Below are 55,788 nucleotides of genomic sequence, written 5' to 3' on the forward strand. Positions count from 1 at the left end.
AGCCGGGCGGTCTGAACGAGGCCACGTCCGACATCTTCGGCACCGGTGTGGAGTTCTACGCCGCCAACTCCACCGACGTCGGTGACTACCTCATCGGCGAGAAGATCGACATCAACGGCGACGGCACCCCGCTGCGCTACATGGACGAGCCCGACAAGGACGGCAGCTCCGCCGACAGCTGGTACTCCGGCCTCGGCAACCTCGACGTCCACTACTCCTCGGGCCCGGCGAACCACATGTTCTACCTGCTGTCCGAGGGCAGCGGCAGCAAGACCATCAACGGCGTCACCTACAACAGCCCGACCTCCGACGGCGTCGCCGTCGCCGGTATCGGCCGGGCCGCGGCGCTGCAGATCTGGTACAAGGCGCTGACGACGTACATGACGTCCAGCACCAACTACGCGGGCGCCCGCACCGCCGCCCTCAACGCGGCCACGGCGCTGTACGGCTCCAGCTCCACCCAGTACGCGGGTGTCGGCAACGCCTTCGCCGGCATCAACGTCGGCAGCCACATCACGGTCCCGTCGACCGGCGTCACGGTCACCAACCCGGGCAGCCAGTCCGCCACCGTCGGCACCGCGGTCAGCCTGCAGATCTCGGCCAGCAGCACCAACAGCGGCTCCCTGACCTACGCCGCGAGCGGTCTGCCCACCGGGCTGTCGATCAGCAGCTCCACCGGTCTGATCTCGGGCACGCCGACCACGGCCGGCTCCTACAGCACCACCGTCACGGTGACCGACTCCACCGGTGCCACCGGCACCGCGTCCTTCACCTGGACGGTCAGCTCCTCCGGAGGCGGCGGCTCCTGCACCTCGACGCAGCTGCTGGGCAACAACGGCTTCGAGTCCGGCAACACCACCTGGACGGCGTCGAGCGGTGTCATCACCAACTCGAGCAGCCAGGCGGCCCGTACCGGCTCCTACAAGGCGTGGCTCGACGGCTACGGCTCGACCCACACCGACACGCTGTCCCAGTCGGTGACGATCCCGAGCGGCTGCACCAGCACCACGTTCACCTTCTACATCCACATCGACACGGCCGAGACCACCACCAGCACCCAGTACGACAAGCTGACGGTCACCGCCGGATCGACCACCCTGGCCACGTACTCGAACCTCAACGCGGCCTCCGGGTACGTCCAGAAGTCCTTCAGCCTCGGCTCCTACGCGGGCTCGACGGTGGCGCTGAAGTTCACCGGCGTCGAGGACTCCTCGCTCCAGACCAGCTTCGTCATCGACGACACCGCCGTGACGACCGGCTGATCCGCACCACCTGACCGACGTCCCGCACGCGGGCTCCCCCCGCGTGCGGGACGTCGTCATGTCCAGGCGGCGCGTTCAGCTGAGCGGATCCAGCGTCAGATACGCCTGGAGCGGTGAGCCGTCGGATCGCGCGGGCGTAGTGGTTGGTCACCGCGTCCTGGTAGAAGTTCGCCGTCGTGGCGCTTGTGGCAGCCGAAGACGCTGCCCGCGTCCGGCTTCTGGAAACTGGTGACGACCACGCCGGAGGCGTCGGTGAAGTTCATGACCCCGCCCGAGACCCGGCCGTAGTACTTCGTGCCCGGCTGGTCGGCGCACGGCGCACGGCGCACGGCGTCACGGTCAGCGTCGAGGTCGTGGACGGACGGCGACGGGAGAGGGCGCCCCGGACGGTCCGGGGCGCCCTCCGCGGTTCCTGAGGTCGCGGTTCAGAAGGTCCGCTTCAGCAGGTCCAGCAGCGCCGCCCAGTGCCGCTCCGCGGCCTCCTCGCCGTACGCGGCGCTGTCGGCCTGGGTGAAGCCGTGCCGCGCGCCCTCGTAGACCTCGCAGGTGTGCCGTACCCCGGCCGCGGAGAGGGTCTCCTCCAGCCGCTGGACCTGCTCGGGCGGCAGGGAGGGGTCGTTGTCGGCGTGGCCGAAGTAGAGCTCGGCGGTGACCCGGCCGGCCACCAGGTGCGGGCTGTCGGGCGAGTCGGCGGCGAGCTGCGCGCCGTGGAAGCCCGCGGCCGCCGCGACCCGCTCGGGATGGGTGCCGGCGGTCAGCAGGGAGAGCCGGGCGCCCATGCAGTACCCGGTGAGCGCGACCGGGCCCGCGGCGACCAGCGGACTCTCCTCCAGCCGGCGCAGATACGCCGTCGCGTCCCGCATGGCCAGGTCGTTCGTCAACGCCTGCACGAGCGGCATCAGACTGCCGAAGATCTCCGGCCGCGCGGCGGGGTCGATGAACTCCGGCATCTCCACGACCGGGGCGCGTCCGTGACGGTAGAACACGTTCGGCACCAGGACCGTGTAGCCGTGCGAGGCGAGCCGGTCGGCCATCGCCCTCAGATGCGGGCGCAGTCCGAAGGCGTCCTGGTACAGCAGCACGCCCGGCCGGGGCGTCCCGTCACCCGGATGTGCGAGGTAGGCGTCCGCGACGCCGTCCTCGGTGGGGATGTCCACGGCTGTTCCCTGTACGGAGGTCATGGGGGTGCCTCTCTGCGCGGTTCACGTATGTGGCGGCACTCATCGTTGCACGCACCAACGAGCCGCCGACGAGGCCCCCGCCCGGCCGCTGTTGTCGTTCCGTTATCGACCGGTCCAGGCCCGGTCACAAGAAGGACGCAGTCTCTTGGACCGTGATCGTGAACGGCCTCTCGGCGGTCTTTTCCGAGATGAGACAGGTGACCAGCATGTCCGGATCCGCCAGCTGCGGACTGCGCGTGGTGGCGGTGATCGCCATGGCCGTCGTCCTCGCTCTGACGGGGACACCAGGCGTGGGCCGGGCCTTCGCGGCGTCCCCCGACGCGTCGGCGGGTGCGAGGAACGTACGGACGGTGACGCTGATCACCGGTGACCGGGTGTCGGTCGCCCCGGACGGTTCCATCGCCGGGGTCCAGCGGGCCGAGGGACGCGAGAGGGCGTCGCTCGAACACCCGGCTGAGCCGGGCACCGTGTCGCTGCGGGCCGGTCTGACCGACCGCGACGGCAACACCCTGGTCCAGACGGTGGAGCGGGCCTACCGCACGGTTCGGTAGGACACGCCCTCAGCGTCGTCGGGCGCGGGCTCACTCGAACCGCGAGGTGTCCCCGGCCCCGTGCCGTACGATCACCGCCTCGCCCTCGGAGAAGTCGATGACCGTGGTCGGCTCGGTGCCGCAGTCCCCGGAGTCGACCACCCCGTCGACGAGGTGGTCGAGCTGGTCCTTGATCTCCCAGCCCTGGGTCATCGGCTCGTCCTCGCCGGGCAGCAGCAGCGTGCTCGACAGCAGGGGCTCGCCGAGCTCGGCGAGCAGCGCCTGGGTGACGACGTGGTCGGGGATGCGGACGCCCACGGTCTTCTTCTTCGGGTGCTGGAGCATGCGCGGCACCTCCCTCGTCGCCGGAAGGATGAAGGTGTAGCTGCCCGGCGTCGTCGCCTTGATCGCGCGGAACACGTCGTTGTCCACCCGCACGAACTGCCCGAGCTGGGCGAAGTCCTGGCACACGAGCGTGAAGTGGTGCCGGTCGTCCAGTTTGCGGATGGCCCGGATCCGGTCGATGCCGTCCTTGCTGCCCAGCCGGCAGCCCAGCGCGTAGCAGGAGTCCGTCGGGTACGCGATCAGCGCGTCCTCGCGGATCGCCTGCGCGACCTGCGCGATGGTGCGCGGCTGGGGGTTGTCGGGGTGCACGTCGTAGTACTTGGCCATTGGCCGAGCTTATTCCGTGCGCCGCCCTCGCAGTTGCACCCAGCTGTCCGTGAACGGACCGAGCGCTCATCGGAGGGCCGGCCCCGTCGGCCCCGTCGGCCGGGTGAGGTAACGTCCCCGACCGAAATGACTGGTTCCGGCCCTGACAGCCTGTGTCATATCCCCGGCCGGGCGCGCGGCGTCTGGCCGGGGATATGACACAGGCTCTGAGCGGGCCGGGCGGACGAGGAGAGCGCGCGCATGGCCGGCCGGGACGACGGGAACCGCCACACCGAGGTGACGGGAGGCGCGGACTCGACATGGGCGCAGGAGCTCCTCGACCACCTGCGCCCCGCCGGGTCCGGTGTCCGCCGGATCGTCGGCTGGCTGGCCACGACCCTCGACGCGACGGCGTCCCTGCTGGACCGGAGCGGCACCCCGCTCGCCGGAGAGCCGATGGAGCTGGACGAAGACCTGTTCGCCGACCTCGTCTGCGGCCGTCTCGCCTCCGCGGCCTGGCAGGGCGACGGCCGCCACCTGCGGCTCGTCAGGGTCGAACTCCCCGGGCCGAGCACGGCCGGTGTCCTCGCCGTCAGCCGGACCGCCCCCTACGACCGGCGCGCCGCCGACATCCTCCAGCGGACCGCGAGCGTCCTGGAACTGCTGCTGCGCGCCCAGCAGACCGTGGCCACCGGAGACCGCCTCGCCCGCGCCACCGCCGACCTGCGCCTGGCGATCCTGCAGCTGCTCATGGTCGAGGACATCGTCTCCGCGCGCCGGGTCGCCGCCGGACTCTGGCCCGGCCTCCTCGACACCGACTCCGCCTGCGTCTACGTCGTCGAGACCAGCCCCGCCGACCGCGACCGCCTCGCCGAGGCCTGCGTCGAGGCCACCCACGACGAGGCCCTCGTCGTCCGCTGCCCGGCCATGGACGGCCACGTCATCGTCGTCGTCCCGGACGACACCACGGCCGCCGCCCTGCGCGCCGTGTGCCGGCACACCCCCGACGCCCTGCTCGGCGGCAGCGCCCGGCAGAGCCTCGCCGGCACCGCCACCGCCTACGGACAGGCCGTCAGCGCCCTCGCCGTCGCCCGTTTCCACCCCGACCGGACCGCCGTCTACGCCGAACGCACCCACCCCGAACGCCTGATGGACCCGGACGTCCTGCGCTCATGGACCACCCGGCTGCTGCGCCCCCTCGACACCCTCCCGCACCACACCCGCGCCGAACTCCTCGCCACCACCCGGCTCGGCCTGGAGTTCACCGCCGTCAGCGCCGCGAAGGTCCTCGGCGTCAGCCGCAACACCGTCCGCGCCCGGATGGAACGCGTCGAGAACCTGCTCGGCACCGACTTCTCCGACCTCACCGTCCGGGCCACCGTCCATCTGGCCCTCAACACCCAGGTCGCCCTCGCCGAGGACACCTCGGGCCGCCCGGCCGCCCCCGCCGTGCTCGGCGACCTGCTCACCGGCCCCGCCCTCGGTACCTGGGCCCGGGACCTGCTGGCCCGCCTGGACACCGACGCCCGCGACCTGCGCCGCACGCTGCGCGCCTGGATCGCCGCCGGCGGCAACGCCGAACGCGCCGCGCAGCTCCTCGGCGTGCACGCCCAGACCGTGCGCGAGCACGTCCGCAGCGCCGAACCCGTCCTCGAACGCCAGCTCCTGGCCTCCGGCAGCGACCTGTACGAGGTCGTCCTCGCGCACCTCGCGACCCGTGAACTCGACCAGCCCGACCTGCGCGGGGACCGCTGACGGGCAGCGGAATCGGGCCATCCGGACTCACCTGTGCACAACTGAGTCCTCGGCGCCCATGAGCGGGCATCGCCACGGTTCACAACCCCGTCATCAGGCACGTAGGTTCGAGGCACCGCGGGGGCGCGACCGGCACGGGGGACTGGTCGCACCCTCGCGTGACTCTTCAGCCGCGCAGCCGGACGGGGATCTCCTGCCAGCCGAACGCGATGAACGACGGCACCTGCTCCAGTTCCCCGTCCGCCGCCCGCAGCCGCGGGAACCGCTCGAACAGGGCGGTCAGCGCGATCGACGCCTCCATCCGGGCCAGCGGCGCGCCGATGCACCGGTGCACGCCGATCCCGAACGACAGATGGTCCTCCGCCGCGCGCGTCGCGTCGAACACGTCCGCGTCCGGCCCGTAGTGCTCCGGGTCCAGATTCGCCGCGGCGTACGTCGTGATGATCGCGTCCCCGGCCGGGATCGTCACCTCGCCGACCTTCAGATCGCTCACCGCGAACCGCAGCGGCAGCGAGGCGATCGACGGATGCGCCCGCAGCGTCTCGTCGATCACCGCGTCCCAGGAGATCTCCCCGCCGCGCACCGCCGCCAGCTGCTCGGGCCGGGCCAGCAGCGCCACCACCGCGTTGCCGATCAGGTTCATGGTCGTCTCGAACCCGGCCCCGATGACCAGCAGCAGCGTGTACAGCAGCTCCTCGTCGCCGAGGCGGTCCCCGTCCTCGTCGCGCACCCGGATCAGCTCGGTCGTCATGTCGTCGCCCGGATGCTCCGACTTGTGGGCGATGAGCCCGCCGAGGACCGTGCCGATCTGCTCCTGCACGAACGCCGCGTGCTCCGGGCTCGGGTCCGAGGTGTCCATGATCGCCGCTATCAGCCGGGCGGTGGCGTCCCGCATCTCCTCGGGCACACCGAACAGTTCGCAGATGATCCGCATCGGCAGCGGGTGCGCGAACCCGGACTTCAGGTCCACCACCTCACCGCCCCGCTCCAGATCGTCCAGCAGCTCGGTGGTGATCTCCTCCACCCGCTCCCGCAGCGCCTCGGTGCGCCGGTGCGTGAAGCTCGGCGCCACCAGCTTGCGCAGCCGTGTGTGGTCGGCGCCGTACGTGGACAGCATGTTGACCACACCGACCCAGCCGAGGATCCAGCCCCAGGAGGGGTGTTCGCCGAGCTCCGGCCACAACCGCCAGTGTTTGCGCGGGTCCTTGCTGACCTCGGGGTCGAGGATCAGCTGTTTCAGGGTGTCGTAACCGGTGGGCGCCCAGGCGGGGATGCCGCCGGGCAGCTCGACGGGCACGACGGGGCCGAGGGCACGCAGCCGGGCGCTCTCGGCGGCGATGTCGGCGCCGAGCGGGTCGAGGGCGATGCGGTCGGTCACGGTCACGACGGGACTCCTGGCAGATCGGAAGGCTGATCGGAACGCTGGTCGGAAGGCTGATCGGACGGCTGGTCGGACGAGGGGGCGCGGGGGCTGAAACGGACGGGCAGGGCGGTCAGCGAACGGTGGAACGGCCCGGGCCGCCAGGCCAGTCGCTCTCGCGGCAGGACCGGATCCAGGTCGGGCAGCCACTGGGTGAGCTGCTCGATGGCCTCGGTGACGAGCAGCAGCGTGTGCTGCTTGACCGGGCAGGCGTGCGGGCCCGCGCCCCACGACAGGTGCGAGGCGTCGTTCGGACGCCAGCCGTGCGTGACCTCCTGCTCGGAGATGGGGGCACCTCCCACACCTTGCGGGCTGTGGGGGAGACCGAGCGCCCCGTACGACACCACGACCGGCACCGCGTCCCGCAGCCACACCCCGTGGAAGGAGACGGGTCTGCGCGCGTAGTAGATGCCGTAGTTGGCCAGCGGGGTCTCGTGGTGCAACACCTCCACCACCGCGTCGAGGACCGGGCGGGCGCCGCTGGTGAGGGTGGAGTAGTAGGCCGGGTTGCCCAGGATCCGGGAGAGGGTGTTGGACAGCAGGTTCGCGGTCGGTTCGTAACCGGCGCCGAGGGTGAGGAACACCTGCCAGGTGACCTCCTCGCGGGTGAGCCGGGCCGGATGGTCCAGCAGCCTGCTCGGCAGATCGTCCCCGGGGGCCTGCGCCTTGGCCGCGATCAGCTCCAGGACGTACTGGGCGTACTGGGCCTCGCCCTCGGTGGCCTGCGCGCCGCCCTCCATCATCTTGCCCAGGCTGTCGTTGAGCCGGTCGCCCTTGTGGTCCGGCAGCCCGAACAGGTCGTTGAGCACCAGCGCCAGCAGCGGCCGCGCGAAGTCCCCGACGAGATCGGCCTCGCCGCGCGGACCGATCCGGCCCGCGAGCAGCCGTACCGCCCGGTGCACCCGGCCGCGCAGGTCGTGCGGCTCCACCAGGTCGAACACATCGATCAGGGTGGTGCGGTAGCGGACATGGTCGGCGCCGTCGGAGAACAGCGCGTTGGGCCGCCACCGCATCATGCCGAGCACCGGCGAGTCGGCGGGGACCGTCGTCTCCCAGGCCCTCGGGTCGTGCGAGAACGTCTCGTCGTCGTGCAGCACGTCCAGCGCGGCCCGCCGGTCCGTGACGACGTACGCGGGCACCCCGGGGGCCAGCTCCGCCCAGCCCACCGGCCCCTGGGCGCGCAGCGCGCCGTAGTAGTGGCGTGGATCCGAGGCGAAGCCCTCCTCCCACAGGCGCACCGGCGCCGAGCGCGAGAAGTCCCGCTGGTCCGGGGGATAGGTGGTCACCGGGCCTCCACCGGGTCATGGGTGATCAGATGGTCGACCAGCGCCAGCAGCGCGTCGATCGAGGAGTTCGCGTCCCGCGCGTCGCAGGTCACCATCGGTGTGTCCGCCTCCAGGTCCAGGGCCTGGCGCAGCCGGTCGACACCGTGGTGCCGGGGCGCGTCGGGGAACTCGTTGAACGCCACCGCGTACGGCAGTCCGCTCTCCTCGACCAGCCCCAGCACGTCGAACGACGCGTCGATCCGGCGGCTGTCCACCAGGACGAGCGCGCCGAGCGCCCCGTAGGCGATGTCGTCCCACAGCGCCCGGAACCGCTCCTGGCCGGGTGTGCCGAACAGGTACAGCACCACCCCGCCGGGCAGGCTCAGCCGGCCGAAGTCGATGGCGACGGTCGTCGTCGTCTTGTCCCGCACCCCCGCCAGATCGTCCACCTCGGCGGACGCCTCGCTCAGATGCTCCTCGGTGTGCAGCGGCCGGATCTCGGACACCGAGCCGATCAGGGTCGTCTTGCCCACCCCGAACGGCCCCGCGACGAGGATCTTCACCAGGTCGCGGGCGCCCTCGGGGAGATGGACGCGATCCGTCGTGCGGGGTGCGCCGGTCGTGCTCGAGGGTGCGCTAGTCGTGCTTGAGGGCGCGGAGGCCATCGGCCACTCTCTTCAGCAGGTCGGGGTCGAACCGCCCAGCGGGCGGGATGGGCGGCCGGGCGAGGACGAGTCGGCGGTCGGCGAGATCGGCCGCCAGCACCCGCACCGCGGACACCGGAAGCCTCAGCAGCGCCGCCGCCTCCACCACGGCCAGCGAACCGCCCTCCAGGGCATCCAGCAGGGCGAGTCCGGCGGTGGGCAGTCCCTCGCGCGGGCCGCCCTGGAGCGGCTCATCGGTGAGGGCGAGCACGGTCAGCCGCTCCATGTGCGGGCGGCTGGGCCGGGCCACACCCCCGGTCGACAGATACGCGGGGACCAGGGGGCGGCCGGCCGGGCGGCCGGTCATGCCGGAGCGTTGTCGTCGGCTCCTCTGGGCGCGGCCGCCATGGCCTTCTCACCCAGTCGCCCCACCTGGGAGTGCACCCGGTGCGCCAGCAGGTCGAGGCGCACCTCGCCGCCGCCGTACGCGGCCACACAGGTGCCGTGGTCCGTCGGCACGATGAGGACGTACCCGTGGTCGGACTCGATGACGATCTGCCGCACCTCCGCCCGCTCCCGGTCGGCGAAGGCGGCGGCGGCCGTCCGGCACGCCCCCTGCACGGTGCTGGTGATGGCGGCCACCCGTTCGGCCGACGGCTGCGACAGCGCGTCGGTGTACCCCGTCACAAGGCCGTCCCGAGTCAGCATGACGGCGGCCACCACGTGCGGCACCTGCAGGATCGGCTCCAGCACCCATGCGGTGTCGCCCGTGTCGCGGCTGGTCATCGGGCCGCTCCTCCTTCTGCGTGGTCGGTCTGGTCGGTGTCGTCCCCGGCCAGCTGTTCGGTGGCCGGTCGGCCCGCGCCGGAGCGGGCCGCGGCGGTGCCGGACTGCAGCGCGCCGAGCGCGGCGGCGGCCTCCTCCGGACGGCGGGCCGGCCGGGCGGGCGCGGAGTCCTGTGGCACGGCCGTCCGGGTACGGCGGCGGCGCTGGGGCAGGCCGTCGTCGTCCCGGGGGCCGTGGTGCCCGGCGGGCTCCGTGCCCGGGTTCTCCGTTCCGTACGTGTGGGAGGGGGCCGTGCGTTCAGGGGCCGGCCTGCGGGTGGTGCGCGCGGCGCTCGCCGCCGGGGGCCGTTCCTCGGGGTCGATCTTGCTGAGCAGATGGCTGTCGACGCGCAGCACCGCGCGCACCCCGCCGTAGGGGGAGGCCGAGGACACGTCCACGCCCAGGTCGAACTGCCGGGTGAGCCGGCCGATCGCGGCCAGTCCCATGCGCGGCGGATCGCCCAGCGCGGTCAGCAGGATCGGCTCGTCGCCGGCCACCAGCCGCTGGGCGCGCTCGCGTTCGTCGCGGGTCATGCCGAGACCCGCGTCGTCGATGGTGACGCACACCCCGTGGTGGACGTGCTCCAGGCCGACCACGACGTCGGTGTCGGGCGAGGAGTGCCGCAGCGCGTTGTCGAGCAGTTCGGCGACGATGATCGCGACGGGTTCGACGGCGTGCGAGACGAGGGCTGTACCGGGCTCCAGATGGTTGTGGACCCGCACCCGCTGGTAGCCCGCGAGCCGGGCCTGACCGCCCGTCACCGCGTCGACGACGTGCGACTCCTCGCGGGCGAGCCCAACCCAGGCCCCGCAGACCACCGCGGTGACCTGGGCGCGGCGCAGCGACTGCTCGTTCTCGTGGTCGAGCCGGAACAGGGTCTGGGCCAGCTCCGGGTCGTCGTAGCGCTGTTCCAGCACGCGCAGCGCGTCCTGGAGGCGGTACAGGGCGGCCTGGATCTCCCGGGTGGCGCCACGCATCCCGGCCTGGGCGGCGGCGTCGACCCGGGTGCGCTGGGCGACCACCTCGGACTGCAGCGCGAGCAGCACGTTCTCCAGCGCGATGCCGAGTGGCGTGCCGACCGTCAGCGGCTGGAGCGGGCCGGGGACGTCGAGATGCGGATGGGCGACCTGACGGGCGGCGGCGGGTACGCGATGGGCCGTCAGATGCTCGACCTCGGCCGTGAACGCCCGGACGGTGCCGTCGAGTTGGGTGCGCAGGGCGGCGATCTCCGCGTACGCCCGGCCGCGTTGCCGCCGGATCCGCAGCAGGCCGCCGCCCAGGGCGAGCGCGGACAGTGTGCCGACGGCCAGACCGCCGGCCAGCAGGTCCGGTAATTCGATCATCGATTCGGGTTCCAGGAGGGTCGCATCGGGTTCAGGCAGCACAGTACACACCGTCATGGGGCGAACTCGCACGGTTGGACGAGACTTCACTCCGAAGCGACCGGCATCTGTGCGCTTCTGTGCCGAGTGCCTGAAATGCCATTGCCCATAGGTGAGTTGAAAACCCGGGAGCGGCCCCAAACCCGGGAGCAGCCCAAACCCGGGAGCGGCCCTCCTGGACGGCGCGCTACTCCGCGCAGAGCGGGGTCAGGACGGCCAGCGTGCCGTTGGCCTGCCGCAGGGCAAGTTCCAGTGTGCCGGGCGCGTGCAGTGCGCCGGTGCCGTCCGGTGGCACGAGCCACTCCAGGAACCGGGCGGACCGGTACGGCGGCGGCACCGCGACCCAGGAACCCCGGCCCGCGTGCCGCAGCCCCGCCCCGATCCACCGGCTGCCCGGATCGGGCGGCAGGAAGAAGCCCACCCGATGGGCCGCGGTGTCCACCAGGGTCGGCCCCGGCACCGGCAGCGTCGGTTGCCACAGCAGATCCAGGGTGAGCAGGCCGAGCCGGTCCGGAACGCTCAGCACGTCCCAGTACCGGCCCGCCTGGAGCAGGGCGATCCCGTCGCCCTGGTCCCACTCCCGTTTGCAGACCCGAGGGTCCGTCGCCGCGGCGGAGAGCCACTCCACGCCGCGTTCCCACATCACATCGCTCATCGTTCGTCCGGCTCCGTGTGCTGTCCCCAGGGACCCGGCGGCGCGGACCAGCGCGGCACCGGGCAAGAGCCGTCGGCCGCACTGTGCCGACTCGGCACATGCATGCTTGTAGATATTTCTACCTGACGGAAGGGGTGGCGGACCCTGGCGCTTCGGTCTGTTTCGTTCGACCCCCGTGCTGGTGTTCGGCGGTACCCGGTGGTCGGCCCACGGGGGCCTAGTGGTCGTTCTCCAGGTGCAGCCTGAGCAGGTCCACGCCGTAGTCGCCGCCGTTGGGGGTGCGGATGATGGTGTGGATGTGCTGCTGGGTGGGCGTTCCGCCCGGGCCGCCCATGCCGCCGCCCCCGTTGCCGCCGTCGCTGTCCTTGTTGCCGTAGGCGAGCGGGGACTGGGCGTCGTACTCGATGAGGACCACCGGGCTGTGCACACGGTAGTAGAAGGCGGAGGAGTCCTCGGTCTCGCCGATCCAGTGGAAGTACGTCTCGTCGAGGTGGTCCTCCACCTCCTGCATCTTCACGTCGGCGTGCCCGTCGTCCATGTTGCCGACGTACACCCGCACGAGGGCGAGCAGGTTGTCCTTCTGGGCGTCGGTGAAGTCCTTGGCGACCAGGCCCTGGTAGGCGAGCTTCAGGTTGTCCTGCCCGGCGCCCGCCTTGAGGTTGTCGCCCGCCTTCGACTCCGAGGAGATCACCTTCCCGCGCTGCGCGTCGGTGAGCGACCGCAGCAGGGTGAGACCGGCCTTGGTCTCCTTCCTGAACAGGGTGATCTTCTCGCCGTTGTAGGTGGCGGACGTCGGCTCGGACCCCATGAACGTCGGTGTCATGACGACCTGGTCCCCGAGCACGAAGTAGTTGATGGCCACATGGTGGCCCTCGTACTGGAACCCCCACGGCTTGCTGGTCGACGGGGTGCCCATGAAGGTGAAGAAGTACGCGCCCTCGGTGAGCGTGTCCCGGCCGCCGCCGCTGTAGTCGCCGAGGAAGGCGTTGAGCTTCATGATGTTGCGGGTCTGGGTGAGCCCGTCGGCGGACAGCGCGGCGCCGAGCAGCGCGTACCCGAGCTCGCGCTGCTTGTCCGTGAGATCACCCATGCGGGCGCCCTCGCGCTGGTAGCCGTCGACGTTGCTCCAGGCGAGCCATTCGTCGTCGTCCACCTCGAAGACGGACGCCTTGCGCTCCTTCGAGGTCAGCCCGTCCAGGAAGGCCTGCGCGGCCTTGACCAGCTTGTCGGTGGAGACATCGGTCGAGTGCACAGCGTGGACGGAGTACAGGTCGTCGACGACCTTGCCGTCCGTGGTGACCCCGACGAAGTCCGCGTACTTGACCTCGCTCGCCCCGGGGCCCATGCCCCCGGCGCCGCCGCCGGGTCCTCCGGAGGGCATGCCCGAGGGCATCCCGCCGCCGGGGCCGCCGTACGAGGCGGAGGCCGCCGTGCCGGAGGAGTTCGAGGAGCATCCCGTCATCGTCGCCACGGCGGCGACTCCGCCGGCGAGCAGCGCCCTGTTCATGAACCAGCGGCGGCTGCGCTCGGCTTCGGGGGTGCGGGGTCGGTGTCCGTGGTCGTGTCCGTGCATGCGGCCGAGGCTCCAGGACCTACCTGAAGCGAACCTGAAGACGGCCGCACGCCTCCCGTCACGTCCGCCGGGTACCGCCCTGCGGCACCGGCAGTGGCAGGTCCGCCTGGCGCAGCTCGGCCAGCAGCTCGTTCTGGCCCGCGAGGAGTTCGGTGAGGATCCGGCGGGCCGCGCGCAGCAGTTCGGCCACATCGCCGCCGGCGAGCGCGTAGCTCACCGTCGACCCCTCCCGGATCGACACCACGATCCCGGAGCGGCGCAGCACGGCCAGCTGCTGGGACAGACTGGACGGTTCGATCTCGATCTCGGTGAGCAGGTCCCGTACGGCGACGGGGCCGCCCTGCAGCAGTTCGAGGACCCGGATGCGCACCGGGTGTCCGAGCATGCGGAAGAACTCGGCCTTGGCCTGATAGAGGGGGACCTGCATGGTCAATCGCTTGCTCCTGCCGCGTTCGCTGGATGGTTCCCGCCGGCGCGGCGGCCCTGTGTCGTATGCCGCCGCGCGTGGTCCTGCGTCGGGAATGCGCGTCCCGATCCTCCTGGCTGAGGGCTCCGCACACCCGTGTGATGCGTTGATCTGGATGTGTCGAGATGAAGAAGTCTTCAATTCGAGGGCGTGCGAAGCCGACGACCGGGCGGGGTGTCTACACCTCGATCTCGTTCTCGATCCGCTTGAGCTGGTGGCGGGCCATGGCCAGGTTGGAGCGCTCCCGGTCCAGGACGAGGTAGATGAACAGCCCGCTGCCCCCACGGCCCTTGACGAGCCGGATGAGGTGGTACTGGTTCCCCAGGGTGATCAGGATGTCCTCGATCTCGCCCTTCAGGCCCAGGTGCTCCATGGTGCGGACCTTGGCCCGGATCACATCGGTGTTGCCCGCGGCGGCGACGGCCAGGTCGAGGTCCTTGCCGCCGCCCAGTGTGCCCAGGGCCATCCCGCTCGTGTAGTCCACGACGGCGGCTCCCAGCGCGCCCTCCGCCGAGGTCATCATCTCCTTGAGAGAGATCTCCACATTCGCCATGGCGCTCCTCCTGCCGGTTGCGCGGGTCCGGGCTCCTCCGGTCCCGCTGGTGCCTCCGAACGTACGGAGCGCGTGGGCCGCAGGGGTCGCGTGCTCCGGGACTGGCCCAAGGACGTTCGAAACACGAAGATCCACGCGGCTTTTTGACCACCGGAATGTGGGAGTTGACCGAACGGATGTGTGTCCTCGCCGCCCCGGCTCAGGGCCGGTCGGTTGCGGTGGGTCGGGCGAGCGGGCAGGGTTCGGTGGCGTGGCCACCTTGCTGATCGTTCATCACACCCCGTCCCCCAACTGCCAGGCGCTCTTCGAGGCCGTGGTCTCGGGGGCGACCGCCCCGGAGATCGAGGGCGTGCGTGTCGTACGGAGGGCAGCCCTCGCCGCCACCGCCTCCGACGTACTGGAGGCCGACGCCTACCTCCTGGGCACCCCCGCCAACCTCGGCTACATGTCGGGCGCCCTCAAGCATTTCTTCGACCAGGTCTACTACCCCTGCCTCGACACCACCCAGGGTCGTCCCTTCGGCTACTACGTTCACGGCGGCAACGACGTCACCGGCGCCGTACGCGCCATCGAGACCGTCACCACGGGCCTCGGCTGGCGCCGCGCGGCCGAGCCGGTCACCGTCATCGGGGAACCGGGCAAGGCGGACACGCAGGCCTGCTGGGAACTGGGCGCGACGGTGGCCGCGGGCCTCATGGAGTGAGCCGGGGGACCGGCCGAGCCGGGGGGCTCAGTCCCACAGCGGGTACGTCACCACGCGCGGGAAGTGGTCCGGCCGCGCCCCGGTGTAGGTGAGCGTCATCCGGCTGTAGTGCCGCACCTGCGGGTGCTTCTTCCACGGCTTGGGGTGGTCCAGCCTCACCTTCACGGCGTACGGGTGGAAGTGCCCTGCCGCGCAGTACGGTTCGCAGTCGTTCACGACGTTGACCCCGCTCGCCCGCGCCGACCGCGTACCCCAGCTGTCCCAGTGCAGCGAGGTGAGACGGCTGTTGCCGTCGCCGCAGGCCAGGATGAAGTCGGCCGGCCGCACCTTCGGATGCCAGAAGCAGTCCACCAGGACCGGTACGGCCACCTGCCGTGCGCCGGCCGACGGCGCGCCGGGCGAGGCCGAGGCGGTGCCGATGGCCGCGGTGAGTCCCAGTGCCGCACAGAGCATCACCGCTGTCCTCGTGATGTGTCGCATGTCCGCTCCCGCCCGCCCGTCCCGGGACCCAGGGTGTTCGTCCGGCCACGCCCCGAGAGCGCCCCGAGGAGTTCCGTACCGACGCTACGACGATGCGCGGACGACGACCACTCGAACGGAGCAGTGCCGACCGGTACGGCGTACACCGCACGCGGCCGAAAACCTGCGCCGGGCGGGCCGAATCCCCAGTCCGGCGTGGTCATTTCCGGCCGAAGTTTTGGCATTCCCATGACAAAGCTGTGCACGCAGTGCCACTCTGCTGCGGGCATTCACCGTACCTTCACATGCCTCTCATGAGGCGGATGCCCGACCACCCCCCACCCCTTCACCCCCCACCTCCTTCCACCCGCCTGTCGTGCAGCGCTCCGGACCGGCCCATCCCGTCGGTCCGCCCCACATCGGCCCCCACCAGAGGCCGACCGTCGCACCGAAGGAGAACCCGTTGCCCCGGCGACACCGTGCCACCCCCCTGCGCAGACGCGCCTCACTCATCGCCCTCACCACCGCCGGCACCCTGCTGACCCTCGGGGTCCAGACCGGCACCGCCTCCGCGGCACCCGAACCCGGCCCCGGCCGGATCACCGCCACGCCCCGCGCCGGCGCCGAACCGACCACCCTGTCCCCGGCCCGCCGCGCCTCGCTGATCAAGAGCGCCCAGACCGCCGCCGGTACGACCGCCCAGCGGCTCGGCCTCGGCGGGCAGGAGAAACTCGTCGTCAAGGACGTCATCCAGGACGCCGACGGCACCACCCACACCCGCTACGAGCGCACCTACGCCGGACTGCCCGTCCTCGGCGGTGACCTGGTCGTCCACCTCAAGAGCGGCCGCACCACCGTGACCAGGGCGAGCGAGGCCACCCTCGCGGTGCCCTCCCTCACCCCGAAGCTCTCCGCGGCCTCCGCCACCGGCAAGGCGCTCTCCGCCGCGAAGAACGCCGAGGTCAAGAGCCCCGACACGGAGAACGCGCCCCGCCTCGTCGTCTGGGCAGGCACCGGCAAGCCCGTTCTCGCCTGGGAGACCCTCGTCGAGGGCGTGCAGCAGGACGGCACCCCGAGCGAGCTCCAGGTCGTCACCGACGCCGGCACGGGCAAGCAGATCCTCGCCGCCGAGAAGGTCCACACCGGCACCGGCACCGGCCAGTACGCCGGCAGCGTCCCGCTCGGCACCACCCAGTCCGGATCCACGTACCAGCTGCTCGACGGCGAGCGCGCCGGGCACAAGACGTACGACCTGAACCAGGGGACCTCGGGCACCGGTACCCTCTTCACCGACGACAACGATGTCTGGGGCGACGGCACCCCGTCCAACCGCCAGACGGCCGGTGTCGACGTGGCCTTCGGTGCCGCCGCCACCTGGGACTACTACAAAGAGGTCTACGGCCGCAACGGCATCCGCAACGACGGAGTCGCCGCCTACAGCCGCGCCCACTACGGCAACGCCTACGTCAACGCGTTCTGGCAGGACAGCTGCTTCTGCATGACGTACGGCGACGGCTCGGGCAACACCCACCCGCTGACCGCCCTCGACGTGGCCGCCCACGAGATGAGCCACGGTGTCACCGCCGCCACCGCCAACCTCACGTACTCCGGTGAGTCCGGCGGTCTGAACGAGGCGACCTCGGACATCTTCGCCGCGGCCGTCGAGTTCCACGAGAACCTCCCGGCCGACCCCGGTGACTACCTCGTCGGCGAGAAGATCGACATCAACGGCGACGGCACCCCGCTGCGCTACATGGACAAGCCCTCCAAGGACGGCGCCTCCCGCGACAGCTGGAGCTCCACCCTGGGCAGCATCGACGTCCACTACTCCTCGGGCCCCGCGAACCACTTCTTCTACCTGCTCTCCGAGGGCAGCGGCGCCAAGACGATCAACGGCGTCTCCTACGACAGCCCCACCTACGACGGCCAGGCCGTGACCGGCATCGGCATCACCAACGCCGCCGCGATCTGGTACCGGGCGCTGACGACGTACATGACCTCGTCGACGAACTACGCCGGCGCCCGCACGGCCACCCTGTCGGCCGCCGCCGACCTGTTCGGCGCCTACAGCCCGACCTACCTCGCCGTCGCCGACGCCTGGGCGGCCATCAACGTCGGCAGCCGTGTCGCCCTCGGTGTCAACGTGGCCCCGATCGCCGACCAGACCAGTGGCATAGGCCAGGCCGTCAGCCTCCAGGTGGACGCCTACACCACCAACTCCGGTGCCGGCCTGACCTACGAGGCGACCGGTCTGCCGGACGGGCTGAGCCTCAGCGCGAGCGGTCTGATCTCGGGCACGCCGACCACCCTCGGCACCAGTGACGTGACCCTCAAGGTCACCGACAGCACGGGGGCGTCCGTCACGGACACCTTCAGCTGGCGGATCGCGTACATCTACGCCAACGCCACCCGCGTCGACATCCCGGACAACGGCGCCGCCGTGGAGTCCCCGGTCACCATCACCGGCCGCGACGGCAACGCCTCCGCGACGACCTCGGTGTACGTCAACATCGTGCACACCTACCGCGGTGACCTGACGGTCGACCTCGTCGGCCCGAACGGCACGGTCTACTCGCTGCTCAACCGCAGCGGCGGCTCGGCCGACAACGTCGACCAGACCTTCACCGTCAACGCCTCCGCCCAGCCGATCGACGGTACCTGGAAGCTCCGTGTCCAGGACCGCGCGTCGATCGACGTGGGATACATCCAGAACTGGCAGCTGACGCCCTGACCCCGAGCCTCGTGAGGTTCTGACCTCCGGCCAGGAGAGTGCCGTACGACCGCAGCCCGGGCCCTTCGAGGGTCCGGGCTGCGGCCCGCTGCTCGACACCCCGCGCGGGGTGTGCGCGGACCGCGCGGGTGGCTCACCGCCGGGCGCGCCGGGGCAGGGGAGCGGCGTCGGCCGCGAGCTGGGCCAGCGGGGTGCCGCCCGCCCACAGCAGCAGCCGGGGGCCGTCGATCAGATGCGTGTGGCCCTGGCGCGCGGCCCACATCTCGTCGCGATGGGTGAACGTGCCCCGGTGCACGACGAGCCGCAGCGCCGGCCGGGACCGCCCGCGCGCCGCGAGCCTGGCCCGGCAGGAACAGGCCCCCTCCTCGTCCGGCAGCGGCTCCGCCACCGGACGGAACGCCACGTCGAGCACCCGGCCCCGGCCGTCCCGGGCGGCGAGATGCAGGGTGTCGTGGCGCGGCGGCGCCAGCACCCGCCAGCCGTCCCGCCGCAGCATCCGGGCCACCGCCACCACCAGCGACGGCATGTCCAGGTCCGCCAGCTCCTCCGCGGTGTAGCGGCCCCCGCGCCGCCGAGCCAGCGGGCGCGCGTGGCGGCGTACGGCGGCCCCGGCGACCGCCAGTGCCACCAGGACCGGGGCACAGACCCAGGCGCCGAAGGCCCGGGAGACCAGCACCAGCCCCACGACCAGCGCGCACACGGCCACGACCAGCAGGGCCAGCGCGGGCAGCACCTCCCGTAATCGAGGTCCGTCATGGCCCGCCGCACGCAGCTCCCGCACGGTGCGGCGCCGCCGGGTCCGCCCCGACTCGCTCCCCGGTACCCGCTCCTGCCCGCCTGCCACCACGGTCGCCCCCAGCCCGTACACCACGATGTGCGAGTGAGAGCGGGCTACCCCTCGACGCGCCACCGATGCGGAAAACGCTTCCGTGCGCCCCTTCCCGCCACGCACTTGGCCGAAGACCGCCCCTGATCCGCCGCCCCTGCCCGGGGATCTGGTCCAGCGGCGTTGTCAGTGGGGCGTGCGAAGCTGCTGGTCATGGACGAGGCTGAGTTCTTGCGGGGCCGGGTGTACGGCGCCGATCACGACGACGCGGGCCCCCGCCCGGACCGCGCGTACGCCGAACTGGTGGGCGGCCCGCTTGACGGACTGCTGCTCGACGTCACGGACGGTTCCGACCACGAGCCGGGCGAGGTCGCGCTCACCACGGAGATAGGCCGCTACGGCCCCGGCGGCCGGGCCCTGTACGTACGGCGTCCCACCGACGCCAACCGTTTCGACTGGCGGGGCGACACTCCCGGCACTCCCTGAGGATTTCCGCGAAAGTCGATCACCTTGCGCAGAAAACAACTCGGCGTCACGGAGCGTCTGTACCCGGACACTGTCCGCTGCTACCATCAGTCAACTGGGCTCAAAAGAGGAGATCCGGAGGCCGAGGTTGATCGTCAAAGCGCAGGAAGTTGCGGCGCGAAGCGTCAATGCCGACTTAGAGATCCTGCCTCTCTACAACGAGGTGGACTTCGCTTTTGATGTGGCGCGGGCGAAATTGGAAGGGCGGCATCCGGTCTGCGTCAACCACGTCAGCGACAGAATGTACTACTTTCTCTCCGGTGAAGCCACCGTCACCATCGGAAAGAAAACCTACACCGCCCGCGCGGGTGACACAGTGATCATCCGAAAGGGAGAGTGTCATGGGCTGCTGGGCTCCGCTGAATACCTCGTGGTGACGTCGCCGTCCTTCAAACCGGAAAACGAGTCCTGGCTGTAAGGGCGCCCCATGAGGACGATCAGGATCGGGAATCCTGGCAGAGGCCGTCCGTCCCTTCCCTGCGGTGCGGGCGAACGAACAGTGATCATCGCGAGCGTCGGTACATCACAGTCGTCCGATTCCACCGAAGCGGAGTTCAAGAAGTGCATGGCCGCGGCGAACGCCGGAGCGGATGTCGTCGCCGACCACAGCTTCCACGGTGACATACCCGCCTTCCACGCCCGCGTCGCCGCGGAGGTCGACGCCTGTCTGTCGACCGTGAGCTGCTACGAGTTCGCCGGCCGCCACCCCAAACGGGAATGGCCGACGCTCGACGCCCGTCGCATGGTGGACCTGGTGGCGGAGCAGGCCGCTCGCGGCGTGGACATGATGACCGTGCACGCCTCTCTCACGCGCGCGGAGGCCGCGCACATCACCCGCAACGCCCGGCTCATCCCCACGACGAGCAAGGGCGGCGGAATCATCGCGAACTACATGCGTCTCACCCGGCGGGAGAACCCCTACTACGAGCACTTCGACTACTTGCTGGACATCCTCGCCGGGGCCGGAGTCACGCTGTCCCTCGGCACCACGTTCCGGGCCGGATCGGTCTGCGACGGGTGGGACGAACTGATGGCCGGCGAGATGCGGCGTATGGGGGAACTGGTCGAGCGTGCTCTGGCGCGAGGGGTGCCCGTCATGGTGGAGGGCCTCGGCCACGCCGCGCTGTCGGCCATACCCACCTACATCCGGCTGGCCAAGGCGTACTGCAGCGGCGTGCCGTACCGGGTGCTCCCCATGGCGACGGACCGCGCCCTCGGCTACGACCACATCTCGGGAGCCGTCGCGGCCAGCGTCGCGGTGGCCCATGGTGCCGACGTGGTGACCGCCATGAGCCGCGCGGAACATATCGGACTTCCGAACTGGGAAGACATGGAAGAAGGCATCATCGCCACCCGGGTGGCCGTGGCCTGCGGGGAACTCACCAAACTCAGGGATTTCGAGCGCGAGCGACAGATGAGCCGCGCCAGATGGGCGCAGGGGTGCAAGGGGGACTGGAGAATGGCCGTGTATCCGGAAGGCGCCGAAAAGGCCTTGGTGCAACGGGGCCGGCGGCACGATCACCTCATCCAGTGCGGTATGTGCGGTGATTTCTGCGGAATCAACGCCGGGATCGCCGCGGTCAAACTCGGTCCCACACGGTTGACCGATGACTGACTGGATATCGCGTCGTGCAAACCTGGCCACCCTCGTCATCACATTCCTGGTGGCCGCTCTGTCCGGACTGTACATCAATGTGCTGACGTCCCGCATGGACGAGGACCGGGGGAAAGGCTTCGGAGCCGCGTTCTCGGATCTCGGTATGTGGCATGCGGTCGGCTTGCTCGCCCTCGCATTGCTGGCGTTACAGTACCGGATCTCCACACATGCCGACCGTACCCTCGTCGCCACCTCGGACGACCTGATCAACGAGGTCCTCAAAGCCGCCGCGAAATCCCTTGTCTTTCCGAGCACCGTCAGTAACATTCGTGGCTTCGTCAAGATATTCGACTCCGACGGAGATCGGCTCCGGGTCCAGTATTCGTATCACGCCTCGGGTGACGCCGAACGCATCGTCTCGTACCCCGCGAGCTTCGGTGTCAGCGGGCAGGCATTCACCCAACGGCATGCCGTGTTCAGCGAGCTTCCGCCCAATCACCTGGACCAGTACAGCCCGGAGCTGCGCGGCCAGATCCATCCGGACATCCGCACGGTCATCGCGGCACCGCTGATGCGATCGCTGCACGACCGCTCCCGTCCACTGGGCGTTCTGACCTTCGACAGCACGCTGCTTCCGCACGAACTCGGCATGGACCGGCCCGAGGCGAAGGTCCTGGTGCAGAAATGGGCCGACATCATCACGCAGCTGCTGATCGCGAAAGGCAGCTGATCCATGCCCCCCATCGAGCTGACTCTCACCCCCGGATTCCCCGGCTATGCCCGGCACCTGCTGGAAAGAGCAGCGCGGCTGATCGAGGAGGCCGCCCCGCACGCCGGCGCCGGGGCCGTACTGCGTGACGGCACCGGAGCCGAGTTCGCCGCCTGGACGGCAGACCGCGCCGACGGGTGCGCGGAGCCGGTCGTGGTCGACATGGCCGGGCGCGCCGGTCTCCTCGACCTCCGCGTCCTCGCCCTGGTCACGGCCGGCCCACCGGACACCGGCGTCACCCTGCCGTGCGGCGGCTGCCGGCAGATTCTCTGGGAGGCCGCCTTCGCCAACAGCAGGGACATCGAGATCTACTGCGCCGACGCCTCACTCTCGGACATCGTCCTCGTCACCGCCACCGAACTGCTCCCCGCCGCACCCGGCCTGCCCGCACCTGCCCTCCCGCCGGGCCCTCGGTCCCGCAGGGTCCGCTAGGGCGCCCCGATGATGCGCGAGTACGGATTCGTGCGGACCCGCAAGGCCGTCTACCGGCTGTTCGGCCGGCATCACCCTCCCGGAAAGGCCCTGCTGCTTCTGCGTTACCACCGCTCGGCCGGACGCTGGCACAAGCCCGGCGTCTTCGAGGCCGAGGTGATGTCGGGGGCCGTGCTCGACCTGTACGACGTACCCCTGCGCCCCGTCCACCACTACGGGATCGCACTCGGTGTGGCACCGCTGGACTCGGACACCGTCACCGGGTACTTCGACCCGCTGGCCGCGGTCCACGGATCCGCCGCCCCCTCCCTGTGCCGGGCGGCGGGGCTGGCCGAGGGAACGGTGGGTGTCACGGGATCACGCCTGGTGGGCCTCGCCCACCGGAACTCCGATCTGGACCTGGTCGTGTACGGGCCGGACGGGCCCGCGGCCGGGGCCGAGATCCTGAGAACGAGTTCCCTCTCGCAGGAGCGGGCGGCCGAAGTGTCGTCCACCATGCGGCGGATGCGTTCGCTGAACGGAATCCCCGTGCCGCGCGAGACCGAACGGAACATCTTCAAAGGAGTGGTCCGCGACGGCGCAAGGGAGCGCAAGCTCGATCTGCACTACGCGGAGAGCGACGAGGACGCCACCTCGCTTCCGCTGCCCGCCAGTCTCCCGGTGGGGGAGCGGCACCTTCGGCGGGTGACCGTCGTCGATGCCGGGCGGCGGCATCTCTTCCCCGGCCAGCTGGAATGCCGGACCGCGGACGGCCGGGCGTGCGCCGTGTGGATCAATGACCACGTGCTGAGCCTGCTGCTCCCCGGAGACCGGTTCTCCGCGGTGTGCACCGAGGTCAGGATCGAGCCGGACGACGCCGCGCAGTATGTCGCCCGGACCGTCACCGAGGTCGCCCTGCGATGACAGCCGGGAGACTCATCGCCTTCGAGGGGCTGAACGGTGTCGGCAAGACGACACTGGTCCGAGGGGTCGCGCAGGCGCTCGCCCTGCCCCGTACCGCCACCCCGCCGGCCAACGCCTCCGCCGTACGCGCCGCCTTCGACGAAACCCCCTTCTCCGAAGCGGCGTTGCTCTTCTATCTGAGCTGGGTGAAGCACACCAGTGACAGACTGGCGGCGGGCGATCTGGGCCCGGTCGTGTTGTGCGACCGCTATGCGGCCTCCACCCAGGCCTATTTCACCGCTGCGGGAGTACCCCTCGCCGAGAGGCTGATCGGCAGCCTCGACATCGTTCCGCCCGCGCTCACCGTCCTCGTCACCGCCGACGAGCCGGTTCGGGTGGCGCGGCTCGGGACACGCGACCGCCGCAGGGCGATCGACAGGGCAACCTGCGACGACGATTTCCGTACCGTCGTTCTGAACGTCTACCGATCCCACAGCCCGCTCTGCGAGGTCGATTCGACCACGTGCCCGCCGCGGGATCTGATCGCCCGAACCGCCGAGCGGATCCGTGGTTTTCTGTGAGGCAGTGACCTGTGAGGCAGTGACCGCCGGACTTCTTGGGAGACCCCTTCATGACCCATGTCGCGAACCCGGAGCGCTACGACAACGGCATGCTCTACCGCCGCACCGGACGCTCCGGACTCGACCTCCCGGTTCTGTCCCTCGGGTACTGGCACAACTTCGGTGACGACCGGCCGTTCGAGAAGCAGCGTGAGATCGCCCTGCGCGCCTTCGACCTCGGGATCACCCACCACGATCTGGCGAACAACTACGGTCCCCCCTACGGCTCCGCAGAACTCAGCCTCGGCCGCCTGATGAAGCAGGACCTGCGGCCCTACCGGGACGAACTGGTGATCTCCACCAAGGCCGGATGGGACATGTGGCCCGGCCCCTACGGGCAGGGCGGCGGCTCGCGCAAGTACCTCCTGGCCTCGCTGGACCAGTCCCTCAGCCGTATGGGCCTCGACTACGTCGACATCTTCTACTCCCACCGCCTCGACACCACCACGCCCCTCGAAGAGACCATGTCGGCGCTGGCCACCGCGGTGCACCAGGGCAAGGCCCTCTACGTCGGCATCTCGTCCTACGACGCGGACCGCACCCGCGCCGCCGCGGGCCTGCTGCGTGACATGGGGACGCCGCTGCTCATCCATCAGCCGTCGTACAGCATGCTCAACCGCTGGATCGAGACCGACGGTCTGCTGGACGTCACCCACGAGGAGGGGGTCGGCGTCATCGGATTCACGGCCCTGGCCCAGGGGATGCTGACCGGGCGCTATCTCGACGGCGTCCCCGAGGACTCACGGGCGGCGCAGGGCACGTCGCTGGACGCGGCATGGCTCTCGGACGACATGGTGAGGCGCCTGCGTGCCCTCGACGACATCGCGGCGCGGCGCGGACAGACGCTGGCGCAGATGGCCCTCGCCTGGGCGCTGCGCGACCCGAGGGTCACCTCCCTCGTGATCGGGGCCTCGCGGACCGAGCAACTGGACCAGAACGTGGCCGCGCTGAAGAACCTTCACTTCAGTGACGAGGAACTCGCCGAGATCGACCGGTACGCCACCGACGCCGGCGTCGACCTGTGGCGGGACGCCCGGCTCGGCAAGCTCGGCTGACACCCGGGATACCGACTCGTCCTCGGCCATGCCCCCCGGCCCAGGGCTGCCGCAGGGGGAGCGGAGGACCGCGGACCGCGGACCGCCGCTCCCCCTGCGGCCGACGTCACGACGTCAGGGCTTGAACGGCAGCGTCGAGCAGTTCGACGACGCCGGCTCGCCCGCGAGCCGGTCGGTCAGCCACGAGATCGCGTCGCCCTGGTCGGTGAGCAGGGGCGCGAAGTGGTTGAGCAGCGCCCGCCCCAGACTCGGCAGCACCACCGGCTTGTACGTGACGTCCACGCCCTTCGCGCACCAGGCCACGGCGAGCGCACGCGCCTGCGCATGCGGTACGAGATCGTCGGCCGTGCCGGTCGCCAGCCGCACCGGAGACGTCGGTTTCCGTGTGCCGATGCGCTGGTCGGTGAGGAACGTCTGGAGCGCGGGCTCCTCCTCGACGATGTCGCTGATGGAGCTCCCGTCGGTGGTCCAGGAGGTGCTGCGGGCCGAGTTGTAGGCGAGCAGGGCGTCGCCCACGCACATGGTCGACAGATCCTTCAGAGCCGCCTTGCCGGCCGCGTTCAGACGGGCCTCCGCGATCGGCTTCAGCTCGGGGTCGGACTGTACGAACCCGTTGACCGACCAGCCGAGCGCACCCGCCAGATCGCTGCCGTCGATGGCCCGGGTGACCGCGGCCAGGTCCGCGGGCGGGGCCCCGGTGTACGTTCCGGCGAGGGTGACGTCGGGGGCGTAGACGGGCTGGAGTTCGGCGGCGGCCGCCGTGGCCCCGCCGCCCTGGCTGTAGCCGTACAGCGCGACCCGGGAGGCGGTGGTGAGCGACGTACCGGTGAGGGAACGGGCCGCGCGGACGGCGTCCAGGACGGCATGGGCCTCGTCGACCCGGTTGACGTACGTGTGCAGCCGGTCCGTCGCGCCCAGCCCGGGGTAGTCGGTGACCACGACGGCGATACCGCGGGCGAGCAGCCGGTAGATCGCCAGGTTCTCGTAACCGACCGACAGGGTCTGCAGGTTGACGGTGAGCGGACGCTCCAGTCCGAGGGAGGCGGCGCACTGGTCGCCCTGCCCCATCGTGCCGGGGGCCACCGCGACCAGCGGACGCGCCCCGCCGCCCCGCCAGGCGGCCGTCGGCTCGATGTAGGCGCCGGTGACGGCGACGGGCCCGCCGGCGGAGTCCGTGGACTTGTACATCAGCCGGGTCGCCGTACCGGGCAGCGGGCCGTCGAGGCCCGGCAGGCTCAGCGCGAGGGGGAGGGGTTCGGTGCGGACGAGGGTGCCGTCGGCCGCCGGGAGGGGGGCGGGCGGGTTGTAGAACGTGGGGATGGTGACACCGCGCGAGACCACGGCATCCGTGTCCGTGTCGCCGGCGGCGGTGGCCGGGACGGCCGTCGTGCCGAGGCAGGCGGCCACGGTCACGGCCGCGGCCAGCAGTCTGGTGGGGGCGGGCATGGCGGACCTCCGGGGGAGAGGGGAGGCCCGAGCCTTTCTGTGCGGCTCGGGTGGGGGACGGCACGGAGCGCCGGTCGTCCCAACCGCAGCCCCGTACCGCTCTTGGACGAACTGTCAGGACCGTACCGACCGCCGGGTTACCGCGGGTACTGGTCGGTAGGTTACGGTTCGGTAATATGACTGCGGGTGCTCGGAGGACCACTCACCACACGCGCTCCGACCTCGTGGACTCGGTGACTTCGCAGGGTGGCGAGCCGACTGTGGACGCGGTGCCAACGAACCGTGGACCGTCAGCCAACGACATACCACCCGCATCTGCCGCATCCTGGTGATCAACCGCGGCACGGATACCCGCGGTGCCGGTGCCGGGCCAGGACTGCGGGGGAGTCCTGGCCCGGCACCGCTGTACCGGCTCACAGGCCCGGCCCCCGGACGACCGCGCGGTGATCGAGTGGTGACGGTCCGGGCGGGGGCGTACGGTCGAACGGTGGATCCGGCCATGGACACCACCGTCCACGGTCACCTCACTCCGGCCCGCTCCGGGCGGGCGACACGACGTCATGAGCAGCGCTCCGCAGCCGACCCCCGCGACCGAGACCACCGCCCGACAGAACGGCGGTGGCGGACACGCGATGGCGCTGCTGGTCATCGCCTCGTGCCAGTTGATGGTGGTCCTCGACATCACCATCGTGAACATCGCGCTCCCGGACATCCAGCGCTCCCTGGACTTCTCCACCACGAGTCTGTCGTGGGTCGTCAACGCGTACACGCTCACCTTCGGCGGGCTGCTGCTGCTCGGCGGCCGGGCCGGGGACATCCTCGGCAGACGACGTGTGTTCATCGTCGGCGTGCTGCTGTTCGTGCTCGCCTCCCTGCTCGGCGGCCTCGCCCAGAACGAGGGCCAACTCCTGTCCGCACGCGCCCTGCAGGGCGTCGGCGGAGCCATCGCCTCCCCGACCTCGCTCGCCCTGATCAGCACCACCTTCCGCGAAGGCCCCGAACGCAACCGGGCCTTCGGGGTGTTCGCCGCGGTCTCGGCGGGCGGCGGCGCGATCGGCCTGCTCGCCGGCGGCATCCTCGTCGAGTACCTGAACTGGCGCTGGGTGCTCTTCGTCAACGTCCCCATCGGCCTGCTCATCGCGCTCGCCACCCCCCGCTACATCAGGGAGTCCGAGCGCCACCCCGGCCGCTTCGACCTCGCGGGCGCCCTCACCTCCACCGTCGGCATGGTGCTGCTGGTCTACGGCTTCATCCGGGCCGGACAGGACGGCTGGCGCGACCCCCTCACGCTCGCCTCGTTCGGCGCGGCCGTCGTCGTCCTCGCGGTGTTCATCCTGATCGAGCGGCGCTCCCGGCAGCCGATCACCCCGCTGCACATGTTCGCCGACCGCAACCGGGCGGGCACGTACGGCATCATGCTCTGCCTGGCCGCCGCGATCTTCGGCATGTTCTTCTTCCTGACGCTCTTCGTGCAGAACGTGCTCGACTTCAGCCCGCTCGCCGCCGGCTTCGCGTTCCTCCCGGTCAGCGCGGTCATCGCGGTGGGCGCCGGCCTCGCCTCGCGGTTCCTGCCGACGTACGGCCCCAAGCCCTTCATGGTCGGCGGTGCGATCCTCGCCGCGGCGGGCCTCGGCTGGCTGACGCTCACCGACGTCGACTCCACCTACGCGGGCAGCATCCTCGGCCCCATGCTCGTCTTCAGCCTCGGCATGGGCATGGAATTCGTGTCACTGACCCTGATGGCCCTCTCCAACGTGCCCACGCCCGAGACCGGCGCGGCCTCCGGCCTCCTCAACGCCACCCAGCAGGTGGGCGGTTCGCTCGGTCTGTCCATCCTGGTCACCATGTACGGCACGGCCAGCCGCAACGAGGCGAACGACCAGATCCCCGCCTTCCTCGCCCAGGCCACCCCCGCCGAACGCCTGCGCTTTGAGCGCACCGGCCAACTCCCCGCCCCCTGGTCCGACGAGGTCCTCACCTCCGGCGTCTCGGCCGCCTTCATCATGGCCGCCATCTTCACGGTCGTCGCCGCCCTGATCGCGATCGTGGTCATCCAGGTCCGCCCCTCGGACCTGGAGCGCCTGAAGGGCGCGGCGGGTCCACCCGGGGGCTGACCGGCTCAGTCGCTCGGACGCAGCACGACGCGCCCTTCCTCCACCGCGGCGGCCATGGCGAAGTCGTGCCCGTCCGCTTCCAGGCACAGGGCCGTGTCCTCCGGGTGGATCCCGCGGTAACCGCGCCGGACTCCGTCGGCGAGTTCGGCGGCGCGGACGGAGGCGCCCGCGCGGCGCAGATACGGCGCCGGGTCCGCCGTACGTCCGGCGGTCAGGTCGGCGATGTACCGGGCGCAGGCGAGGTCCTCGTCGGCGTGTCCGTCGTCGCCGGTGATCACGTAAGTCACCTGCCGGGGCCGTACGGCACGCAGGGCGCGGGCGGTCGCCGCGGCCACCGTGAAACCGGCGCACAGCAGCAGCGGGGCGTTCCGGGCGGCGAGGGCGCCGGCCGTCCCGTGGGTCGTCTTCTGCACGAGCGTGCGCCCCGCGAGGTCGAGGGAGCGCACCAGGCCGGGGGAGTTGACGGTGTCGAAGCCCGGCGCGGGCGGGCCGTCCTTGAGCGTGATCCAGTCGGGGTGACGGGACTTGTAGGCACGGGCCTCCTCCAGCGACGCGGCCAGGACGATCCGCTCGGCGCCCCGCGTGAACGCCCAGGCGGCGGTGGTGAAGGCCCGCAGTACGTCGATCACGACGACCGCCGCGGGGCCCTCGGCCGGTGCGGTGATGTCGGCGCCGGCCAGATCGGGTATCCCGATGAAACGTTGCTCCATCACGGCATCATGACCGACCCGGGGCGCCAAGGAGGCGCGGACGCACACCTCTTGACCTTGTGTCAGGGGGCGGCATAACGTTCCGGCGTTTCGAGGAGGGGAATGAAACGATTCAATCACCCTCTTGGTCACGACCCTGGGGAGCGTCCTGTGCCGGAGAGTGTCTCGCCACGCGGTGGTCCGTCGCGCGGTGGTCGGTCGCGCGGTGGTCCGTCCCGCCGTACCGTCCTGGCCGCCGGTCTCACGGTGGGAGCCGTCGCGGCCGTGGGACCGGGAGCCGCCGTCGCGGCCGTGCCGGCCACCGCGCACGGCGGCGGCCCGACCGTCGACTGGTTCGCCGACCCGGCACGCAGCCGGCGGCCCAGATTCCGCTGGTGGTGGCCGGACGGTCTGGTCGACGCCGACGAGATCGCCCGGGAGGTCGACGCGATCGCGGACGCCGGGTTCGGCGGCGCCGAGATCGCCGCCGTGCACCACAGCATCAAGGACAAGTCGGTCCTGGACACGGCCCACCACGGCTGGGCCAGCCGACCGTGGCGCGAGGGCGTCGAGGCGGCCCTGCGCCGCGCCGCCCGCCGGGGTCTCACCCTCGACCTCACGCTAGGCCCCAGCTGGCCCGTCGCCGTCCCAGGACTGACCCCGGACGACGAGGCCGCCGCCCGCGAACTCGCCCTCGGCCGCGTCCAGTTGACCGCCGGAGCGCGCTACGAGGGCCCGGTGCCGCCGCCCGCCCACGCCCCCGCGACCGGCGTGAGCCGCCAACTCCTCCTCGCCGTCCAGGCCGCCCGGATCGAGCCCGCGTACTCCACCCGCAAGGAGACGGGCCTCGACCCCTCCAGCGTCCGCGACCTCACCGCCACCGTCACCGACGCCGGCCTGACCTGGACGGCGCCGGACGACGGCGACTGGGTGCTGATCGCCTACTGGCTGCGCGGCTCGGCCCAGCAGCCCGAGTCCGGCCCCCACTCCGTGCCCGCCGCCCACGTGGTCGACCACCTGAGCGCGGCCGGCACCGCCGCCGTCACCGGCTTCTGGGAGCGGGAGATCCTGACCCCGTCCCTGCGCGGCCTGCTGAGGGCGGCCGGAGGCGCGTTCTTCGAGGACTCCGTGGAACTGGAGACCGACGGGCTGATCTGGACGCCGGGGCTGCCGGAGGCCTTCGAGAAGCACACCGGACGCCCTCTGCTGTCGTATCTGCCCGCCGTGATCCTGAACGGCTCCAACCAGGTGTTCACCTTCGAGGCACAGCTGACCCGCCAGATCCGGCACGACTTCTGGGAGACCGTCTCCGCGCTCTTCAACCGGCACCACGTCCGCGCCCTGCGGGACTGGGCCCACTCGCTCGGCATGAACCTGCGCGCCCAGCCGTACGGCCTGCAGACCGACGCCATCGCCTCCGCCGCGATCCTCGACATCCCCGAGGGCGAGTCCCTCGGCTTCAAGAACCTCGACGACTACCGCTGTCTGGCCGGCGGCCGGGACATGGCCGGGCACACGGTGCTCTCCTGCGAGGCGGGCGCCTACAACGGGTCGGCGTACAGCACCACGTGGGACCGCTTCCTGCGGACCATGGGCGGCGCCTACGCGGCGGGCGTCAACCAGACCGTCGTCCACGGCTTCTCCTACGCCACCGCCCCCGGCGTGAGCTGGCCCGGCTTCGCCGCCTTCAGCCCCTACAACGGCGGGCCCGGCTACGGCGAGTCCTGGGGCCCGCGTCAGCCGACCTGGCGGCATCTGAACGACATCGCCGACTACCTGGGCCGCGTCCACACCGTCCTCCAGGCGGGCACGGCCCGCGCCGACGTCGCGATCCTCCGCCAGACCGGTTACACCGCGACGGGGATCGGCGCCTCCTGGTTCACCGCCACCGGAGTCCCGCTCGGCTGGACCCACCAGTTCCTCAGCGGCCCGCTCCTCGCCCTGCCGAACGCCACCGTGCGCGGCGGCCGCCTCGCCCCCGACGGCCCCGCCTACAAGGCACTGTTCGTCGAAGGCGACTTCTTCCACGGCTCCACCCCGACCCTCGCCCTCACCGACGCCCGCCGACTGCTGGCCCTGGCCCGGGCCGGACTGCCCGTCGTCCTGCTGGGCGCCTTCGACCAGGCGCTCACCCCGGGAGTGCCGGGCGACGGCGAGACCGAACAACTGCGGGACGTCCTCGACCGTCTCCTCGCCCTGCCCACCGTGGTCCGCGTCACCGACAAGGCGGCCGTCGGCGACGCCCTCGCCGGGCTGGGCGTCACCGCCGACGTACGCCACGCCACCGCCTCCACCCTCCTCAACGCCCACCGCGCCACCGAGGACGCCGACTTCTACTACCTGTGCAACGGCAAGCACGCGGAGACGGTCAAACCGCCCGTGGCCGCCGTCGACCACGACGTCACCCTGCGCCGCACCCGGGGCCGCGCGACGGTGCCGTACCTGCTCGACCCCTGGACCGGCCGGGCCGTGCGCCTCGCCCGCCACACCGAGGACGGCGACGACGTCACTCTGCGGGTCGCCCTCCAGCCCGGGCAGGTCATGATCGTGGCCCTCGGCAGCCCCGGCCTCTTCGGGGACCGCCACGGGAGACTCCCGTACGCGGTAGCCACGGACGCGCCTGAAGTCCTGTACGCCGACCAGGGGTTGATGCTCCGTACGGCCGCGCCCGGCACGTACACCACCCGCCTCTCCACGGGCCGTACCGTCACCACCACCGTCGCGTCGGTGCCCGAGCCGATCACACCGGACCGGTGGGAGCTGGAGGTCGAGGACCGGTACCCCGGAGCCGGCCCGACGCGGACCGAACGCGTACGCCGCACTCTCACGCTCGACACCCTGCTGCCCTGGTCGCGCATCCCGGAGCTCGCCGACTCCGCCGGCATCGGCCGCTACCGTACGACGGTCACCCTGCCGAGCGACTGGACGGCCGCCTGCGACGCCCGTCTGGAGCTCGGTGTGGTCGGCGACACCGTGCGGGTCACGGTGAACGGGACGCCCGCGCCGGTGGTCGACCGCCTCCACCCTGTCGTCGAGGTCGGCGCGCTGGTGCGCCCCGGCCGCAACGTGATCGAGGTGGAGGTCGCGACACCGCTCGTCAACCGCCTCCGGGTGACCCAGCCGGCCGTCTTCGGCACCGTAGCCCGGCAGGACTACGGGTTGTCCGGGCCGGTCCGGCTGGTGCCCTACACCCGTAGGGCGCTGGCCTGACCTGACCGGCCCGCGGGTCAGCGGCCGTGCCGCCCCTGGCCCAGGCGGTGCAGCACGGCGTCCGCCATGGCGGCCTCGCCCTTGGCGTTGGGGTGGGCGGGCGCCGCCGGTGAGGCGGGCTGCAGCGGCTCGATCCAACGGTCGGCCGGGGCCTTGCACATGTCGTGCCCGACGGTCGGACCGTAGGTGTCGACGTACTCCGCGTGGGTGCCGCGCGCCACCAGACGCAGCATCAGATTGAGGCGCTTCTCGGTGTCCCGGAGGTAGGGGAAGTCCCCTGACGCGAAGGGCACCGAGGGCGCACAGCCGCTGCCGTCGTCGGGCAGGAGGTCCGGATAGCCGACGACGAGGACCCGCGCGTGCGGCGCCCGCCGGTGCACGTCCCGCAGGACCTGCGCCACCCTGGGTGCCGTCCGGGCGATCGTGACGCTCAACTGGTCGACCCCGGAGGTCCCGTAGTACTTCTGGCACGGGTTGCCGGCCGGATCCTGCGCGGCCAGCCTGGCGCAGGTCCCGATGATGGTTCCGAAGCCGACGTCGTTGCCGCCGATCTGCACGGTCACCAGGTCGGTGTTCCGGCCCACGGCGTCGAGCTGGGCGCCGTTGGTCCCCTGCGCCTTCCACATGTGCTCGGTCGTCGCGCCCGAGCAGCTGACGTCCTTGAAGGGGTTCGCGCCGAGCCGTGCGGCCACGAGCGACGGGTAGTTGTGGTCCGACCGGGCACAATTGGCGTCCACTTGAAGGGGGATGAGCGGCCCGGAGGTGTACGAGTCCCCGAGGGCCACGTACTCCTTGGCCTTGCCCCCGCCCCCGCCGTGCGCCGCGGCGGGCACCTGTGAAGCGGCGACGAGTGCGCAACCACCCAGCACCGCGAGGAAGTCGACCCCTCTGCCGCGCCGTCCGACCGCTGTCCGTCCGCGTCCCTCGCGCTGCATCGCAGCTCCTCCCCCCAGGCCCACACGGGCCGGCCCCGGCGCCTCGAACGGTCGCCCTGCTGTTCGCGGGAGTTTGTATACCGCTCGGTAGGCCGCCAGGGCCAGAGGTGTGACGCGTTGGGTCCGCGTGTTTGTGTGAAATCAGCATCCGTCGCCGGTCAGCCGCCCGGCCCTGTAACGCGCTGCCGGGCCGGTGCCATCGCCCAGCGGATCGTCGCGGTGGTGGCACGGCCGAGGGGCAGCAGGCAGACGTCCTCGACCAACGGAAGCCTGGGCAGCCGCAGTTCCTCGGCGGCCCAACGGGGCAGCAGCGCCACGGCGTTGGCGGCGAGCACCCCGTAGGGGAGCCGGGCGACGAGCGGCACGGGAGGGTGCAGCAGCAGGAACCGGGCCGCCTCCAGGGCCTGTTCGGTGACCGCCAGCTCCGGGCGGTAGGCGGTCAGCCGCTCCGCGAGCCCGTCCCGGTCGCGGGGCGGGGCGGGGACGCCCAGCTCGACGGCGACCCGCGCCATGTCCTCGACATAGCCGTCGCACTCCTCGTCCGGCAGCGGATGCGCGCCGTAGCGCTGATGGGCCCGCAGGAAGCTGTCCGTCTCGGCGACGTGCACCCACCCCAGCAGATGCGGATCCGAGGCGCGGTACGGCTCGCCGCCCGGGGTGATCCCCCGCACCCGCTCGTGCACCGCCCTCACCCGGGCACACGCCTGCTCGGCGTGCTCGGCGGTGCCGTACGTCGTCGTGGCGAGGAACGTGCTCGTGCGCTGAAGCCGGCCCCAGGGGTCGCCCCGGTAGTCCGAGTGTCCGGCCACGGCCGCCATCGCGAGCGGGTGCAGCGACTGCAGTAGCAGCGCGGACAGTCCGCCGATGAACATGGAGGCGTCCCCGTGCACCCGGCGGACCGGACGCTCCGGCCCGAACCAGCGCGGGCCGGGAGTGCCGTGGATACGGGCCCGGCGACGGGCGCCGTCCGGACCGGCGACCCGGGTGAAGAGGCCCTCGCCCAGACGCTCCCGGGGGCCGCGACCCGCGGCTTCGGCCGGTCTCATGGGTGCCGTCACCTCCTGTAGGCCGCTGTGGTACCCGTCCGGGCCGCGGTGGGTGCCCGCCGCCGCCCGCCGCCGTCTGCCGTCGTCCCCGCCGTCGATCGTCCGGAGTCGCGTCTTCCGCGGCCATGGCCCAAACGGTCCGAGGTGCCTATATTTCTTTCTACCTCTGCCGGGTCCGGCGATGCGAACAGCGTCGCGAAACCGGGCTGCCCCGCGGAATCGGCGAAGCGGTCGCCGGAGGTGCCGATGAACTCCTTCCCCTCCATGAACTGGCGTGAGGCGGCGGCCTGCCGTTTCGAGGACCCCGAGCTCTTCTTCCCGATCGGCGAGGACGGCCCGTCCCGGCGGCAGATCGAGCAGGCCCGGGCGGTCTGCCGCCGCTGCCCGGTGATGCGTGTCTGCGGGAACTGGGCGGTCCGGCACGGCGAGCGGCACGGGGTGTGGGGCGCGATGACGGCCGGGGAGCGCCGGAGTCTGCGGCTGACCGGACCCCCGCTGAGCGGAGCCTGACGCACCGGTCAGGGGCGCACGCCCCGCATCAGATTGCCGACCAGACTCGTCGCGAACTCCTCCGTGACGGGCAGGTTGGGCAGCAGCAGCCGGTGGTAGCAGGCACCCCAGAGCTGGTCCACGAGCACCTCGGGATCGACGTCGGCGCGCAGCTCCCCCTGCTCCCGCGCGCGCAGCATCCGCCGGACCGCGAGCTCCCGGCGCGGGCCGGAGTAGCGCTGCAGCAGGGCGGCGGCGAGATCCGGGTCGGTCTGCGCCTGGCCGACCAGCTCGGCGATCACCTTGCCGGCCGGGGTCTCGGTGAGCACCCGCGCGAACGACCGCAGTTGCGCCGTCAGGTCGGCCTCCAGATCGCCCGTGTCGGGGAAGGCCAGCGCGGACTCCACGGCGTGGAAGTAGCCGTCGAGCGCGAGCGCCCCCTTCGACGGCCACCACTTGTAGATCGTGGTCTTGCTGGCGCCGGCCCGCTCGGCGACCGCCTCGATGGTGAACGCGCCCATGCCCTTGTCGAGCAGCAGGGCACCGGCCGCGTCGAGGACGTCGGCGCGCACCTCGTCGGCGGGCCGCCGCCCACGGCCGCGCCGTGCCGGCTGCGCCGGTTCTACTGGTTCCGCCATACGGCGCCGACCTCCCGGGTTCGTCCGACCAGTCCCGCAAGCCCCACCCTGACATATGGACGCCGCGTCCACAACGTGATTATATGGACTTGGCGTTCATAAGTGAGTCGAGGAGGTAGCGCCATGTCCGAGACGAACGGGACTACTGAGGTATCTGAAGCTTCTGAGGCTCCTGAGGTGTCAGGGGCGACACGGGTCGCCCTCGTCACCGGCGCTTCCGGTGGCATCGGCCGAGACGGTCGCCGCCATCGAGGCCGCGGGCGGCAGCGCGGTCGCGGTCGGCGGTGACGTCGCCGACGAGGACGCGATGAACGCGGCGTTCGACGCGGTGGAGCGGGCCTTCGGCGGAATCGACGTCGTGGTCCACACCGCGGGCGTCATGGTCCTGGGGCCGGTCGCCGAGTACGACCTGGAGGCGTTCGACCGGCTGACGCGGACCAATGTGCGCGGCACGTTCGTGGTGGCCCAGCAGGCGGCCCGGCGGGTCCGCTCCGGTGGGGCCGTCGTCACCTTCTCCACCTCGGTGACCCGGCTGGCGTTCCCCGGCTATGCCGCCTACGCGGCGAGCAAGGGTGCCGTGGAGGCCATGACGATGGTGCTGGCGCGTGAGCTGCGCGGCCGTGACATCACGGTGAACGCGGTGGCTCCCGGGCCCACCGCCACCCCGCTCTTCCTGGCGGGCAAGGACGAGGAGGCGATCGCCCGCCTCGCCGCGCAGCCCCCGCTGGAGCGGCTTGGCACCCCGGAGGACATCGCCACGACCGTGGCCTTCCTCGCCGGCCCGGGCCGCTGGATCAACGGGCAGGTCGTGTTCGCCAACGGGGGCATCGCCTGAGCGACGGCGGCATGCGCTGAACCCCTTCTTTTCTGCGGTCGGGGTGCCGTGTCGTGCCCCGAGCGCACGACACGCCGAGGGTCGTCACTCACACGGGTTGTCCTTGCCGCGGATCCACCGCCCGCCCGAATGCCCAGGTCATATGCGGAGCAGCATCCGGCCATGGAGAATCCCGCATCCGACAGTTCGCCCGAGGCCACGGCGGCCCGGCGCGGACTCGCGGCCGTCTTCACCGCGGACTTCACCTCCACCAGCCAGTGGGTGGCGGGGCGTTCGTGGGCGTATCCGAACGGCGGACCGATCAATCCCGACGACAACAAACTGGACTACCTGGTATCGGATCCCGACTACTCCCGGTCGGGGACGTTCCGGGCCACCCGTCGCCGCGACGGGCGGTGGAACGCGGGCCTGCTCACCACGGAGGGGAGTGAGGAGGCCTTCACCGTCCGCACCGGGGACGTGCTCGAGGCGCGGGTGAGACTGCCGTACGAGATGGGGGCCTGGCCCGCCATCTGGACCTGGCGGGACGGCGACCAGGAGATCGACGTCTTCGAGTACCACCCCGACAACCCCGATCTCCTGGAGCTGAGCAACCACGTCCGCGGTGGCAACCTCTACTACCGGGACCCGGCGATCCGCCCCGGCGCGTGGATCGATCTGCGCGTCGAGTTCGGCCGACGGTCGGTGGTCTGGTGGGTCAACGGCCGGCAGGTGTTCGTCGACCGGCGCGGAGTGGGCCGCGGCTGGGAGGCGTACCTGATCGTCAACCTGTCGGTGTGCGCGGGCCGGTACCACCCGCCGCCGGACCCCGGGGTCACCGAGATGTCGTACGAGGTGCGGCGCCTCGTGGTCATGCGCTCGCCCTACCTGCTGGAGGAGGACGACGACGAGCCCGAAGAGGTCGACGAAGCGGTCTGAACCCGGTAACGCGCGGACCCCGCACCACGGAAGAAGTGGTGCGGGGTCCGCATCCGAGCGCCGGGCAGGCCTTGCACCTGCATTTCCCCGCAGGAAGCGGGGCGTCTTTCCTTGGACCACCAACGCGTCACCGAGGAACGGGAGTTCCGTCCTTCAGCTCTGGCTTCAGCCTAGCGCATGGTCACCACAGCGCTGCACCAGGAAACCGGAGCCGAAGCCTCCGATCTGTCACAGGCGACCATCCATGGTCATCGGCATGGGCCGAACCGGGGACAATGCGATGATGTCGCCGACACCGGTTCCGCTGCGGGGCCGTCAGGCGAGGTCACGGCAGCGCCGATCAGTCCGTCGGGTCGGTGCCGTGTCCGAAGCCGTTCCACCGTGTCGGCCCGCCCGACCGTCCACGAAAGCAGAGTTGCCCCGTGTTCTCCGTCTTCGACGACACGCCGATCTACCACCGTCTCATCAGTGAACGCGGTGACATCCCCGCCCAGGTGCGTGGCGAGGCCGAACGCATCAAGCGCGACCTGGACCGCGTCATGGCGGGCGGCCCCTCGCTCAGCCCCGGCCTGCCCGCCCCGAGGGGCTTCTTCTCCTGACGCCGTCCAGCCCCGGAACAGACGTCGAAGGCCGAAGAGGGAAACACCATGAGCGAGGCCGAAGTCGGCACCGTGCCCCGTCCGCTGACGCTGCCCGACGGCCGGCCCGCGAAGGCGGGCTGGACGCTCGACCCCGGTCTGCGCCATCTCAACCACGGATCGTTCGGCGCGGTCCCGGTCGTGGCCCAGGAACGGCAGAACGCGCTGCGCGCCGAGATGGAGCGGGCACCCGTCCTGTGGTTCTCGACGCTGGCCGCACGGCTCGCGACGGCCCGGACGGAGATCGCCGACTGGCTGCGCACCGACCCGAAGGACCTCGCGCTCGTCCCGAACGCCAGCGCCGGCGCCAGTGTCGTCCACGCCGCGCTCGCCGACCGGCCCGGCGGGGACATCGTCGTCACCGACCACGGATACGGCGCCGTCACGATGGGCGCCGAACGCCTCGCCCGCCGCTGGGGGAGCCGGGTGCGCACGGCCCGCGTACCGCTCTCCGCCGACGCCGACCAAGCCTGCGAGGCGGTGCTCGCCGCGGTGGACGACGAGGTCGCGCTCATCGTCCTGGACCAGATCACCTCCGCCACGGCCCGGCTGATGCCCGTCGAACGCGTCGCCGCCGAGGCCGCACGGCGTGGCATCACCCTCCTCGTCGACGGCGCGCACGCCCCCGGCCTCCTCGCCGCGCCCCTGGCCGTCCCGGACTGCGACGCCTGGGTCGGAAACCTGCACAAATGGGGCTGCGCACCACGGGGTTCGGCCGTGCTCGTGGCCCGCGGCCCCCTGCGGGACGAGCTCCACCCGCTGATCGACTCCTGGGGCGCGGCCGAGCCCTTCCCCGACCGCTTCGACCACCAGGGCACACTCGACGCCACCGGCGCCCTGGCCGCGCCCACGGCGCTGCGGTACGTCGAGGACACCTGGGGCTGGGACACCGCCCGCCGCTACATGGACGATCTGGCGGAGTACGGCGCCCAGGTCGTCGCCGCCGCCTTCGCCCGCACCGGAACCCCGCCCGAGCCCGTGGACGTGGGCATGCCCGTCCCCGGCATGCGGCTGGTCCGGCTGCCGGACGGCCTGGGGACGAGCCGGATCGCCGCCGACGCGCTCCGCGACCGGGCGCCCGCCGAACTGGGCGTCGAGGCCGCGTTCACCAGCTTCGAAGGACTCGGCTACCTCAGACTGTCCGCCCACGTTCACAACACGCCCGAGGACTACGAGCACTTCGCCGAGACCTGTGTACCGGTCGTGGAGCGCTGGGCTCGCGAGGCCCGCGGGTAGCCGGACGCCGGCTTCTACGGGCAGTCGTACGCGAAGGCGGCCCGCGCCGTCCTGGCGGCCGGGGACAGTACGCGCAACTCCGCCGCCGCCGCGTAGCGGCCCTGCCCCTGGAAGGTCCACAGCAGATGCAGCCGCACCGTCCGGCGGCCCTCGGCGACCGTGGCGCGCAGGACGTCGGACTCGGTGCCGTCGTTGCGGATCCAGCGGTAGGACAGCTCGCCCGCGTGGCCGTCGGTGCGGACGACGCCGACGACGTCCGCCGTCGCGTCGCAGCCGGTGCCGGGCCGGGCGGCCGCCGCCGTGACGCCCCGTACCGAGAGACCGGGGGTGTGGTGCTGCCGCCACAGCAGGAACAGTACGGCGGCGACCAGCACCAGCGCGGGCAGCGCGTGCCGCCGCAGACGGCGGTGCCGGCCGGCCGGGGGAGCGTCGGGAACCGCTACTGCCCGCGTCCCGCGCACCGACCCCGTGGTCAGGCCCCGCGGAGCGGTGACGCCCGGACCGAAGCGCAACACCGTCCCGTCCACGCGACCGTGCGGAACCGTCGCGCCGCCGGAGGGGGCCGGCACCGTCGTGCCGGCGTCGGCGCGGGGCGTCACGGCTGTCGGGTCGTCGTCGGTGCGGGGGCTCATCACCGCCGTACCGTCGTCGTTCCGGGAATGCACCACGGTCGTGCCGTCGTCGCCGCGCTCGACCCAGAAGCTGTCCAGGGCGGTGGCGCTGTAGTCGTCACTGTCGTGGTGCTCGTGGCGGGTGGTCATCGGAGCTGGCACCCCCGGGTCAGGAGTTGCTGGGAATCGCCGCGGTCCGCGGAGGCGGGGCTGGTGGAGGCTTGCACGGTCCAGTAGCAGCCGGATCCCTGGAAGGTGTGATCGACGGTCAGCGTGTACTGACCGGCACCGCTGCGGCGGTACGACACGGCCGCGCCGTCCGCCGTCCCCGCCTGCCCGGCCGTGTCGCCCGTGAACCAGGCGAGGGTGACGGTGATGGGGCCCGTGCCGTCCGTGGTGACCGTGATCGTGGTGGTGGCCGTGGCCGGACCCGTCTGCCGGAAGACGGACACCGTGACGTCCTTGACGGCGGTGGGGGCGGAGGGGGACGGCGACGGGCTGTTCGTCGGACTCGCGGACTCGGTCGGGGTGGGGGCCGTCCAGGAGGCGGACGGTGACGACGTCGGGTCGGTGACGACCGCCGACGGCGAGGCGGTCCCGGCGTCGGCGGAGTCCGAGGGCGAGGCGCTGGGGAGCGAAGAGGACGCGGTCGCCGACGGTGAGGGCGATGAGGTGCCCGAGGGCAGGGGGCCGGTGTCCGTGTCCGGGGTGGGGCTCGTCGTGGCCAACGCCTGCGTCTCCTGGCGCGAGTGGGCTCCCGCGCCCTGCCCGACGCCCTGGCCGAGGAGCAGCGCGACGAGTACGGCGGCGGCCGCCACGGCCGCTCCCGGCACGGTGGGCCGCCAGGCGTGCAGCCGTCCGCCGGAGGCGTCGCGGCCGAGCACCGTGCGTGCCTCGTCGGTGGTGGTGCTCGTGGCGGACCCCGTACGGCCCGAGGGCAGCAGGAAGAGCAGCGACGCCACGAGGGCGGCCAGCCGGCCCCGGCCGCGCTCCTCCCAGTCGTCCCCGTACCGCGTCACGGCGGCCCGCTCCAGGTCCGCCACGAAGGCGGCGGCGTCCGAGGGGCGTTCCGCGGCCGACTTGGCCAGTCCCCGGCGGACCAGTGCCCGCACGGCCTCGGGCACGTCCTCCACCGGGACGGGATCCTCCGCGTGCTGCACCGCCAGCTGCGCCATGTTGTCGCCCGGGTAGGGCTTGCGGCCGGTCAGGCACTCGAAGAACGTGGCGGTGGCCGCGTACACGTCCCCGGCGGGGGAGGCCGGCGCGCCCGTCCACTGCTCCGGCGCCATGTAGGCCGGCGTGCCCGCCACGCCCGCGCTGAGGCCGGCGTCCACCGCGATGCCGAAGTCGACGAGCTTGGAGGCGCCCTCCGGGGTGACCAGGACGTTGGCCGGCTTGTAGTCGCGGTGGACCACACCGGCCCGGTGCGCGTCGGCCAGACCGAGCAGCGAGCCCTTGAGTACGGCCAGTGCCGACTCCGGCGACAAGGGGCCCTGCCGGGCGAGGAGCGTCCGCAGGGACACACCGTCCACCAGCTCCATCACGATGGCGGCGCCCTCGGTGGCCTCCACGTACTCGTAGAAACCGGCCACGTACGGGCTGTGCAGACCGCCGAGCAGTTCCGCCTCGGCGCGGAAACCCCGGAGGAAGCCGGGTCGCGTCCGCAGCGATTCGCTGAGGTACTTCACGGCCACCGGCACACCGGTCGGCTCGTGCAGGGCGAGCACCACCCGTCCGCCGGCTCCGGAACCGAGTTCCAGGGACTCGGAGTACCCCGGTACGGCCCATGTGCTCATCGCCACCCCCTTTCCACGGCGCGCCCGCGCCTCCCCGGCCCCGGGAACCGTCGGGCCACGGCTGCTGAGACACGTTTTCGGCCACGTCGGTTGCACTCACCGCCGCCCATCGAGGGGATCCCGATCGACATCGCACTCGTGTGCGATAGTTGGGCGCCATGTTCTCCACGGCGCCCGGTCGCCCCTATCGGATCAGACACATGGGGAGGTTCACCCCGAGTGCCTTCGTGGTGGCCGGCCTGGTGTTCTTCACCGGCTGCGAGGACGTCCTGGGCCCGCCGCCACCGCCCCCGGACGGGCCGCCCTCCGTCATGGCCTGTGTGACCGGAGCGGGCGAACTGATCGCCGACCTGAACGACGACGGCCTCCCCGACCGCGTCGTCGACCCGACCGGCCAGGGCGTCGACCTGACCATCACCTTCGGCTTCGGCACGGCGCACGAGACGAAGGCCGGACATCGCGCCCTCGCCGACCACGCCGGGACCCACCAGAACTACGTCCGGGTCGCCGTCGCCGACTTCGACCGCGACGGCTGGAGCGACCTGGTCGTCGTCGCCGGCGAGAACCCGCTCGGCGACGACCCGATCCCCCCGAAGCTGGCCGAACTACGGTTCGGCCCCTTCTCCAACACCGGCCGCGGCCAGCGGATCCAGCCTCTCGACCTCGGCCCCACCAAGGACATGAAGGTCGCCGACTTCAACCACGACCGCTACCCGGACATCTCGGCGTACACCTACGCCGGTGACGGCGTACACGCCTGGGAGGGTCGCCTGGGAGAACCCGGCCGGGGACTCGGAACCGACACGCACGAGTACACGCTGGACGACACGGGCCAGGTCTCCCCGCAGGACCTGCCGGCCACGGGCCTGGACCCCTTCTACCCAAGGTGCTCACCCGACACCGAGGACACCTCCCCCGACTGAGCCCTGTTCTGTGTCACACCGCCACTCCGGACAAAGCGGCGCATTCGGAAAAGGCTTCCCGTGACAGGGCAACGGTAATGTCACTGTCCTGTTGAAGAATGCGCGGGACGTAGATCAACTTCGCTCCTACGGGGTACACGGTGTACAGCCCTTGTCCCGGAAAGAGGTCACCGCCCATGCCGCCCGCCGACGCCTCGCGCATCTCCGACGCTCCTCGCCGCCACGTCCCGCTGACCCGGGCCGAGGCGGATGTTCTGCGGATCGTCAGCGATGCGAGCCATCCCGTGTTCGTGACCGTGCACGCGAACGGGCGGCAGCGGTACAGCTATTGGCGGCCGCTGGACTCCGCCACCGGCAAGGGCGGTTGTTATGTCGCCCTGCCGACGGCCGAGTGCGACCAACTGCGCGCCACGGGGCGGATATCCCTGGGCGAGCCCGTCTCCGACCCGAGCCGCACGACCTACCGGGTGCGTGCCGTACGGTCCCGGACGGCGCCCGCCCGACTCCAGGCCGCGCCCGTGTCCCCGCCCGTGCCGGCGACCGTGCCCGTGCTCGCCGCACGGCGCCGGGCGCGCGCGGCGTGAACTGCCCGTAGCGTCTCGCCGCCCCCGCAGCCGCCCTTGGCGGGGACGGCCGCTTCCTGCTCCGATTCCTGCTCCGATTCCTGCTCCGAGGGGCGTTGTCAGTGGTGGCAGGCAGGATGAAGAACATGACGACACCTGGTGCAGTTGCAGTGATTGCGGACGCCGAGGCCTACGCGCGGGCGGTGGAGGACGCGGTGCGGGCGGCCGCCGCCTACTACGCGGGCGGCACGTCGGTTCTGGACGACGACGCCTACGACCGACTGGTGCGCGCCATCGCCGAGTGGGAGGCCGGCCACCCCGAGGACGTGCTGCCCGACTCGCCGACCGGGAAGGTCGCCGGCGGTGCCGCCGAGGGCGATGTGCCGCACACGGTGGCGATGCTCAGCCTGGACAACGTGTTCTCGCCGCAGGAGTTCACCGCGTGGACCGCCTCACTGGCCCGGCGCGTCGGCCATGGCGTCACCCGGTTCAGCGTGGAGCCCAAGCTCGACGGTCTCGCGATCGCCGCCCGGTACACCGAGGGCCGCCTGACCCGGCTGATCACTCGCGGCGACGGGACGGCCGGGGAGGACGTCTCGCACGCGATCGGCACCATAGAGGGTCTCCCGGACCGGCTCACCGAACCCGTCACCGTCGAGGTGCGCGGCGAAGTCCTCATGACCACCGCCCAGTTCGAGCACGCCAACGAGGTGCGCACCGCACACGGCGGACAGCCCTTCGCCAACCCGCGCAACGCCGCCGCGGGCACCCTGCGCGCCAAGGACCGCGCCTACACCGTGCCCATGACGTTCTTCGGCTACGGCCTGCTGCCTCTGCCCGCCGCCACCGAGCCGGCCCTCGCCGCGTCCCTCACGGACGCCGCGCACAGCGACCTGATGACCCTCACCGGCTCCTACGGTGTGAACACCACCGCCACCACCGCCGTACCCGGCACCACGGCCGCCGACGCCGAGGAGGTGCTGGCCCGCGTCCAGGAGATCGCCGCCCTGCGGGCCGAACTGCCGTTCGGGATCGACGGGATCGTCATCAAGGCCGACCTGGCCGCAGACCAGCAGGCCGCCGGCTCCGGCTCACGCGCCCCGCGCTGGGCCATCGCCTACAAGCTGCCGGCCGTCGAGAAGATCACCCGCCTGCTCGCGGTCGAGTGGAACGTCGGCCGCACCGGCATCATCGCCCCGCGCGGCGTCCTCGAACCCGTCGAGATCGACGGCTCCACCATCACCTACGCCACCCTCCACAACCCGGCCGACATCACCCGCCGCGACCTGCGCCTCGGCGACCATGTCATGGTCCACCGGGCCGGTGACGTCATCCCCCGCATCGAGGCCCCCGTCGCCCAGCTGCGCACCGGCGACGAACAGCCCATCGCCTTCCCCGAGTCCTGCCCCCTGTGCGGTGCCGGCATCGACACCGGCGAGCAGCGCTGGCGCTGCGAGAACGGCCGCAACTGCCACCTCGTAGCCTCCCTCTCCTATGCCGCCGGGCGCGACCAGCTCGACATCGAGGGCCTCGGCCACACCCGCGTCGTCCAGCTCGTCGAGGCCGGACTGGTCACCGACCTCGCCGACCTGTTCACCCTCACCCGCGACCAACTGCTCGGCCTGGAGCGGATGGGGGAGACCAGCACCGACAACCTGCTGGCCGCGCTCACCCGAGCCAGGAGCCGGCCCCTGTCCCGGGTCCTGTGCGCCCTCGGCGTCCGGGGCACCGGCCGCTCCATGTCCCGCCGTATCGCCCGCCACTTCGCCACGATGGACGCCCTGCGCGCCGCCGACGCCGAGGCGATCCAGCGGGTCGAGGGCATCGGCACCGAGAAGGCCCCGTCCATCGTCGCGGAACTCGTCGAACTCGGCCCGCTCATCGACAAGCTCACCGCGGCCGGCGTCAACATGACCGAGCCCGGCGCCACACCGCCGTCCGCGGAAGCCGCCGTGGAGGGGGACGCCGACGCGGCGGGCCCGGCCCCGCAGCCGGCCGCCGGTCCGCTCGCCGGCATGGCCGTGGTGGTCACGGGCGCGATGACCGGCCCGCTGGAGAAGCTCAGCCGCAACGAGATGAACGAACTCGTCGAACGGGCGGGTGGCCGCGCCTCCTCCAGCGTCTCCAGGAAGACCTCACTGGTCGTCGCGGGAGAAGGCGCCGGCTCCAAGCGGACCAAGGCCGAGTCCCTCGGTATCCGCCTTGCCACCCCGGACGAGTTCGCCGTCCTGGTCGCCGACTTCCTCGACGCGGGTCAGTGACGGCCGACGGAGACCACCCGGAGGGCGGGGAACCCTCCGGAGTGGCTCTCCGGGGTGGCTCCTCACCTCAGAGCCTGTGTCATATCCCCGGCCGGGCGCGCGACGCCTGGCACTCCCCCAGAGGGGGGACCCCCACCCCCAGAGGGGGCACCCCCACCCCCAGAGGGGGGACCCCCAGCCGCGTTGCCGAAACGCCCACGTGGCTCCTCCCCCACGCTCGGCTTCGCTCGCGCGGGGGCACCCCCATGACGCCGCGCGCTGATCCGGCCGGGGATATGACACAGGCTCTCACGGCTTGCGCGCCAGCCCGCCGTGCTCGCCGATGACCTGCGGCTCCGGGGAGCCGTCCTCGGGACGCCACAGCGGGACCGAGACGACACCGGGCTCGAGGAGTTCCAGACCGTCGAAGAAGGAGGTGATCTGTTCGGGCGTCCGCAGGTTGTACGGCACGGCCCCGCTCTGGTTGTAGGCGTCCTGCGCCTGCTCGAAGACGGGATCGATGCCCAGCGAACCGTCGTTGACGGAAAGGTAGCTGCCCGACGGCAGGGCGCCCATCAGCCGGTCGACGATGGAGCGGGCCTCGTCGTAGTCGGCGACATGGCCCAGGATGTTGCTGAGGATCAGGGCGGTGGGCCGGGAGAAGTCCAGCGTCTCGGCGGCGGCCGCCAGGATCCGGTCCGGGTCCAGCACGTTGGCGTCGACGTAGGAGGTCGCCCCCTCCGGCGAGGAGTAGAGCAGGGCACGGGCGTGCGCCAGCACCAACGGGTCGTTGTCGACGTACACGATCCGGGCCTCGGGGGCGATGCGCTGCGCGACCTGGTGGGTGTTCTCGGCGGTCGGCAGGCCGGTCCCGACGTCCAGGAACTGCCGTATGCCCGCCTCGGCCACCAGGTGGGTGATGTTGCGCTTGAGGAAGGCCCGGCTGCTGCGGGCGATGGTCACGATGCCGGGGAAGACGGCCGTGTACGCGTCACCGGCCTCCTCGTCGACGGGGTAGTTGTCCTTCCCGCCCAGCCAGTAGTTCCAGATCCGGGCCGAGTGGGGCACCGACGTGTCGATCTTCTGGTGCGCGGCCGCTTCGGGCGGCGTCACGTGCTCGGTCATGAGGAGCGTCCGTCTTCCGGTCGATTCAACGATCAGTCACCGCACAACATACGTCCCAACATCCCGCCTACGTACATCAGTTCACGCTTTCTACGGGTTCGCACAGCCGGGCCGCAGGTCACCGGCCGTCGGCCGGGTGGGCCAGGTCGTAGGGGCGCAGGTAGGGCGTGGGACGGTGGGCCGTGTAGCGGGCGGGGGTCGTCGAATCTGCCGCCGTCGCACGGGAGTTGAGGGCTCCCGCGTCCGTCGCCGGCCAGCGGCCGGTGCTGAGGCGGCCCTCCAGGGTGTGCAGCGCGGCCAGCTGTTCGGCGGGGCTGAAGGTGCAGTGTCCGGCGTTGTCGGTGTACGCCTGCCGCAGCAGCGCCGACGATCCGGCGGCGGTGACGGCCCGGCGCAGGGCGCTCTCGGTCTGCACCGGGACCAGGGCGTCGCCGATCGTGTGGACGGAGAACTGCGGCTTGATCAGCTTCCCGGTGAAGGAGCTGGTCCGGCTCATCCACGCGACGGCGTCCGGGTTGGCGCCGATGCGCGGGGCGCGGTTGAGGGTCGCGAGGTCCTCGCGCAGGGACAGCCCGGCCTTCCTGTACAGCTCGGTGACCTCCTTGCGTACGGACGACTGGGCGAGGAGCCGCGCGTAGTCGACGCCGGTGTTCCACGTCATGTTGCCGCCGGCCCGGGCCTCGGCCTCCTGCCGCCGGTTGAAGCCGGCGTTCAGCAGGCCCCTGACGGCCGTGTACTGGTTGGCCTGCTGGGCGTCCCAGTCCGTCGCCGCGGGCCGGGTCTGCGTGGGCTGGTTCCAGACGGGGATGTTGTGCAGGGCGGCGGCGAGGGCGATCCGGGCCCGCCCCTGGGCGGTCGTCTGCGCGGCGTCGACCGCCGCCGTCAGCACGGTCGCCGCGGCCGTGGCGGCCTGCTGGTCCGGGATGTCCACGAGCGGTACGCCGGAGTCGGGCGCGAGGAGGGTCTTGAGGGCGAAGACCGGGTCGAGGGTGTTGTTCCAGTTGGCGACGCCGCCCTGGACGAGGCCGCACAGGGAGAGCGAGCCGTCGATGCGTTGCGGGGCGCGCTCGGCGATGGCGGTGGTGACGAGTCCGCCGTACGACCGCCCCCAGGCGATCGTGCGGGAGGCGGCGCCGAAGCGGTCGGTGAACGCGGTGAGGGTGGCGAGCTGGTCGGGGACCGCGTCGGTGACCGCCCAGCCGGTGGTGGCGTAGGAGGAGCCGATGAGCGCGTAACCGCCGTCGAGCAGGAGGGCCTTCGTGGCGTCGTCCGGGGCGTCCTGGGCGGGGTTGGCCGGACCGGCCGTGTAGCCGTGGCTGAAGAGCAGGACCGTGCCGTTCCAGTCGGCGGGGACGTCCATCAGGTACGTCGCGCCGGAGGGGAGCCGCCCCTCCACGTGGGCCGGTTCGTCCGTCGCGGCCAACGCCGAGGTGGGCAGCGTGGTCAGCGCGAGCAGGAGCGCCGCCACGGCGGCGGTGCGGGTGCGGGTCGTCATACGGCGATCTCCTGGGAGTGGGGGGTGGAGGCGTTCGTGGCGGGGGTGCCGGAGAGGGACGTACGGCTGGTCTCGCGGACGAAGCACACGGTCAGCGCGGTGACGAGGGAGCCGCCGCACAGCAGCAGCGCGACGGGGGTGCCGCTGTGGCTCCCGGCGACCAGGCTGCCGGCGATCATGGGGGAGAAGCCGGCGCCGATCAGCGTCGCGCCCTGGTAGCCGAGGGAGGCGCCCGTGTAGCGGACCCGGGTGCCGAACATCTCGCTGAACAGGGCGCCCAGCGGCCCGTACATCGTGGACTGGGCGATGCCGTGGCCGAGGACGACCGCGAGGATCAGCAGCCCCGGCGACTTCGAGTCGACGAGCGCCATGACGGGGAAGGCCAGCGCGGCCGAGAGCAGGGCACCGGCCAGCACGACCGGGCGGCGCCCGACCCGGTCCGACAGCGTGGAGACGCAGGGCAGGACGACCAGGGCGACGGCGGCGGAGACCGTGAGCGCGGTCAGTACCTGCGGCCGGGCGTAGCCGATGCCCGTGGCGTACGCGATCAGATAGCTGGTCAGCAGCGACTGCGCGGTGAAGGCGCCGATCCCGACACAGCAGGCCAGCAGCACCGGACGCGGGCGCCGCAGCACGTCGAGGACCGGCAGCCGGGCCTCGGTGCGCCGCTGCTTCACCTCGGCGAACAGCGGGCTCTCCACCACCCGGAGCCGTACGAACAGCCCGACGCCGAGCAGCAGTACGCTCAGCAGGAACGGCACCCGCCAGCCCCACGCCGTGAACTCGTCCCTCGGCAGGGTGACGACGAGCGCGACGACGGCGGCCGAGATCAGGGAGCCGAGCGGAGCCCCCATCTGCGTGAAGCTCGACCACAGACCGCGCCGCCGCTCCCCGGCGTGCTCGACGACCATCAGCGTGGCACCGCCCCACTCACCGCCGATGGCGATGCCCTGGAGGACCCGCAGGGTGATCAGCAGGACCGGCGCCCAGACGCCGACGGTGTCGTACGTGGGCAGCAGACCGATGAGGAAGCTGGCGCCGCCCATCAGGCCCATCGTGAGCAGCAGCATCGACTTGCGGCCGAGCCGGTCGCCGAAGTGGCCGAAGAGGATGCCGCCGAGCGGGCGGGCGACATACCCGGCGGCGAACGTGCCGAACGCGGCGACGGTGCCGACGGCGGGATCGGCGCCGGGGAAGAACAGTTCGCCGAAGACGAGGGCGGCGACCGTGCCGTAGACGAGGAAGTCGTAGAACTCCACGGCGGTGCCGAGCAGTCCGGAGAGGGCGACCCGGCGCAACTGACGGGCCTGTGCGGGGGACGGGGACATCGCGGTCTCCCTTGAGCGGGGGGAGGGACACCGTGAAGTTAGGCTCTCTAGTGATGGCCGTCAAGAATGTGCACAACATTCTCTACGGAGAGCGCCGCGAGGAGCTCGGACAGGGCGGCGGGGGCGTCGGCGAGGGGGAAGCGCGCGCCGAGATGTCCGTCCGGTCGGACGACGAATCCGGTCGGGCCGTCGGGGCGGTACAGCCGGGCGAACTCCCCGCCGGTGTCCCGGTACCCGGGCACGGTCAGGACGTCGGGGGCTTCCGCGGCGCCTTCGCGGGCGAGGAGGGCGACGGTCGTCGGCCCGGCCGGGCCCTCGCCGCCCGCCCTCAGCGGCTCCACGGCGGCTTCGACCGCGTCGGCCGCCTCGGCGAGTTCGCTCGCGTGGGCGGCGTACAGGATCACCACGTGCCCGGCGCGGCCGCGCAGGACGTCGAGCAGTCGCAGCGGGAAGGCCGCCGTGGGCAGGGTCAGCCCGGAGCAGTCGGGTGCCCGGTCGCCCGGCTGGGGCGCGTCGGAGGGCCCGTACGGCGGGCAGGCGAGCGGGCCGTCCCGGTAGCCGACGAGCAGCTGGGCCTCGCGCAGCAGGATGGTCCGCGGGTCGTCGGGGTCGGCCTCGATGCCCTGCGTGGCGTGCCGCACGGTCCGCCCGACGACCTCCTCGCCCACCGGCCGGCGTTCGGCGTCGTACGTCCGAAGCAGCTCGGGCCCGGCCTGCCCGCGGACGACGAGGGCGAGCTTCCAGGCCAGGTTGCAGGCGTCCTGGACGCCCGTGTTCATGCCCTGCGCGCCGGTGGGCGGATGGATGTGGGCGGCGTCCCCGGCGACGAAGACCCGCCCGGCGCCGTAGCGGTCCACGATGCGATGGCTGATCCGGAACACCGTGGACCAGCGCAGCCGGGACAGGGCGGCCGGCTTGGGGGCGAGCCGGTCGACGACGGCCTGGAGATGGGACAACCCGGGGGCACGCCCGCCCTCCGGACCGTGCGCGAAGGCGTCCGCCTGGCCGGATGCCCGGCCGGACGCCCGCGTGGACAGCTCGGGCGGCACCAGCGTCGACATGCGGTAGCGGCCGGCACCGGGCAGCGGGACGCACACCAGCAGATCGTCGGTGGTGCCGTCGTCGGCGCGATGGCTGGAACGGATGCCGTACCCGTGCGGCAGTTCCCAGTCCGCCTCGACGTCGCCCAGCATGTACTCCTCGTCGAAGGCGGCGCCCTCGAAGGAGAGCCCCAGCCCCTTGCGGACCACGCTGTGCGCCCCGTCGCAGCCGACGAGATACCTCACCCGCAGCTCCTCCTCGCCCCCGGAGGCGGTCCGCAGCCGGGCGGCCACCCCGTCCGGGTCCTGGGCGAAGGACAGCAGCTCGGTTCCGCGCTCGACGACCGTGCCGAGGCCCGCCACGTACTCCTCCAGCAGCCGCTCGGTCTCGTACTGCGGCAGGGCGGCGAAGCCGTACGGCACCTCGGGCGGCAGCACCAGGTCCATGCGGGCCGTCTCGCGGCCGTTGACGTAGACCAACTGGCCGCGCAGCACGGCGGCCGACTCCAGGACGGTACGGGCCAGCCCCATCCGGTCCCAGATCTCCAGTGTGCGCGGCTGGATGCCGACCGCCTTCGCGTACGGCAGCCGTGCCCGGAGCCGGTCGACGAGCCGGCACCGCACACCCTGCCGGCGCAACTCGGCGGCGGCGCTCAGCCCCACCGGGCCCGCGCCCGCGATCAGCACGTCGACGGTCGGTGTGTGCGCCACGGGTGCCTCCCAGCGCCTGCCCCCGGCCCGGTCCCGGCCTGGTCCCGCCTTGTCCCGGCCTGTCCCGGATTCCATGGTCACCCCCGGCCACCCGGACCGCGAGCCGGGCCGTGAGCTGCATCGCGAGCCCGGCTGTGACGGTCGGTCAGTCGACGGGCCAGGTGTGCACGGGGGCGTTGAGGTGCATGTAGTCGATGTACTGCTGGGTCATCAGCCGCAGCGCCTCATGGCGGTCCAGGTGCGCGGCGCTGCCGACGCGATGGAACATCTCCTTCTGCCAGACGGCCCCGTTGCGCACGGTGACACAGCGCTGCTCGATGACGCCGAGCAGCGGCTCCCGCCAGGCCGCGTCCATGCCGGAGAGCTCCAGCCCGCGGTGCGCCAGCGGCAGCAGCCGGCGCAGGACGAGCTCGGGGACCGGCACCTCGCCCATGCCCGGCCAGTACAGCGGGGCCTCGATGCCGTGGCGGGCGGCCGTGTGCAGATTGTCCTCGGCCGCCTGGAAGGACATCCGCGACCACACGGGCCGTTCCTCCTCCACCAGGGCGCGGGTGAGGCCGTAGTAGAACGCGCCGTTGGCGAGGGTGTCGGCGACGGTCGGCCCCGCGGGCAGACAGCGGTTCTCGACGCGGACGTGCGGCCGGCCGTGGGCGACGGCGTAGACCGGGCGGTTCCAGCGGTAGATGGTGCCGTTGTGCAGGGTCAGCTCGCCCAGCTCGGGGATGTCGCCCTCGTCGAGGGTCCGGGCGGGGTCCTGGTCGTCACACAGGGGCAGCAGCGCGGGGAAGTACCGCAGGTTCTCCTCGAACAGGTCGAAGACGCTGGTGATCCACCGCTCGCCGAACCACACCCGCGGCCGTACACCCTGAGCCTTGATCTCCTGCGGGCGGGTGTCGGTGGCCTGCTCGAACAGCGGGACGCGGGTCTCGTGCCAGAGCTCCTTGCCGAACAGGAAGGGCGAGTTGGCCGCCACGGCGACCTGGACCCCGGCGATGGCCTGGGCGGCGTTCCAGTAGGCGGCGAACTCCTGCGGAGAGACCTGGAGATGGAACTGGGTGCTGGTGCAGGCGGCTTCCGGGGTGATCGTGTCGGCGTAGGTGCGCAACCGGTCCACGCCGTCCATCTCGATCCGCAGATCCTCACCGCGCGCCGCGAAGACCTGGTCGTTCAGCAGCCGGTAGCGCGCGTTCTCCGACAGCGTGTCCTCGCCGACGTCCTCCTGCCGCAACGTGGGCAGGATGCCGATCATGATGAGCCGGGCGTCGGCCGTCCTGGCCCGCTCGTCGGCGTGGTTGAGCGCGGCCCGGATCTCGGACTCCCACGCGTCGGGGCCGCCCTCCGTCAGCCGCCGGGGCGGCACGTTGATCTCCAGGTTGAACCGCCCCAGCTCGGTGGACCAGGCCGGGTCCGCTATCGCCTCCAGCACCTCGCTGTTGCGCATCGCCGGCTCGGCCTCGTCGTCGACCAGGTTCAGCTCGATCTCCAGCCCCACCTGGGGCCGCTCCGACTCGAACCGCTCCTCGCGCAGCATCTGCGCGAGGACGTCCAGGCATTCCTGCATCTTGATCCGGTAGCGGCGACGGTCCTCGCGCGTGAAGACCAGCGCCGGGACGTCACGCCCCATCGGTCCTCCCGGGTGCTCCGAGGGCGCCCCTCACCTCCAGCGTCCCACCACCCCTCGCCACTGACCATGCGAGCGGCCCGAGGGGGGCTCCCTCCGGCCGCTCGGGGCTCCCTTCGGCCGCGTTCCCCTGCTTCTCTGGAGGGATGGGTGTGGAGATCGTCTACGAGACGCATGCCACGACGACCTACAACGAGGCCGGGATCGCCACGGGATGGCTGCCCGGGGAGCTCTCCGAGTCCGGGCGGGCGCAGGCGCGGGAACTCGGGGCGCGGCGGCGGGACGACGGGATCGACGCCGTGGCCTCGTACAGCCGGGCCCGGCCGGGGGCGCCGGGCCAGGTCAGCGACGGGTGCAGGGCCGAGGCGACCGCGTCGAACAGCCCGCCCCCGCCCTGGTGCGGAGCGGCGGTGTCGGAGACGGCGAGCGGGGCCATGGAGTCGGCCCCCGACACCGCCCGCGCGGTGTCGGGGGCCACCGGAGCCGGGCGGGGTGCCGGCCCGGCGTCGGCCGGCACCAGATGCTCCACCGGCACCGGCATGGTGAGCGTGCCGGGCCCGCTGAAGTGCTGGGCCTCCCATGCGCCGTCCTTCGTGATCCGCACGCTGTAGCGGACCTTGCGCGGCACCTCGACGGACCCCTTGTCGCTGCGCAGAACGCGCGGCTCGGCGATGTTCCGTTGGGTGCGGGAGTCCTGGGACGACTGGAAGGGCGTGGCGTTGACGGTCGCCGCCCCGCCGACCGAGACACCCGGTGCCACCGGTGCCGTCCCGAACGCGGTGAAGGCCGCGCCCTTCGACGCGGACGAGCCCGTGCTCCGGGCGACCGCGGCGGCGGTGTTGTGCTGCACGTCCACCTTGGTGGCGGCGTCCTCGGCGCCGGGACCGTCGGGGGAGAAGAGGGCGTGACGGTCGTCGTCGGCGCGGGAGACGCGGACCGTGACGTCGTAGCGGTCCGCGCCCCGCGCACCGGTCACGGCGAAGGCCCGGCCGCTCCCGTAGAAGGACTCGGGCCGCCCGGCGAGTTCGGCGGCGATCTCCGCGACCACGCCGTCGCGGCGCCCGACGGCGTCGGCCAGGGTGGTGGTGACGAACGCTTCACCGGTGAGACCGTACGCCGTCGACAGCCCCGGCGCCGTCATCTCCCGTAGATACGGCGGGAGTTCCAGGGCTCCCTCCTCGACGACGGCCGACAGTGCCGCCATCGGGGACCGGCCGCGAGCGGTGGACGTCCCCGCCGTGCTCAGGGCCGCGACGGTCGCCGCGTTGCCCGCCGTCTGCTGCAACCCCAGCAAGGGGTTCGGGCGACCGTTCCGGCCGGCCGAGCGGGGCGCCGGCGCCGTCAAGGACGGTCGGGGGGACCGCTCGCGGGGGCTGCCGTGGCGGTCGTGGCCCGCCTGAAGTGGATCTCGCACGCGCGTCAGCGCAAGGACGCCCCACGTCGCCCGCGGGCCGCGCGCCGAGTGTTCAACTGCCGTATTCCCGAGGGTCGTTCGTGCCGTCCGTGCCGCTCGGACGGACCCGATGTCAGTGGCGGCTGACAGACTCGGCCCCATGACCGACACACCCGCACCACTGCACTACGCACCCAAGTGGACCGACGACAACCGCCCCGGCCTTCCCCTGACCGGTGGCGAGCGGGAGACCCTGAGCGCGGTCCTGGACTGGCACCGGGCGACCTTCGAGCTCAAGTGCTCCGGCCTGCCGCCGGAACGGCTGAACGAACGGGCGGTCCCGCCGTCCACCCTGTCCCTGCACGGCCTGGTGCGTCACCTCGCGGGCGTCGAGCGCTGGTGGTTCCGCATCCAGTTCACCGGCGAGGACATCCCCCTGCTCCACTACTCCGACGACGACCCCGACCAGGACTTCGGCAAGCTGGACGGGGACGTCGCCGAGGACTTCGCCGTCTGGCGCGCGGAATGCGACCGGTCCCGGCGGATCACCGCGGCCGCGCCCTCGCTGGAGGAGACCGGCATCCGCAAGCGCACCGGTGAGCCCATCTCGCTGCGGAGAATCCTGGTGGACATGATCGCGGAGTACGCCCGGCACAACGGCCACGCCGACCTCCTCCGCGAACGCCTCGACGGCTCGACCGGCCTGTGATCACCTACGAGGGCCCCGGCGGCGTCGTCCTCCTGATCGACACGGAGGATCCCGCGGAGGCGGAGCGGCTCGCGCCGCGGCTGCGCCGGGCCGCCGAGCAACGGGAGGAGTTGGCGCGACGAGCCGTCGAGGCCGTGGTGCGCCGCTTCAGCGTGGAGCCGCCGACCGCCGAGGACCTGGCGGAGGCGGGGGCGGACCTGGTGCTCGACACGATCGAGGTCGACGGAGAGGGCGAGGTGATCCTGCACTTCACGGATTCCTGCGGCAAGCATCTGCTGGACGGGTACTGGCCGGCGGTCCGCTTCGACGAGCGGGACGCGGTGGTCGACGTGACGATCGAAGCCTGAGGCCGCGCACGCCGTAGCCTGTCCCGCGTGCCGCCCTCCCGCCTTCGACGTGTCGCCGTCCTCGTGCTCGAAGGCGCCAAGCCGCTCGACGTCGGCATCCCCGCGCAGGTGTTCACGACCCGCGCCAGCATGCCGTACGAGGTGCGGGTGTGCGGGGCGGAACCCGGCCTGGTCACCGGCGGCGACGGACTGTCGTACCACGTGGCGCACGGCCTGGAGGCCCTGGAGTGGGCCGAGATCGTCTTCATCCCCGGCTACCGGTCCCCGGACCGCGAGGACCCGCCGCGGGAGGTCGTCGACGCCCTGCTCGCCGCCCACACCCGGGGCGCACGGCTGGCCGCGATCTCGACCGGGGCGTTCGCGCTGGCCGCCACCGGCCTGCTCGACGGCAGACGCGCCACCACCCACTGGCACTACACCCGGGCCCTGACGGCGAAACACCCGCTCGTGCGGGTCGACGAGAACGTCCTGTTCGTCGACGAGGGCAGCGTGCTCACCTCGGCAGGCGCCGCCTCCGGCATCGACCTGTGCCTGCACATCCTGCGCGGCGACCTCGGCGTCGCCGCCTCCAACCACGCCGCCCGGCGGCTGGTCGCGGCGCCCTACCGCAGCGGCGGCCAGGCGCAGTACGTACCGCGCAGCGTGCCCGAGCCGCTGGGCGAGCGGTTCGCCGCCACCCGCGAATGGGCCCTGCACCACCTCGACGAACCCCTCACCCTCGACACACTCGCCCGCCACGCGGCGGTCTCGCCGCGCACCTTCTCCCGCCGTTTCGTCGAGGACACCGGCTACACCCCCATGCAGTGGGTGATGCGCGCCCGGATCGACCGGGCCCGTGAACTGCTGGAACGGTCCGAGCGCGGTGTCGAGCAGATCGCGGGCGACGTCGGGCTCGGCACCGGCGCGAACCTGCGGCTGCACTTCCAGCAGA

Annotated in this window: 55 protein-coding genes and 2 pseudogenes (2 of these 57 running past the window's edge); 30 read left to right on the forward strand and 27 right to left on the reverse strand. The window is 72.0% G+C overall.

Translation table 11 applies throughout. From position 1 onward, the window contains the following. Positions 1–1,262 carry the 3' portion of a M4 family metallopeptidase gene (locus ACLZN2_RS26995; RefSeq protein ID WP_416981713.1) on the forward strand. The gene continues 1,144 nt to the left of window position 1, outside the view, so only the last 1,262 of its 2,406 coding nucleotides appear in the window; its start codon lies off the left edge, out of view; its stop codon occupies positions 1,260–1,262. On the opposite strand, the pseudogene ACLZN2_RS27000 reads toward ACLZN2_RS26995, so the two are convergent. Both ACLZN2_RS27000 and ACLZN2_RS27005 read right to left on the reverse strand, forming a co-directional pair. Next, positions 1,231–1,579 (reverse strand): annotated as a pseudogene (locus tag ACLZN2_RS27000) (hypothetical protein); the annotation flags it as partial. The gene ACLZN2_RS26995 and the pseudogene ACLZN2_RS27000 sit on opposite strands and share 32 nt — an antisense overlap. 108 nt (positions 1,580–1,687) lie before the next feature. Further along, the gene (locus ACLZN2_RS27005) at positions 1,688–2,443 is read right to left on the reverse strand and encodes a dienelactone hydrolase family protein (protein WP_416981715.1); all 756 of its coding nucleotides are present in this window, start codon (positions 2,441–2,443) and stop codon (positions 1,688–1,690) included. 206 nt (positions 2,444–2,649) lie between these two features. Between ACLZN2_RS27005 and ACLZN2_RS27010 the strand changes: the two genes are divergently transcribed. Beyond that, complete coding sequence (locus tag ACLZN2_RS27010; RefSeq protein WP_416981717.1) at positions 2,650–2,994, forward strand: hypothetical protein; 345 nt, start codon at positions 2,650–2,652, stop codon at positions 2,992–2,994. A 30-nt stretch (positions 2,995–3,024) separates the two neighbouring features. Here ACLZN2_RS27010 and ACLZN2_RS27015 read toward each other — a convergent pair whose 3' ends face one another. Next, positions 3,025–3,645: an L-threonylcarbamoyladenylate synthase gene (locus ACLZN2_RS27015; RefSeq protein ID WP_416981718.1), complete on the reverse strand. Its 621-nt coding sequence runs from the start codon at positions 3,643–3,645 to the stop codon at positions 3,025–3,027. 240 nt (positions 3,646–3,885) lie between these two features. Between ACLZN2_RS27015 and ACLZN2_RS27020 the strand changes: the two genes are divergently transcribed. Further along, on the forward strand, positions 3,886–5,379 hold the full coding sequence (locus ACLZN2_RS27020) for a helix-turn-helix domain-containing protein (protein WP_416981720.1): 1,494 nt from the start codon (positions 3,886–3,888) through the stop codon (positions 5,377–5,379). A 166-nt stretch (positions 5,380–5,545) separates the two neighbouring features. Here the strand turns inward: ACLZN2_RS27020 and ACLZN2_RS27025 are convergent, their stop codons facing one another. The 10 genes from ACLZN2_RS27025 to ACLZN2_RS27070 all read right to left on the reverse strand — a co-directional run bounded on the left by ACLZN2_RS27025 (position 5,546) and on the right by ACLZN2_RS27070 (position 14,162). Continuing rightward, the gene (locus ACLZN2_RS27025) at positions 5,546–6,763 is read right to left on the reverse strand and encodes a cytochrome P450 family protein (protein WP_416981721.1); all 1,218 of its coding nucleotides are present in this window, start codon (positions 6,761–6,763) and stop codon (positions 5,546–5,548) included. Beyond that, on the reverse strand, positions 6,760–8,085 hold the full coding sequence (locus ACLZN2_RS27030) for a cytochrome P450 (RefSeq protein ID WP_416981722.1): 1,326 nt from the start codon (positions 8,083–8,085) through the stop codon (positions 6,760–6,762). The genes ACLZN2_RS27025 and ACLZN2_RS27030 overlap by 4 nt, the downstream gene beginning before the upstream one ends. After that, positions 8,082–8,729 (reverse strand): GTP-binding protein, encoded by a 648-nt coding sequence (locus tag ACLZN2_RS27035; RefSeq protein ID WP_416981723.1) that lies wholly within the window; start codon positions 8,727–8,729, stop codon positions 8,082–8,084. The genes ACLZN2_RS27030 and ACLZN2_RS27035 overlap by 4 nt, the downstream gene beginning before the upstream one ends. After that, a complete protein-coding gene (locus ACLZN2_RS27040) occupies positions 8,701–9,075 on the reverse strand; it encodes a DUF742 domain-containing protein (RefSeq protein ID WP_416981725.1) in 375 nt (124 codons plus the stop codon). The genes ACLZN2_RS27035 and ACLZN2_RS27040 overlap by 29 nt, the downstream gene beginning before the upstream one ends. Next, entirely contained in the window at positions 9,072–9,494 is a 423-nt protein-coding gene (locus ACLZN2_RS27045) for a roadblock/LC7 domain-containing protein (protein WP_416981726.1), read from the reverse strand. Before ACLZN2_RS27045 ends, ACLZN2_RS27040 begins: the two co-directional genes overlap by 4 nt. Continuing rightward, positions 9,491–10,876, reverse strand: coding sequence for an ATP-binding protein (locus tag ACLZN2_RS27050; RefSeq protein WP_416981727.1), 1,386 nt, complete (start codon positions 10,874–10,876; stop codon positions 9,491–9,493). Before ACLZN2_RS27050 ends, ACLZN2_RS27045 begins: the two co-directional genes overlap by 4 nt. A 226-nt stretch (positions 10,877–11,102) precedes the next feature. After that, entirely contained in the window at positions 11,103–11,570 is a 468-nt protein-coding gene (locus tag ACLZN2_RS27055; protein WP_416981729.1) for a hypothetical protein, read from the reverse strand. 217 nt (positions 11,571–11,787) lie between these two features. After that, positions 11,788–13,077: a DUF3500 domain-containing protein gene (locus ACLZN2_RS27060; RefSeq protein WP_416981926.1), complete on the reverse strand. Its 1,290-nt coding sequence runs from the start codon at positions 13,075–13,077 to the stop codon at positions 11,788–11,790. Positions 13,078–13,201: 124 nt separating this feature from the next. Then, positions 13,202–13,570 carry an ArsR/SmtB family transcription factor gene (locus tag ACLZN2_RS27065; protein WP_416981927.1) on the reverse strand — a complete coding sequence of 123 codons (369 nt, stop codon included), beginning with the start codon at positions 13,568–13,570 and terminating at the stop codon, positions 13,202–13,204. Positions 13,571–13,787: 217 nt separating this feature from the next. Then, the gene (locus ACLZN2_RS27070) at positions 13,788–14,162 is read right to left on the reverse strand and encodes a hypothetical protein (protein WP_416981730.1); all 375 of its coding nucleotides are present in this window, start codon (positions 14,160–14,162) and stop codon (positions 13,788–13,790) included. 250 nt (positions 14,163–14,412) lie between these two features. On the opposite strand from ACLZN2_RS27070, the gene ACLZN2_RS27075 reads away from it, so the two are divergent. Continuing rightward, positions 14,413–14,865 carry a flavodoxin family protein gene (locus tag ACLZN2_RS27075; RefSeq protein ID WP_416981732.1) on the forward strand — a complete coding sequence of 151 codons (453 nt, stop codon included), beginning with the start codon at positions 14,413–14,415 and terminating at the stop codon, positions 14,863–14,865. 27 nt (positions 14,866–14,892) lie between these two features. Here the strand turns inward: ACLZN2_RS27075 and ACLZN2_RS27080 are convergent, their stop codons facing one another. Beyond that, a complete protein-coding gene (locus ACLZN2_RS27080) occupies positions 14,893–15,345 on the reverse strand; it encodes a hypothetical protein (RefSeq protein ID WP_416981733.1) in 453 nt (150 codons plus the stop codon). Between the two features lie 442 nt (positions 15,346–15,787). Here ACLZN2_RS27080 and ACLZN2_RS27085 point away from each other — a divergent pair, with 442 nt between their 5' ends. Beyond that, positions 15,788–18,055, forward strand: a complete 2,268-nt coding sequence (locus tag ACLZN2_RS27085) for a M4 family metallopeptidase (protein WP_416981734.1) — start codon at positions 15,788–15,790, stop codon at positions 18,053–18,055. 133 nt (positions 18,056–18,188) lie between these two features. On the opposite strand, the gene ACLZN2_RS27090 is transcribed toward ACLZN2_RS27085, so the two are convergent. Then, positions 18,189–18,926 carry a hypothetical protein gene (locus ACLZN2_RS27090; protein WP_416981735.1) on the reverse strand — a complete coding sequence of 246 codons (738 nt, stop codon included), beginning with the start codon at positions 18,924–18,926 and terminating at the stop codon, positions 18,189–18,191. Between the two features lie 168 nt (positions 18,927–19,094). On the opposite strand from ACLZN2_RS27090, the gene ACLZN2_RS27095 reads away from it, so the two are divergent. From ACLZN2_RS27095 to mgrA, 8 genes are all read left to right on the forward strand, one after another. After that, positions 19,095–19,367: a hypothetical protein gene (locus ACLZN2_RS27095; protein WP_416981736.1), complete on the forward strand. Its 273-nt coding sequence runs from the start codon at positions 19,095–19,097 to the stop codon at positions 19,365–19,367. A gap of 127 nt (positions 19,368–19,494) precedes the next feature. Further along, positions 19,495–19,824 carry a cupin domain-containing protein gene (locus tag ACLZN2_RS27100; RefSeq protein WP_416981738.1) on the forward strand — a complete coding sequence of 110 codons (330 nt, stop codon included), beginning with the start codon at positions 19,495–19,497 and terminating at the stop codon, positions 19,822–19,824. Positions 19,825–19,833: 9 nt separating this feature from the next. Further along, positions 19,834–21,021: a phosphomethylpyrimidine synthase ThiC gene (locus tag ACLZN2_RS27105; RefSeq protein WP_416981739.1), complete on the forward strand. Its 1,188-nt coding sequence runs from the start codon at positions 19,834–19,836 to the stop codon at positions 21,019–21,021. Continuing rightward, positions 21,014–21,733 carry a hypothetical protein gene (locus ACLZN2_RS27110; protein ID WP_416981741.1) on the forward strand — a complete coding sequence of 240 codons (720 nt, stop codon included), beginning with the start codon at positions 21,014–21,016 and terminating at the stop codon, positions 21,731–21,733. Before ACLZN2_RS27105 ends, ACLZN2_RS27110 begins: the two co-directional genes overlap by 8 nt. 3 nt (positions 21,734–21,736) lie before the next feature. Further along, complete coding sequence (locus ACLZN2_RS27115) at positions 21,737–22,204, forward strand: hypothetical protein (RefSeq protein WP_416981742.1); 468 nt, start codon at positions 21,737–21,739, stop codon at positions 22,202–22,204. Between the two features lie 9 nt (positions 22,205–22,213). Further along, positions 22,214–23,107: a nucleotidyltransferase domain-containing protein gene (locus ACLZN2_RS27120; RefSeq protein ID WP_416981743.1), complete on the forward strand. Its 894-nt coding sequence runs from the start codon at positions 22,214–22,216 to the stop codon at positions 23,105–23,107. Beyond that, entirely contained in the window at positions 23,104–23,667 is a 564-nt protein-coding gene (locus ACLZN2_RS27125; protein ID WP_416981744.1) for a hypothetical protein, read from the forward strand. Before ACLZN2_RS27120 ends, ACLZN2_RS27125 begins: the two co-directional genes overlap by 4 nt. A gap of 50 nt (positions 23,668–23,717) precedes the next feature. Continuing rightward, the gene (gene mgrA / locus ACLZN2_RS27130) at positions 23,718–24,761 is read left to right on the forward strand and encodes an L-glyceraldehyde 3-phosphate reductase (RefSeq protein WP_416981745.1); all 1,044 of its coding nucleotides are present in this window, start codon (positions 23,718–23,720) and stop codon (positions 24,759–24,761) included. Positions 24,762–24,875: 114 nt separating this feature from the next. Here mgrA and ACLZN2_RS27135 read toward each other — a convergent pair whose 3' ends face one another. Continuing rightward, positions 24,876–26,207: an alpha/beta fold hydrolase gene (locus ACLZN2_RS27135; RefSeq protein WP_416981747.1), complete on the reverse strand. Its 1,332-nt coding sequence runs from the start codon at positions 26,205–26,207 to the stop codon at positions 24,876–24,878. A 560-nt stretch (positions 26,208–26,767) separates the two neighbouring features. Between ACLZN2_RS27135 and ACLZN2_RS27140 the strand changes: the two genes are divergently transcribed. Next, positions 26,768–28,321, forward strand: a complete 1,554-nt coding sequence (locus ACLZN2_RS27140) for an MFS transporter (RefSeq protein WP_416981749.1) — start codon at positions 26,768–26,770, stop codon at positions 28,319–28,321. A 5-nt stretch (positions 28,322–28,326) separates the two neighbouring features. Here the strand turns inward: ACLZN2_RS27140 and ACLZN2_RS27145 are convergent, their stop codons facing one another. After that, the gene (locus ACLZN2_RS27145; protein ID WP_416981750.1) at positions 28,327–29,031 is read right to left on the reverse strand and encodes a 2-phosphosulfolactate phosphatase; all 705 of its coding nucleotides are present in this window, start codon (positions 29,029–29,031) and stop codon (positions 28,327–28,329) included. Positions 29,032–29,277: 246 nt separating this feature from the next. Here ACLZN2_RS27145 and ACLZN2_RS27150 point away from each other — a divergent pair, with 246 nt between their 5' ends. Continuing rightward, entirely contained in the window at positions 29,278–32,220 is a 2,943-nt protein-coding gene (locus ACLZN2_RS27150) for a glycosyl hydrolase (protein WP_416981751.1), read from the forward strand. A 17-nt stretch (positions 32,221–32,237) separates the two neighbouring features. Here ACLZN2_RS27150 and ACLZN2_RS27155 read toward each other — a convergent pair whose 3' ends face one another. Together ACLZN2_RS27155 and ACLZN2_RS27160 are read right to left on the reverse strand one after the other, a co-directional pair. Then, the gene (locus ACLZN2_RS27155; protein WP_416981753.1) at positions 32,238–33,155 is read right to left on the reverse strand and encodes an SGNH/GDSL hydrolase family protein; all 918 of its coding nucleotides are present in this window, start codon (positions 33,153–33,155) and stop codon (positions 32,238–32,240) included. A 158-nt stretch (positions 33,156–33,313) separates the two neighbouring features. Further along, on the reverse strand, positions 33,314–34,201 hold the full coding sequence (locus ACLZN2_RS27160; protein ID WP_416981754.1) for an oxygenase MpaB family protein: 888 nt from the start codon (positions 34,199–34,201) through the stop codon (positions 33,314–33,316). Between the two features lie 264 nt (positions 34,202–34,465). Here ACLZN2_RS27160 and ACLZN2_RS27165 point away from each other — a divergent pair, with 264 nt between their 5' ends. Further along, positions 34,466–34,711, forward strand: coding sequence for a WhiB family transcriptional regulator (locus ACLZN2_RS27165; protein WP_416981928.1), 246 nt, complete (start codon positions 34,466–34,468; stop codon positions 34,709–34,711). Positions 34,712–34,719: 8 nt separating this feature from the next. Here ACLZN2_RS27165 and ACLZN2_RS27170 read toward each other — a convergent pair whose 3' ends face one another. Continuing rightward, entirely contained in the window at positions 34,720–35,328 is a 609-nt protein-coding gene (locus ACLZN2_RS27170; protein ID WP_416981755.1) for a TetR/AcrR family transcriptional regulator, read from the reverse strand. Between the two features lie 123 nt (positions 35,329–35,451). On the opposite strand from ACLZN2_RS27170, the pseudogene ACLZN2_RS27175 reads away from it, so the two are divergent. The 4 genes and pseudogenes from ACLZN2_RS27175 (at position 35,452) to ACLZN2_RS27190 (ending at position 38,955) form a co-directional block, all read left to right on the forward strand. Next, positions 35,452–36,163, forward strand: a pseudogene (locus ACLZN2_RS27175) (SDR family oxidoreductase). Between the two features lie 162 nt (positions 36,164–36,325). Then, positions 36,326–37,081 carry a beta-glucanase gene (locus tag ACLZN2_RS27180; protein WP_416981756.1) on the forward strand — a complete coding sequence of 252 codons (756 nt, stop codon included), beginning with the start codon at positions 36,326–36,328 and terminating at the stop codon, positions 37,079–37,081. Positions 37,082–37,503: 422 nt separating this feature from the next. Then, positions 37,504–37,680: a hypothetical protein gene (locus tag ACLZN2_RS27185; protein ID WP_359278836.1), complete on the forward strand. Its 177-nt coding sequence runs from the start codon at positions 37,504–37,506 to the stop codon at positions 37,678–37,680. A 48-nt stretch (positions 37,681–37,728) separates the two neighbouring features. Next, on the forward strand, positions 37,729–38,955 hold the full coding sequence (locus tag ACLZN2_RS27190) for an aminotransferase class V-fold PLP-dependent enzyme (RefSeq protein WP_416981757.1): 1,227 nt from the start codon (positions 37,729–37,731) through the stop codon (positions 38,953–38,955). A gap of 14 nt (positions 38,956–38,969) precedes the next feature. Here ACLZN2_RS27190 and ACLZN2_RS27195 read toward each other — a convergent pair whose 3' ends face one another. Then, positions 38,970–39,716: a hypothetical protein gene (locus ACLZN2_RS27195; protein ID WP_416981758.1), complete on the reverse strand. Its 747-nt coding sequence runs from the start codon at positions 39,714–39,716 to the stop codon at positions 38,970–38,972. Beyond that, on the reverse strand, positions 39,713–41,362 hold the full coding sequence (locus tag ACLZN2_RS27200; protein ID WP_416981760.1) for a serine/threonine-protein kinase: 1,650 nt from the start codon (positions 41,360–41,362) through the stop codon (positions 39,713–39,715). Before ACLZN2_RS27200 ends, ACLZN2_RS27195 begins: the two co-directional genes overlap by 4 nt. Positions 41,363–41,562: 200 nt before the next feature. Here ACLZN2_RS27200 and ACLZN2_RS27205 point away from each other — a divergent pair, with 200 nt between their 5' ends. The 3 genes from ACLZN2_RS27205 to ligA all read left to right on the forward strand — a co-directional run bounded on the left by ACLZN2_RS27205 (position 41,563) and on the right by ligA (position 45,109). Then, positions 41,563–42,285 (forward strand): FG-GAP repeat domain-containing protein, encoded by a 723-nt coding sequence (locus tag ACLZN2_RS27205; protein ID WP_416981762.1) that lies wholly within the window; start codon positions 41,563–41,565, stop codon positions 42,283–42,285. 176 nt (positions 42,286–42,461) lie between these two features. Then, the gene (locus ACLZN2_RS27210; RefSeq protein WP_416981764.1) at positions 42,462–42,869 is read left to right on the forward strand and encodes a hypothetical protein; all 408 of its coding nucleotides are present in this window, start codon (positions 42,462–42,464) and stop codon (positions 42,867–42,869) included. Positions 42,870–42,994: 125 nt separating this feature from the next. After that, positions 42,995–45,109 carry an NAD-dependent DNA ligase LigA gene (gene ligA, locus ACLZN2_RS27215; RefSeq protein WP_416981766.1) on the forward strand — a complete coding sequence of 705 codons (2,115 nt, stop codon included), beginning with the start codon at positions 42,995–42,997 and terminating at the stop codon, positions 45,107–45,109. Between the two features lie 288 nt (positions 45,110–45,397). Here the strand turns inward: ligA and ACLZN2_RS27220 are convergent, their stop codons facing one another. The 5 genes from ACLZN2_RS27220 to ACLZN2_RS27240 form a co-directional block, all read right to left on the reverse strand. Next, complete coding sequence (locus ACLZN2_RS27220) at positions 45,398–46,213, reverse strand: SAM-dependent methyltransferase (protein WP_416981767.1); 816 nt, start codon at positions 46,211–46,213, stop codon at positions 45,398–45,400. Positions 46,214–46,331: 118 nt separating this feature from the next. Further along, positions 46,332–47,708 (reverse strand): hypothetical protein, encoded by a 1,377-nt coding sequence (locus ACLZN2_RS27225; protein ID WP_416981768.1) that lies wholly within the window; start codon positions 47,706–47,708, stop codon positions 46,332–46,334. Beyond that, complete coding sequence (locus tag ACLZN2_RS27230) at positions 47,705–49,036, reverse strand: MFS transporter (RefSeq protein WP_416981769.1); 1,332 nt, start codon at positions 49,034–49,036, stop codon at positions 47,705–47,707. Before ACLZN2_RS27230 ends, ACLZN2_RS27225 begins: the two co-directional genes overlap by 4 nt. Positions 49,037–49,083: 47 nt before the next feature. Further along, a complete protein-coding gene (locus ACLZN2_RS27235; protein ID WP_416981771.1) occupies positions 49,084–50,787 on the reverse strand; it encodes an FAD-dependent monooxygenase in 1,704 nt (567 codons plus the stop codon). 145 nt (positions 50,788–50,932) lie between these two features. Then, positions 50,933–52,411 (reverse strand): glutamate-cysteine ligase family protein, encoded by a 1,479-nt coding sequence (locus ACLZN2_RS27240; RefSeq protein WP_416981772.1) that lies wholly within the window; start codon positions 52,409–52,411, stop codon positions 50,933–50,935. Between the two features lie 143 nt (positions 52,412–52,554). Here ACLZN2_RS27240 and ACLZN2_RS27245 point away from each other — a divergent pair, with 143 nt between their 5' ends. The 7 genes from ACLZN2_RS27245 to ACLZN2_RS27275 form a co-directional block, all read left to right on the forward strand. Beyond that, positions 52,555–53,019, forward strand: coding sequence for a histidine phosphatase family protein (locus tag ACLZN2_RS27245; protein ID WP_416981774.1), 465 nt, complete (start codon positions 52,555–52,557; stop codon positions 53,017–53,019). Positions 53,020–53,025: 6 nt separating this feature from the next. After that, a complete protein-coding gene (locus tag ACLZN2_RS27250) occupies positions 53,026–53,316 on the forward strand; it encodes a hypothetical protein (protein ID WP_416981775.1) in 291 nt (96 codons plus the stop codon). Next, a complete protein-coding gene (locus tag ACLZN2_RS27255) occupies positions 53,313–53,558 on the forward strand; it encodes a hypothetical protein (RefSeq protein ID WP_416981776.1) in 246 nt (81 codons plus the stop codon). Before ACLZN2_RS27250 ends, ACLZN2_RS27255 begins: the two co-directional genes overlap by 4 nt. Next, positions 53,512–53,808, forward strand: a complete 297-nt coding sequence (locus tag ACLZN2_RS27260) for a hypothetical protein (RefSeq protein ID WP_416981778.1) — start codon at positions 53,512–53,514, stop codon at positions 53,806–53,808. Before ACLZN2_RS27255 ends, ACLZN2_RS27260 begins: the two co-directional genes overlap by 47 nt. A gap of 153 nt (positions 53,809–53,961) precedes the next feature. Further along, the gene (locus ACLZN2_RS27265; RefSeq protein ID WP_416981780.1) at positions 53,962–54,510 is read left to right on the forward strand and encodes a DinB family protein; all 549 of its coding nucleotides are present in this window, start codon (positions 53,962–53,964) and stop codon (positions 54,508–54,510) included. After that, a complete protein-coding gene (locus ACLZN2_RS27270; RefSeq protein WP_416981781.1) occupies positions 54,507–54,857 on the forward strand; it encodes a hypothetical protein in 351 nt (116 codons plus the stop codon). Before ACLZN2_RS27265 ends, ACLZN2_RS27270 begins: the two co-directional genes overlap by 4 nt. Positions 54,858–54,884: 27 nt before the next feature. After that, positions 54,885–55,788: the 5' portion of a GlxA family transcriptional regulator gene (locus ACLZN2_RS27275; protein WP_416981782.1), read on the forward strand. The gene runs 53 nt beyond the window's last position; only the first 904 of its 957 coding nucleotides appear in the window; the start codon lies at positions 54,885–54,887; its stop codon lies beyond the right edge, outside the window.

Origin of the sequence: Streptomyces sp. T028, assembly GCF_048159505.1 — a bacterium.
Taxonomy (GTDB): Bacteria; Actinomycetota; Actinomycetes; order Streptomycetales; family Streptomycetaceae; genus Streptomyces.

Coding starts and splice junctions, on each gene's coding strand:
- ACLZN2_RS27055 (WP_416981729.1), bottom strand. CDS start 11,570: ATGAGCGATGTGATGTGGGAACGCGGCGTGGAGTGGCTCTCCGCCGCG.
- ACLZN2_RS27015 (WP_416981718.1), bottom strand. CDS start 3,645: ATGGCCAAGTACTACGACGTGCACCCCGACAACCCCCAGCCGCGCACC.
- ACLZN2_RS27220 (WP_416981767.1), bottom strand. CDS start 46,213: ATGACCGAGCACGTGACGCCGCCCGAAGCGGCCGCGCACCAGAAGATC.
- ACLZN2_RS27050 (WP_416981727.1), bottom strand. CDS start 10,876: ATGATCGAATTACCGGACCTGCTGGCCGGCGGTCTGGCCGTCGGCACA.
- ACLZN2_RS27020 (WP_416981720.1), top strand. CDS start 3,886: ATGGCCGGCCGGGACGACGGGAACCGCCACACCGAGGTGACGGGAGGC.
- mgrA (WP_416981745.1), top strand. CDS start 23,718: ATGACCCATGTCGCGAACCCGGAGCGCTACGACAACGGCATGCTCTAC.
- ACLZN2_RS27080 (WP_416981733.1), bottom strand. CDS start 15,345: ATGCGACACATCACGAGGACAGCGGTGATGCTCTGTGCGGCACTGGGA.
- ACLZN2_RS27045 (WP_416981726.1), bottom strand. CDS start 9,494: ATGACCAGCCGCGACACGGGCGACACCGCATGGGTGCTGGAGCCGATC.
- ACLZN2_RS27225 (WP_416981768.1), bottom strand. CDS start 47,708: ATGACGACCCGCACCCGCACCGCCGCCGTGGCGGCGCTCCTGCTCGCG.
- ACLZN2_RS27230 (WP_416981769.1), bottom strand. CDS start 49,036: ATGTCCCCGTCCCCCGCACAGGCCCGTCAGTTGCGCCGGGTCGCCCTC.
- ACLZN2_RS27065 (WP_416981927.1), bottom strand. CDS start 13,570: ATGCAGGTCCCCCTCTATCAGGCCAAGGCCGAGTTCTTCCGCATGCTC.
- ACLZN2_RS27040 (WP_416981725.1), bottom strand. CDS start 9,075: ATGACCGGCCGCCCGGCCGGCCGCCCCCTGGTCCCCGCGTATCTGTCG.
- ACLZN2_RS27125 (WP_416981744.1), top strand. CDS start 23,104: ATGACAGCCGGGAGACTCATCGCCTTCGAGGGGCTGAACGGTGTCGGC.
- ACLZN2_RS27105 (WP_416981739.1), top strand. CDS start 19,834: ATGAGGACGATCAGGATCGGGAATCCTGGCAGAGGCCGTCCGTCCCTT.
- ACLZN2_RS27200 (WP_416981760.1), bottom strand. CDS start 41,362: ATGAGCACATGGGCCGTACCGGGGTACTCCGAGTCCCTGGAACTCGGT.
- ACLZN2_RS27240 (WP_416981772.1), bottom strand. CDS start 52,411: ATGGGGCGTGACGTCCCGGCGCTGGTCTTCACGCGCGAGGACCGTCGC.
- ACLZN2_RS27170 (WP_416981755.1), bottom strand. CDS start 35,328: ATGGCGGAACCAGTAGAACCGGCGCAGCCGGCACGGCGCGGCCGTGGG.
- ACLZN2_RS27005 (WP_416981715.1), bottom strand. CDS start 2,443: ATGACCTCCGTACAGGGAACAGCCGTGGACATCCCCACCGAGGACGGC.
- ACLZN2_RS27135 (WP_416981747.1), bottom strand. CDS start 26,207: ATGCCCGCCCCCACCAGACTGCTGGCCGCGGCCGTGACCGTGGCCGCC.
- ACLZN2_RS27115 (WP_416981742.1), top strand. CDS start 21,737: ATGCCCCCCATCGAGCTGACTCTCACCCCCGGATTCCCCGGCTATGCC.
- ACLZN2_RS27265 (WP_416981780.1), top strand. CDS start 53,962: ATGACCGACACACCCGCACCACTGCACTACGCACCCAAGTGGACCGAC.
- ACLZN2_RS27110 (WP_416981741.1), top strand. CDS start 21,014: ATGACTGACTGGATATCGCGTCGTGCAAACCTGGCCACCCTCGTCATC.
- ACLZN2_RS27245 (WP_416981774.1), top strand. CDS start 52,555: ATGGGTGTGGAGATCGTCTACGAGACGCATGCCACGACGACCTACAAC.
- ACLZN2_RS27160 (WP_416981754.1), bottom strand. CDS start 34,201: ATGAGACCGGCCGAAGCCGCGGGTCGCGGCCCCCGGGAGCGTCTGGGC.
- ACLZN2_RS27165 (WP_416981928.1), top strand. CDS start 34,466: ATGAACTGGCGTGAGGCGGCGGCCTGCCGTTTCGAGGACCCCGAGCTC.
- ACLZN2_RS27140 (WP_416981749.1), top strand. CDS start 26,768: ATGAGCAGCGCTCCGCAGCCGACCCCCGCGACCGAGACCACCGCCCGA.
- ligA (WP_416981766.1), top strand. CDS start 42,995: ATGACGACACCTGGTGCAGTTGCAGTGATTGCGGACGCCGAGGCCTAC.
- ACLZN2_RS27145 (WP_416981750.1), bottom strand. CDS start 29,031: ATGGAGCAACGTTTCATCGGGATACCCGATCTGGCCGGCGCCGACATC.
- ACLZN2_RS27210 (WP_416981764.1), top strand. CDS start 42,462: ATGCCGCCCGCCGACGCCTCGCGCATCTCCGACGCTCCTCGCCGCCAC.
- ACLZN2_RS27205 (WP_416981762.1), top strand. CDS start 41,563: ATGGGGAGGTTCACCCCGAGTGCCTTCGTGGTGGCCGGCCTGGTGTTC.
- ACLZN2_RS27195 (WP_416981758.1), bottom strand. CDS start 39,716: ATGACCACCCGCCACGAGCACCACGACAGTGACGACTACAGCGCCACC.
- ACLZN2_RS27120 (WP_416981743.1), top strand. CDS start 22,214: ATGATGCGCGAGTACGGATTCGTGCGGACCCGCAAGGCCGTCTACCGG.
- ACLZN2_RS27035 (WP_416981723.1), bottom strand. CDS start 8,729: ATGGCCTCCGCGCCCTCAAGCACGACTAGCGCACCCTCGAGCACGACC.
- ACLZN2_RS27060 (WP_416981926.1), bottom strand. CDS start 13,077: ATGAACAGGGCGCTGCTCGCCGGCGGAGTCGCCGCCGTGGCGACGATG.
- ACLZN2_RS27010 (WP_416981717.1), top strand. CDS start 2,650: ATGTCCGGATCCGCCAGCTGCGGACTGCGCGTGGTGGCGGTGATCGCC.
- ACLZN2_RS27190 (WP_416981757.1), top strand. CDS start 37,729: ATGAGCGAGGCCGAAGTCGGCACCGTGCCCCGTCCGCTGACGCTGCCC.
- ACLZN2_RS27095 (WP_416981736.1), top strand. CDS start 19,095: ATGGACGAGGCTGAGTTCTTGCGGGGCCGGGTGTACGGCGCCGATCAC.
- ACLZN2_RS27070 (WP_416981730.1), bottom strand. CDS start 14,162: ATGGCGAATGTGGAGATCTCTCTCAAGGAGATGATGACCTCGGCGGAG.
- ACLZN2_RS27180 (WP_416981756.1), top strand. CDS start 36,326: ATGGAGAATCCCGCATCCGACAGTTCGCCCGAGGCCACGGCGGCCCGG.
- ACLZN2_RS27155 (WP_416981753.1), bottom strand. CDS start 33,155: ATGCAGCGCGAGGGACGCGGACGGACAGCGGTCGGACGGCGCGGCAGA.